Below are 54,948 nucleotides of genomic sequence, written 5' to 3'. Positions count from 1 at the left end.
TGGAGGAGTTCTCGGGCAGGCAGCGTGCGAAGGCGTCGCGACCCAGCATGAGCACGTCGCACTGGATCTCGGTGCGTACGGTCGCCGAATGCGGCTCATCGTCGATCAGGCTCATCTCGCCCAGGTAGTCGCCCGGATGCAGCGTGGCGAGGATGACCTCGCGTCCCCGGCTGTCGGCGCTCGTGACGCGTGCCCGGCCGGTCAGGATGATGTAGAGCGCATCGGACTTCTTGCCCTGCTCCACGACGACTTCCGCGCGCTTGAAGCGCTTCTTGATGATCGCGTCCGCGATGCTAGCGGACTGCGTGGCCGTCAACGACGCGAACAATGGAACGCGCCGAAGCAATTCGAGGTTGGACAGCATCGACATTTATTCAATCCCTGAGACAGCGGGCGGAGCAATCCAGAAAGCAGCAAGCCGATGGATTACTACAATCGCGCGCATTGAAAACACCGTTCACCCGGTGTTGAACCGGGCAGTGATACTCCGTATATATCGCTACCACCCTGAAAATGTACACGCTGAAGCAGCGTCCATCCTAGGTTTTCTACTCATGTCCGCACCCCAACACGCCAAGGTTTTGATTCTGGGCTCCGGCCCCGCCGGCTATACCGCAGCCGTCTATGCGGCACGCGCAAACCTGCAACCACTGCTCATCACCGGCATTGCCCAGGGCGGACAGCTGATGACCACCACCGAGGTCGACAACTGGCCGGCCGACGTTCACGGCGTGCAGGGCCCCGACCTGATGCAGCGCTTTCTTGAACACGCCGAGCGCTTCAAGACGCAGATCGTGTTCGACCACATCAACAAGGTCGACCTGAGCAAGCGCCCCTTCACCCTGACCGGCGACAGCGGCACCTACACCTGCGACGCACTGATCATCGCCACCGGCGCCTCGGCCAAGTACCTGGGCCTGGATTCCGAACAGAAGTTCATGGGCCGCGGCGTCTCCGCCTGCGCGACCTGCGACGGCTTCTTCTATCGCGAGCAGGAGGTCTGCGTGATCGGCGGCGGCAACACGGCCGTCGAGGAGGCGCTCTACCTCTCCAACATCGCGAACAAGGTCACGCTGGTGCATCGCCGCGACAAGTTCCGCGCAGAGCCGATCCTGATCGACAAGGTCAAGGAGAAGGTCGCCGAAGGCAAGATCGTGCTGAAGCTGCACAACGAGCTCGACCAGGTGCTGGGCGACGATTCGGGCGTGACGGGCATCCGCATCAAGAACACGCAGACCGGCGCCACGGAGCAGATCGACCTCAAGGGCTGCTTCATCGCGATCGGGCATCACCCGAACACCGACATCTTCCAAGGCCAGCTGGAGATGAAGGACAACTACATCCTGACCCGCTCCGGCCTGCAGGGCTTCGCCACGATGACCAGCATCCCGGGCGTCTTCGCCGCCGGCGACGTGCAGGACAACATCTACCGCCAGGCCATCACCAGCGCCGGCACGGGCTGCATGGCGGCACTCGACGCACAGCGTTTCCTGGAGCAGGACGGCACGCTGTAACCAACGGGGAGCCCAAAAGGGCTATAATCCGAGGCTTTGCCGAAACAGGGCTCTCCCACGAGTCGCGGCAAAGCCGGGGTACCGCCACCCGTTTTCTGGCGAGGTCAAGCTGCAAAACACCTGCAATCGTCCTGATTGCACCGGTGCCAGCTGTTCAAGAAAGAGTGTCCTCATGGCACGCGTATGCGACGTAACGGGCAAAGGCCCGATGGTCGGAAACAACGTTTCCCACGCCAACAACAAAACCAAGCGCCGGTTCCTGCCGAACCTGCAATATCGCCGTTTCTGGGTCGAGACTGAAAACCGCTGGGTTCGCCTGCGTGTTTCGAGCGCCGCACTGCGCCTGATCGACAAGAACGGTATCGACTCCGTGCTCGCAGACCTGCGCGCACGCGGCCAAGCCTAAGGAGCTGAACCATGGCAACGAGCAAAGGCGGACGCGAAAAGATCAAGCTGGAATCCACCGCGGGTACCGGCCACTTCTACACGACCAGCAAGAACAAGAAGACGATGCCTGAAAAGATGTCGATCATGAAGTTCGACCCCAAGGCGCGCAAGCACGTCGAATACAAGGAAATCAAGCTGAAGTAATTCGGCTCCGGTTTTCCCCAAATAAAAACCCGCTGATGATCCAGCGGGTTTTTTATTGCCCGTTTATTTATTCGATCGATCAAATCGGCCGAATTTATGACGAGCACAAAAAAGCCGGCCCGCAGGCCGGCTTTTTTTGATCGAGAGACTGAAACGCCTCAGGCGCGGGCAGCGCGCAGGCGGGTCGAGAAGTCGCGCAGACCGGCAATGCCGCTGGCCTCCGCACGATGGCACCAGGCCGCCAGATCGGCCGCCAGCTGCTCGCGCGACTGCGAGGTGTTGAGCCACAGCTGACGCAGCTCTTCGCGCATCGTGACCATCTTGTCGAGCACCGGATGGGCAGCACGGGCCTGCACGACATGCGAGCGGGCCGAGGCAGGCACCTTGTCGTCGTCGCGATGCAGCCAGCGCTTGGCGGCCTTGAGCACCGACAGGTCGGCACCCTTGTTCTTCAGGGCAGCCAGTTCCAGGCTGGTGGCACGGCGCATTTCGCGCGCATAGCCGGCCATGACTTCGTAGCGGTTCGCAATGACGGCTTCGAGCGTCTTCTCGTTGGCCACGGGCTGGATGTCGCCCATCAGCATCTTCGGCGGCACCTTCTTGACCTTGGCCCAGCCCAGCTTCTGCAGCGCCTGGATATAGATCCAGCCGATGTCGAACTCGTACTTCTTGACCGAGAACTTGGCCGAGGTGGGGTACGTGTGGTGATTGTTGTGCAGTTCCTCGCCACCGATGATCAGGCCCCAGGGCATGATGTTGCGGCTGGCGTCGGGCGCTTCGAAGTTGCGATAGCCCCAGTAGTGGCCGATGCCGTTGATGACGCCGGCGGCGGTGATTGGAATCCAGAGCATCTGTACGGCCCACACGGCCATGCCGAGTGCGCCGAACAGCGCCAGGTTCAGGACCAGCATCAGGCCGACGCCCTGCCAGCTGTAGCGCGAATACAGGTTGCGCTCGATCCAGTCATCGGGCGTGCCGTGACCGTAGCGCTCCATCGTTTCCTTGTTCTTCGACTCGGCGCGATACAGCTCGGCGCCGCGCCAGAGCACCTCTTCGATACCCTTGACCTGCGGGCTGTGCGGGTCGTCCTGGGTTTCGCACTTGGCGTGGTGCTTGCGGTGGATCGCGACCCACTCCTTCGTCACCATGCCGGTGCCGATCCAGAGCCAGAAGCGGAAGAAATGCGAAGGGATCGGGCCCAGATCCATGGCCCGGTGCGTCTGCGTGCGGTGCAGGAAGATCGTGACCGCGGCAATCGTGATGTGCGTGGTGGCGAGCGTGTACAGCACGACCTGCCACCAGGTGAGATCCCACAGGCCGTGTCCGAGCCATTCGATGGCCGCATTCAGAACGGCGGAGTCAGGAAGCAACATTGAATCAGGTACTCCATCATGGCCACACGAAGATGCAGCCTTCAGATAACCCGCGATTTTAAGGTGGCGGGGCTTAAAACAAGCCCTTTAAACCTTCAAGAAAGGCGCAGATTAACCCTAGTTTGGAGTCCGGCACCTATTTGCGGTTCCACACCGCGGCGAAGAAACCGTCGGTCGCGTGACGGTGCGGCCACAGCCGCAGGTAGCGCCTGGCGCCCTCCCCGCCCGAACAAAGCGCCTCGAAACCCTCGACCTTGAGCCCTTGCAACAACTCCGCCGCATCCACGGGCACGAAATCGGGGTTGGCGGCGCCGAAAGCCTCCGCGATCGCCTCGTTTTCCTCCGGCAGCACGCTGCACGTGGCGTAAACCAGACGCCCACCCGATTTAACAAGCCGTGCCGCGCTCTGCAGAATGGCCGACTGCTTGACCGTCAGCTCCTCCACCGCCCTGGGCGACTGGCGCCATTTCAGGTCGGGGTTGCGCCTCAGCGTACCCAGCCCCGAGCAGGGCGCATCGACCAGCACGCGGTCGATCTTGCCCGCCAGGCGCTTGATCCGGTCGTCGCGCTCGTGGGCGATGGCCGCCGGATGCACGTTCGACAGCTTGCTGCGTGCCAGCCGCGGTTTGAGCGCGTCCAGCCGGTGCGCCGAGGTGTCGAACGCGTAAAGCCGGCCGGTGTTGCGCATGGTCGCGCCGATGGCCAGCGTCTTGCCGCCGGCACCGGCGCAGAAATCGACCACCATCTCCCCGCGCTTGGCATCCAGCAGCAGAGCCAGCAGCTGCGAGCCTTCGTCCTGCACCTCAATGGCGCCGCGCGCGAAGGCATCCAGCTTGGTCAGCGCCGGCTTGCCTTCGATGCGCAGGCCCCAGGGCGAGAACGGGGTTGCTTCCGATTTGATAGCAGCCAGCGCAAGCTCGGCCTTCACATCCGCGCGCTTGTCGGTCAGCGCATTGACGCGCAGGTCGAGCGGCGCGGGCTGCTGCAGCGTTTCGACCAGCGGCCAGAAGCCGTCGCCGAGCTGCGCCTTCAGCGGCGCGACCAGCCACTCGGGCAGGTTGTGGCGGTGCCGCTCCAGCAGGTCATCCGGCTTGACGGCGTCGCAGTTGTCGAGCCAGCGCTTCTCGGTGTCGTTGAGCGCGCTCTTCAGGAAATCCCGCGGGCCGTGAAAGCCCAGGATCGCCGTCCGCCGCTCCTTCGAGCCGCTGCCCGAGGGCGAAAGGTGATCGAAGAGCAGCTTCTTGCGAAGCACGGTGTAGACGGTTTCGGCGAGCGTCGCGCGCTCGCGCGGGCCGAACTCGCGGTGTTCGCGGAAAAAGCGCGAGACGACCTGGTCGGCGGGGTGATCGAATTTCAGGACGAGGCCGACCAGATCGGCGGCGGCCTCCAACAAGGCTTTGGGATGCATCCCCCGATTGTCTCAGCCGCAGGCGGCCTGGCCCCGGAGCCTACGCGCCGCGCGTCCAGACCACTCCGAAAGCCTCGCGCTCGATGTCTTCCAGCTTCGGCGAATGCCCCGCCCACAGCACCAGCGCGGCGCCCGGCAGCGTGAGGGTCTGCTCCAGCTCGCGGCACAGGTGCCAGCGGTCTTCGTCGTCGAGCCCCGGCAGCTCGACGAACACGATGTAGGCCCGGCGCCACGGAAATTCGCGCAGGTTCTTCCGCACCAGCCAGGCTCGCGAAGCCGGCAGGCAACGCACGAGGTCGGCCCGCAGTTCGCCGAGCTCGTAGTCGTTGAGGTCGTGCCGCGAGATCTGGCTGAAGAACGGCGTGCCGGTGATCTCCTCCCAGGCACGCGCCTCGGCCTCTTCCGCGTCCTTGAGACGGCCGCGCCACAGCTTCAGCGCCTCCTCGTCGTGCGGACCCGTGTCGGGATCTTCCAGCGAGGCGACAGCGCTCCTGGCAGCCCACCACCGGCTGGCCGCACCCGAGCCATGCAGCCGCTCGAGCACTGCGAGGCGCGCTTCGCGGTCGCTCGCCGGCAGCATCTGGGCCAGTCCGCGCAGCGCGCCGGGATGCTCCGGTGCGATCCGCAGGGCGTTCTCGTAGCGCACGCGCACAGGGGCGGACGGGTCGAGCCGGCGCTCGGAATCGGCCCACTCGACCATCTCGTCCGGCGTGTTGCGCTCGCCGCGCGCAGCCAGCACCGCGATGCGCTCGCGGATGCGCGATCGATGCGCATGGTGCTGCTTCCAGTCGGCCGCGTGGGCCCGGCGCCACTGATTGTCGAAATACTCGATCCACTTCCTGCGGTCGACCAGCAGGTCGAGCGCCGGTCGCGTCGACCATTCGGGCATCACTGCCTTCTGATCGAGCGCCTCGAGCCGGTCCCTCAAGACCGGATGGGTGTCTTCCAGGTCGCTGACGCGGCGCATCGCCTCGCGCAGCGCCTGGCGCGCGAAGTCGTCGTCGGGTGGCGTGCGCACGCGCTTGCGAAGGGCTTCGAACGGACCCGGGGGCTGCGGCTCGTGCTCGGCGCGGGCCCAGTGCCAGGGCCAGAACTCGTTGGCATACCAGTTGCCCTTGATGGCGATCTCGGTCAATGCGGCGGCGGCGACGGACGTGCCCAGCAGCCTGCCCGAGATGCGGTCGGCCTCGTATTCGTCCTGGCGGGCCAGCGCAAAGGTCTTGGCCGCGAAGCGCGGGAAGTACCAGCGGAAGAAGGCCTGCGAGAACAGCGCCATCACGCCTTCGTTGCGCTGCAGGCTGGCGTCGAGCTTGAGCCACGACAGCCGGGTGCGGTAGATCCAGGCGCTCAGCTTGCCGTGATTGCCCCGCAGGTGGCCGTATTCGTGGGCCAGCACCGACAGCAGCCGCCGCCGGTCGAGCATCATCAGCAGCGGCAGTCCGATGCTCAGCGAATTGACCGCGCCGCCGAACAGCCCGAAGCGCGGCACCTGCCGGATGCTGGCGTTGAATTCGTCGTCGAGGTAGACGCGGTGGACCGGCGGCCCCTTGATCCTGGCGCGGATGCGATCGAGCGCCTCGAAAAGCGCCGGCGCGTCTTCGCGGCGGAGCTCGACGCCCTCGGGGTCGTCGAAACGCACCCAGAGCGCGCGCAGCGTGGCCCACAGGAGCCCCAGGGCGAACAGCAGCAGCCAGCCGCGCGTGAAGTTGAAGCGCTCCTCGCCGATCGAGGAAAGCACCCAGGTGATGATGCCCACCGACAGCCCGAGGCAGCCCAGCACCCACAGGTAGCCGAGCGCGGCGAAGGCCGCGACGCTGCGTCGATAGCGCGCGCTGTCGTCCGCACTGGCATGCTCGCTCAGTCGAACCAGGTGAACAAAATCAGCGCGATCCATCCGACTCCCGTCAAATCAAGCTCCGACAGTTTCTGAAGAAAGGCAAGCCGCCGTTGAACGACGAAGACCTCCCTCCCCTGATCGAGACGCCCCCCGGGCGCTACCGCCACTACAAGGGCGGCGAATACGAAGTGCTCGGTACCGTGCGGCACAGCGAGACGCTGGAACCGATGACGCTGTACCGCGCCCTGTACGGTGCCCACGGCCTCTGGGTCCGGCCTGCCGCCATGTTCGGCGAAACCGTCGAGATCGACGGCGTGCCCAGAAGGAGATTCACACCGATCTAGCCAGCCGGGCTGCGCAGGCCCGTTCTGCCTGTGCGGGTTGCCGCCTCATTCTTTCTTTGCGGCAACCTGGGTAGGGTCAACCGCAGCGGACGTCCGTGACGCGATTGCGGGCGTCGACATCGAGATTGAGGCGTCCGCCGTTGAGTTCCATCGTGGTGGCCTCGCCCGGCTTCAGCGTGCGCACCGTGCCGGCGCCGGAGCGCACGCGGGCGGCGGCTTCGAGCTGCGGCGTCAGCGGCTGGCCGATGGCGAAACGGGCGCCGTCAGCATTGCACTGGTAAACCGGCTCGGGCAGCGGAGCAGGTGCGGGTGCTGGGGCGGGCGCGGGTGCCGGAGCAGCACAGCCCGCCACCAGGGCGGCGCCGGCAAGCGCCAGCAGCAACGATTGGTTCTTCACTTTCTGGACTCCCGAAAACCCGCGAATATAAACAACTTTACTCATTGTGACACGATGTATCCGACAGCCAGCCGGCGATGGCTCGCGGATACAACAGATGCTCCTGTGCGAGCACCCGTCCGGCCAGGGTGGCGGCCGTGTCGTCCGGCAGCACCGGCACGACGGCCTGCGCCAGGATCGGCCCGTGATCGAGTTCGGTTGTTACCTGGTGCACCGTGACGCCTGCCACCTTGCAGCCCGCTTCGATGGCGCGCTGATGCGTGTTCAGCCCCGGAAACGCCGGCAGCAGCGAGGGATGGATGTTCACCAGCCGGCCCGCATAGCGGTTGACGAAGCCCGGCGTCAGGATTCGCATGAAACCTGCCAGCACCACCAGCGCCGGCGCGTAACCGTCGACCACCTTCGCCAGTTCCTCGTCGAAGGCTTCCCGGGTCGCGAAATCCTTGTGCGGGACCACCGCGGCGTCGATGCCCTGGGCCTTGGCGATCGCCAGCCCGCCGGCCTCGGCCTTGTTGCTCACCACGGCGGCGATGCGCGCGCCGAAGCGCTCGGCCCAGCGGTCGCGCCCGGCGGCACGCACGATGGCCTCCATATTGGAGCCGCCGCCGGAGATCAGGATCACGATGTTCTTCATGGGAGGCGGAATTATCCGTGCCCCGCGCCCGTCGTCCGGCAGCCGACCGGCCCTTGTCGCGGCGCGGACACCGCTTCACAGCACGACCGTGCTAAAACTCGTGGTTCCGGAGACAAGCCGCGTCTGCGGTGAACCGATCAACACAGCGAGGCACGCATGGATTTGAGCTTCACACCCGAAGAACAGAAGTTCCGCGAAGAGGTTCGCGCCTGGGTCAAGGACAACCTCCCCAAGGAGATTTCGCACAAGGTACACAACGCGCTCGAACTGACGCGCGACGATCTGCAAGGCTGGGCCAAGATCCTCGGCAAGAAAGGCTGGCTGGGCTACGGCTGGCCGAAGGAATTCGGCGGCCCGGGCTGGACCGCCGTGCAACGCCACCTCTTCGAGGAAGAAACCGCACTGGCCGGCGCGCCGCGCATCGTGCCCTTCGGGCCCGTGATGGTTGCGCCGGTCATCATGGCCTTCGGCAATGCCGAACAGCAGAAGCGCTTCCTCCCCGGCATCGCCAGCGGCGAAGTCTGGTGGAGCCAGGGCTACAGCGAGCCGGGCTCGGGCTCCGACCTCGCTTCCGTCAAGACCAAGGCCGAGCGCAAGGGCGACAAGTACATCGTCAACGGCCAGAAGACCTGGACCACGCTCGGCCAGTACGGCGACTGGATGTTCAACCTCGTGCGCACCAGCAACGAGGGCAAGCCCCAGACCGGCATCAGCTTCCTGCTGCTCGACATGAAGTCGCCCGGCGTCACCGTGCGCCCGATCAAGCTGCTCGACGGCGGCCATGAAGTCAACGAAGTGTTCTTCGACAACGTCGAAGTGCCCGCCGAGAACCTGATCGGCGAGGAGAACAAGGGCTGGACCTACGCCAAGCACCTGCTCTCGCACGAGCGCACCAACATCGCCGACGTGAACCGCGCCAAGCGCGAGCTCGAGCGCCTCAAGCGCATCGCGAAGGCCGAAGGCGTCTACGACGACCAGCGCTTCCGCGACGAGATCGCCAAGCTGGAAGTCGACGTCGTCGCCCTCGAGATGATGGTGCTGCGCGTGCTCTCGGCCGCCACCTCGGGCAAGAACTCGCTGGACGTGGCGGGCCTGCTCAAGATCCGCGGCAGCGAGATCCAGCAGCGCTACAGCGAGCTGATGATGCTGGCAGGCGGCGCCTACTCGCTGCCGCTGATCCGCGAGGCGATGGAAGCCGGCTGGCAGGGCAACTTCCCGGGCGGCAACCCGGCGCTCGCACCGCTGACGTCGACCTTCTTCAACATGCGCAAGACCACCATCTACGGTGGCAGCAATGAAGTGCAACGCAACATCGTCGCGCAGACGGTTCTGGGCTGAGGAGACAAAAAGCATGGACTTCAATTTCACCGACGACCAGGAACAGCTGCGCGACGCCGTCCGCAAGTGGGTCGACAAGGGCTATGACTTCGAGCGCCGCCGCGGCATCGAGGCCAAGGGCGGCTTCTCGCGCGAGGCATGGGACGAACTGGCCGAGCTCGGCCTGGGCGGCCTCTACATCGGCGAGGACGACGGCGGTCTGGGCATGGGCCCGGTGGCCGGCATGGTCGTCATGGAAGAACTCGGCCGCGGCATCGTGCTGGAGCCCTTCGCGCAGACGCTGATCGCCGGCGCGGTGCTCAGCGGCTACGCCGGTGCCGACACCAAGGAAAACTGGCTGCCGCGCATCGCGGGCGGCCAGGCCATCGTGGTGCTGGCCTACCAGGAGCGCAAGGCACGCTACCGCCTCGACGTGTGCGAGGCGCATGCCGCCAAGGCGGGCAGCGGCTGGTCGCTGAACGGCGCCAAGGGCGTGGTACCCGTGGGCGACGAGGCCGATGCCTTCCTGGTGCCGGCCAAGGTCGACGGCAAGATCGCCCTCTTCCTGGTCGAGCGCAGCGCCAGCGGCGTGGAAGCGCGCGGCTACGGCACGCAGGACGGCTCCCGCGCCGCGGAGGTCGTGTTCGACAAGGCCGATGCCACGCTGGTGACGCTCGACGGCCTCGCAGCCCTCGAATACGCGGTGGACGTCGGCATCGCCGCCGTCTGCGCCGAAGGCGTGGGCGTGATGGACAAGACCGTCGACCTCACCGTCGAATACCTGAACCAGCGCAAGCAGTTCGGCGTGGTCATCTCCAGCTTCCAGGCGCTGCGCCACCGCGTCGCCGACATGAAGATGCAGCTCGAGCTCGCCCGCTCGATGAGCTACTACGCCACGCTCAAGCTCAACGCCCCGGCCGAGGAGCGCCGTCAGGCGCTGGCCCGCGCCAAGTACCAGCTCGGCGTGTCGATGCGCTACATCGCCGCGAACTCGGTGCAGCTGCACGGCGGCATCGGCGTGACAGACGAATACATCGGCAGCCACTACTTCCGCAAGCTCACGCAGATGGAAATGACTTTCGGCGACACGCTGCACCACCTGGGCGAAGTGTCGGCCCGCATGCAGGACACGGCCGGCGTCTTCGCCTGACGGTCTTTTTCACCTAGCATCCAACGCCCGCCCGCCTTCGCGCCGGCGGGCGTTTTCACTTGGCCCCCACCACAGGAATCCAGGAACAAGACAACATGCAGACCCGCCGCACTCTTCTCGTCGCAATGGCTGCCACCGGGACCGCCGCCGCCATGCTGACCGCCTGCGCCACCTCTCCTTCGCCGTCGTACACCGAACGCCCGCCCATCGTGTTCATGCACGGCAACGGCGACTCGGCCGCGCTCTGGCAGACGACGATCTGGCGCTTCGAGTCGAACGGCTGGCCGCGCGAGCGGCTGTTCGCGGTGGACCAGCCCAACCCGGTCGCACGCGACGACGACGCCGTGGCCCAGCCCGGACGCAGCTCCACAGGCGAATCGGCGGTGTTCCTCAAGGCCGAAGTCGACAAGGTGCTGAAAGCCACCGGCGCGAGCAAGGTGGTGCTGATCGGCAACTCGCGCGGCGGCAACACCATCCGCAACTACGTGCAGAACGGCGGCGGCGCCGCGGTCGTGAGCCACGTGGTGCTGGGCGGCAACCCGGCGCACGGCATCTGGGCGGTGAAGGGCTTTCGCGAGAACAACGAGTTCTCGGGGCTCTCGGGCTTCATGCAGCAGCTCAACGAGCCGAAGGGGCCCAACGGCGAGGAAGTCACGCCCGGCGTGAAATGGCTGACCCTGCGCTCCGACAACAACGACAAGTACGCCCAGCCCGACGGCGTGTGGATCGGCGCTCCCGGCAAGCCGACCAACATCGGCTTCGACGGGCCGGCGCTCAAGGGCGCGACCAACATCGTGCTGCCGCGCGTCGATCATCGCGAGACTTCGTTCTCGCCCGCGGCATTCGCGGCGACATGGCAGTTCCTCACCGGGCAGGCGCCGCGCAGCACCGAGGTTGCACCGGAGGCGGGCGTCGTGCTCAATGGCCGCGCGATCGGCGCCGAAAACCTTCCGCTGAATGGCGCCACGGTGACCGTCTACGCGGTCAACCCCGCCACCGGCGCGCGGCTCGGGGAAGCCGTCTTCACCAAGTCCGTCGGCGCCGACGGCCGCTGGGGCCCGTTCAAGGCACGCGGTGACGCGGCCTACGAATTCGTGCTGGCCACGCCCAGCTACGGCACCACCCACATCTACCGCAGCCCGTTCCCGCGCAGCAGCAGCGTCGTGAACCTGCGACCCGAGCGCGTCACGCCGGCCGACGGCAGCGCCAACGCGGTCGTCGTCTTCACGCGGCCCCGCGGCTACTTCGACGCCCAGCGCGACACCATGCGCTTCGACGGCCAGACCCCGCCCGCGGGCGTTCCGCCCAAGGGCTCGGGCGTGTCGAGCTCGCGGCTGCGCCTCGCGACGGCCGAGCAGCCGCGCGCGGTGACGGGCGAATTCAACGGCGAGCGCATCACCGGCTTGACCTGGCCCGCGGTGAAGGAGCACGTCACGGTGCTCGAGCTGACCTATTGAAGCGGAGGCGGGCCAGGCCATGACCGACACGGATTCCCCCTTCGTCCTGCAATCGCGCGACGCACGCAGCGTGGTCACGCTGACCTTGAACCGGCCGGCCGCGTTCAACGCGCTCTCCGAAGGCATGCTCGGCGCGCTCGAGCAGGCGCTGGGCGAGGTCGCCGCCGACACCACTGTGCGCGCGGTGGTCATCGCCGGGGCCGGCAAGGCTTTCTGCGCAGGCCACGACCTGAAGGAAATGCGCGCCGCCCCTTCGCTCGACTATTACGAGCAGTTGTTCGAGCGCTGTGGCGCGATGATGCTGTCGATCCAGAAGCTGCCCGTGCCGGTGATCGCGCGCGTGCACGGCATCGCGACGGCCGCGGGCTGCCAGCTGGTCGCGGTATGCGACCTCGCGGTGGCGTCGAGCGATGCGCGCTTCGCGGTCAGCGGAGTGAACGTGGGCCTCTTCTGCGCCACGCCGAGCGTCACGCTCTCGCGCAACCTCGGGCGCAAGGAAGCCTTCGAGATGCTGGTGACGGGTGAATTCATCAGCGCGCAGGAGGCGCGCGAGAAAGGGCTTGTGAACCGGGTGGCACCGCCCGCGGAGCTGGATGCGACGGTCGAGTCGCTGGTGGCCAGCATCGTCGCCAAGCCCCGCGCCGCGCTCGCGCTGGGCAAGGCCCTGTTCTACCGCCAGCTCGAAACCGGCATCGAGGCCGCGCTCGCCGACGCGAGCCAGACCATGGCCTGCAACATGATGGACGAGAGCGCGCTGGAAGGCGTTCAGGCCTTCATCGAGAAGCGCCCGCCAGACTGGAAGCGCTGAGGCTGAAACAGCTAGGAATCGTGCAGCCGCGAACTCTCGGGCAGGTGCGCCATCAGGAATTCCATCTGGTCGGCCAGGATGCGCCTGTTCCGCAGAATGAAGTCTTCCCAGAGGCTGGGCACGTAGGGGGCATACAGCAGCGGCATGCCGGCCTGCTCGGGCGTGCGGCTGCTCTTGCGGTGGTTGCAGGGCCTGCAGGCCGTGACCACGTTCATCCAGGTGTCGATGCCCCTCTGGGCGAACGGGATGATGTGCTCGCGGGTGAGTTCGTCTTCGTGGAAGTGCCCGCCGCAGTAGGCACAAACGTTGCGGTCGCGCGCGAACAGCTTGCTGTTGGTGAGTCCGGGCCGCTGGGCGAAGGGGTTGATGCGCGGCACGCCCTTGGTGCCGATGATGCTGTTGATCGCGATCTGCGACTGCTCGCCGGTGATGGCGTTGTGGCCGCCACGGAACACGGCCACCTGCGCGCCCACCTCCCAGCGGACTTCGTCCGCCGCGTAGTGGATCACCGCCTGTTCCAGCGAAATCCATGACTGGGGCAGCCCTTGGGCCGACAGCTTCAAGACCTTCACACACGCCTCCTCGAAAAGGGAGAGAACACGGAAAGACCAGGGACACGGAGCGCGTTGGAGACCCACGCCGATCAACGCACTGCGTCACAATATACCGGCTTTGTGACAAATCGGCCTGATTCGCCCAATCGACGGGCGAAAGGCGCTATCAAAAAGATACTCACCGATGCAGGTTTTTCGCGGCTTCCGGCACCCGGGCGTAGCCCCCGCCTGCGCCCTCACCATTGGCAATTTCGACGGCGTGCACCGTGGCCACCAGGCCATGCTCGCGCTCCTGCAGACCGAGGCCCGCCAGCGCGGGTTGCCTAGCTGCGTGCTCACCTTCGAGCCCCATCCGCGCGACTATTTCGCCGCCGTCACCAAGAAGCCCGACCTGGCGCCGGCGCGCATCGGCACGCTGCGCGACAAGCTCAGCGAGCTGGCCGCCTGCGGCGTCGCGCAGACCATCGTGCTGCCCTTCGACGGCCGGCTGGCCTCCCAGTCGCCGGAGGAATTCATCCAGAACGTGCTGATCGACGGCCTGGGCGCGCGCTACGTGCTGGTGGGCGACGACTTCCGCTTCGGCGCGAAGCGGGCCGGCGACTACGCCATGCTCGACGCGGCCGGCGACGCCCACGGCTTCGACGTGGCGCGCATGAACAGCTACGAGGTGCACGGCCTGCGGGTTTCGAGCTCCGCCGTGCGCGAAGCGCTGGCCGAAGGCCGCATGGCCGACGCCCACACCCTGCTGGGCCGGCCGTACACAATTTCGGGCCACGTGGTCCACGGCCGCAAGCTGGGTCGGGCGCTGGGCGCCTCGGCGCCGGGCAAGGACGACGGTTTCCGCACCCTCAACCTGCGCTTCAAGCACTGGAAACCGGCCGCCAGCGGCATCTTCGCAGTGCTGGTGCATGGCCTGTCCGAGCAGCCGCTGCCGGGCGTTGCCAACCTCGGCGTGCGCCCCTCGCTGGACGCCAACGACGTCAATGCCGGGCGGGTGCTGCTCGAAACCCATTGCCTGGAGTGGCCCTCCCATCTGGGCGCCGAAGGGGCCTACGGTAAAATCGTGCGCGTGGAACTCCTGCACAAACTGCACGACGAATTGCGCTACACCAGCCTCGAAGCCCTCACCGCGGGCATCGCGAAGGATGGCCGCGACGCTCGCGCGTTCTTCGCATCGACCCACGCCGAAACCCACCGCCAGACCACGCGGGACCGAATTTAGCCCTGCACGCACCGTGCTGCCGCCCTTCGACAAGCTCAGGGCGAACGGCTTCACCTTCCGCACCGACACGCTTCATGCAGTTCGGGCTGAGCCTGTCCAAGCCCCCTGTTTCGCATCCAACATGTCTGACGCTGCTTCCCCCAAAGATTACCGTTCCACGCTGAACCTGCCCGACACCCCCTTCCCCATGCGCGGCGACCTGCCCAAGCGCGAGCCGGGCTGGGTGAAGGAATGGAACGACGAAGGTCGCTACCACCGCCTGCGCGACGCCCGCCACGGCGCGCCCAAGTTCATCCTGCACGACGGCCCGCCGTACGCCAACGGCCAGATCCACATGGGCCACGCGGTGAACAAGATCCTGAAGGACATGATCACCAAGGCGCGCCAGCTCGAGGGCTACGACGCGCTCTACGTGCCGGGCTGGGACTGCCACGGCCTGCCGATCGAGAACGCCATCGAAAAGCAGTACGGCCGCAACCTGAGCCGCGACGAGATGCAGGCCAAGAGCCGCGCCTTCGCCACCGGGCAGATCGCCCAGCAGATGGCCGACTTCCAGCGCCTGGGCGTGCTGGGCGAATGGGACCACCCCTACAAGACGATGGACTTCGCCAACGAGGCCGGCGAGCTGCGCGCGTTCAAGCGCGTGATCGAGCGCGGCTTCGTCTACCGCGGCCTCAAGCCTGTGTACTGGTGCTTCGACTGCGGCTCCTCGCTGGCCGAGTTCGAGATCGAGTACGCCGACAAGAAGAGCCAGACCATCGACGTCGCCTTCAAGGCGCACGAGCGCGAGAAGGTGCTCAAGGCCTTCGGCACCGACCACACGATCCTCGGCGACATCTTCGCCGTGATCTGGACCACCACCGCCTGGACCATCCCGGCCAACCAGGCGATCAACCTCAACCCCGAGCTCGAGTACTCGCTGGTCGACACCGAGCGCGGCCTGCTGATCGTGGCCAACTCGCTGGTCGAGATGTGCATGACGCGCTACGCGCTCGACGGCAAGGTGCTGGCCACGGTCAAGGGCGAGAAGCTCGGCGGCCTCGAGTTCGAGCATCCGCTGTACGACGTGGACGCGGGCTACAAGCGCCTGTCGCCCGTGTACCTGGCCGACTACGCCACCGCCACCGACGGCACCGGCCTGGTCCACTCCTCGCCCGCCTACGGCCTGGACGACTTCAACTCGTGCATCGCCCACGGCGTGGCCTACGACGACATCCTGAACCCGGTGCAGGGCAACGGCAGCTACGCGCCCGACTTCCCGCTCTTCGGCGGCCAGAACATCTGGAAGGCCGTGCCGGAAATCATCGCCGCGCTGCGCGAAGCCAACCGCCTGCTGACCACCGAGACCATCACGCACAGCTACCCGCACTGCTGGCGCCACAAGACGCCGGTGATCTACCGCGCCGCGGCGCAGTGGTTCGTGCGCATGGACGAGGGCGAAGGCGTGTTCACCAAGGACAAGGCTCCGAAGACGCTGCGCCAGACCGCGCTCGACGCCATCGAGCAGACCAGCTTCTACCCCGAGAACGGCCGCGCGCGCCTGCACGACATGATCGCCGGCCGGCCCGACTGGTGCATCAGCCGCCAGCGCAGCTGGGGCGTGCCGATCCCGTTCTTCCTGCACAAGGATTCGGGCGAGCTGCACCCGCGCACGATGGAAATCCTCGACCAGGCCGCCGACATCGTCGAGAAGGGCGGCATCGAGGCCTGGAGCCGCGTGACGGCCGAAGAAATCCTCGGCGCCGAGGACGCACCGCACTACACGAAGAGCACCGACATCCTCGAGGTGTGGTTCGACTCGGGCTCGACCTTCTCCCACGTGCTGCGCGGCACGCACCCCACGGTGCACCACGACACGGGGCCGGAGGCCGACCTGTACCTCGAGGGCCACGACCAGCATCGCGGCTGGTTCCACTCGTCGCTGCTGATCGCCTGCATGCTGGAGGACCGCGCGCCCTACCGCGGCCTGCTCACGCACGGCTTCACGGTCGATGCCAAGGGCATCAAGATGAGCAAGTCGCTCAAGAACGGCATCGACCCGCAGGAAATCAGCAACAAGCTGGGCTCGGAAATCATCCGCCTGTGGGTGGCCGCGAGCGACTACTCGGGCGACATCGCGGGCGACGACAAGATCCTGGCGCGCGTTGTCGACGCCTACCGCCGCATCCGCAACACGCTGCGCTTCCTGCTGGCGAACACCAGCGACTTCGACATCGAGAAAGACGGCGTGCCGCTCGACCAGCTGTTCGAGATCGACCGCTACGCGCTGTCGCGCGCCGCGCAGTTCCAGGCCGAGATCCTCGCGCACTACAAGGTGTACGAGTTCCACCCGGTGGTGGCCAAGCTGCAGATCTACTGCTCGGAAGACCTGGGCGGTTTCTACCTCGACATCCTGAAGGACCGCCTCTACACGACGGCCCCGGGCTCGCTGGCGCGCCGCAGCGCCCAGACCGCGCTGTGGCACATCTCGCAGGCAATGCTGCGCTGGATGGCGCCGTTCCTGAGCTTCACGGCCGAGGAAGCCTGGAAGATCGTGGGCACCGGCAAGCCGGGCGACTCGATCTTCACGCAGACCTACAGCCAGTTCGCCGCGCCCGACGAGGCACTGCTGGCCAAGTGGAACCGCATCCGCGAGATCCGCGACGTGGTCAACAAGGACATCGAGGCCGTGCGCGCCGAAGGCAAGGTCGGCTCCTCGCTGCAGGCCAACCTGCAGCTGACGGCGCCTGCCGAAGACTTCGCGCTGCTGGACACGCTGGGCGAGGACCTGAAGTTCGTCTTCATCACCTCGGCCATCGCGCTGGCCGCGGGCGAGGCGCTGGCAACGGTGGTGACGCCGAGCACCGCGCAGAAATGCGATCGCTGCTGGCACTACCGCGACGACGTGGGCCACGACCCGGCCCATCCGACGATCTGCGGCCGCTGCACAAGCAACCTGTACGGCAGCGGCGAATCGCGGAGCGTTGCCTGATGGCCGGCGCCCGCACCATGTCGTCGGCCTCGCGTTCGCGCGGCGGCAGCATCTGGCCGTGGCTCGGGCTGGCGGTGATCATCGTGATCATCGACCAGTTCACCAAGACGCTGATCCTGGGCTACTACAAGCTCGGCGACGCGACCTACGTGACGAGCTTCTTCAACGTCGTGCGCGCCCACAACACGGGCGCCGCCTTCTCGTTCCTCGCGGACCACTCGGGCTGGCAGCGCTGGCTGTTCACTGCCATCGGCGTGGGCGCGGCGGTCTTCATCGTGTGGATGCTGAAGTCGCACGCGGGGCAGAAGCTCTTCTCGTTCTCCATGGCGTGCATCCTGGGTGGCGCCGTCGGCAACGTGGTCGACCGGATGATGCACGGCTACGTGGTCGACTTCCTGAGCTTCCATGCCGGCAACTGGTACTTCCCGGCCTTCAACGCGGCGGACAGCGCCATCACGCTCGGCGCCATCTGCCTGATCGTGGACGAGATCCGGCGGGTTCGACGAGGCAAGTAAGCCGTCTCGCCATCTCTCTCATGGAAAAGGGGCCCGCCGGGCCCCTTTTTCTTTGAGCGCACCTCACCCCGTCGAAGCCGAGGGTTTCTCCCGCTTTCTCCCGATGTCATAACAAAGACATACTGCCGCGGTTCAATGTAATCGATTACATGAGCACCGCACGATGAGCATCCAAGCCGTAGCCGCCAAAGCCGGGGTCTCCGTGGCCACCGTCTCGCGCGCCTTCAACTTTCCCGACAAGGTGACGCCCGCCACGCGCGAGCTGGTGGAGCGCGTGGCGCACGAGCTCAACTACGTGCCGAACGCCAGCGCGCGCACCCTGCGCACCCAGCGCAGCCGCGTGCTCGGCGTGGTGCTACCCACGCTGCTGAACCCGACCTTCGCCGAATGCCTGCAGGGCATCGCGCGCGCGGCCATCGCGGGCGGCTACGCGATCATTCCGGTCACCACCGGCTACCGGCTCGACGAAGAGGAACGCGCCGTCCACCTGCTGCTGGCAGGCAACGTCGACGGCCTGATCCTCGTGGTGTCGAACCCCTCGACCTCGGCTGCCCTGCCCCGCCTGCAGGCCGCCGGCGTGCCCTACGTGCTGGCCTACAACCGCCACCCCGACCACCCCTGCGTGTCGGTCGACAGCGAAGCCGCGGTGGCCGATGCGGTCACGCGCCTGGTGCTGCTGGGCCACCGCCGCATCGCGATGGTCAGCGGCACGCTCGCCGCGTCCGACCGCGCGCAGCAGCGCTACCGCGGCTATCGCAAGGGCATGTCCGAGGCCGGGCTGGCGGCACCCGCACTCATCGAGGTGCCCTTCGTAGAGGCGGCCGCCGACGCGCTGTCGAGCCAGCTGCAGTCGCGCAACCGACCCACCGCGCTGATCTGCTCCAACGACCTGCTGGCCATCCGCAGCATCCGCGCCGCGCACCTGAGCGGGCTGTCGGTGCCCGGCGATCTCAGCGTCATCGGCTTCGACGGCATCGCGCTCGGCGAAGACCTCACGCCCGCGCTCACCACCATCGCCCAGCCCAACAGCGACATCGGCCGGCACGGCGTCGAGCTGCTGATCCAGGCCATGGCCAGCGGCGCCGCGCTGCAGGCCGATGCGAGCCTGCTGCTTCCCCATTCCTTCCGAGACGGCGAGTCGTGCGCTGCGGCGCACGAAGACGACAACAACGCCGCAATGCCCCGCCCCTGAGCTTTTCCTGTTCTTTGCCTATTTCCATCCAAGGAGTTTCCTCATCATGTCCCTCCGCTTCCACCGCCTGGCCCGCCTCGGCCTGGTCGCCGCCACGCTCGTCGCCGGCAGCGCCATGGCGCAGACCGCCATCTGCTACAACTGCCCGACCGAATGGGCCGACTGGGGCACCCAGCTGAAGGCCATCAAGGCCAAGACCGGCATCACCGTGCCGGCCGACAACAAGAACTCGGGCCAGTCGCTCGCGCAGCTGGTCGCCGAAAAGGCCAGCCCCGTGGCCGACGTCACCTACCTCGGCGTGACCTTCGCGGTGCAGGCCGCCAAGGACGGCGTGGTCGAGCCCTACAAGCCCGCCGCCTGGAAAGACATTCCCGACGGCCTGAAGGACCCGGCCGGCAACTGGTTCACCATCCACTCGGGCACGCTCGGCTTCATGGTCAACGTCGACGCGCTCAAGGGCAAGCCGGTTCCGAAGTCGTGGGCAGACCTGCTCAAGCCCGAGTACAAGGGCCTGATCGGCTACCTCGACCCGGCCTCGGCCTTCGTCGGCTACGTCGGCGCGGTCGCGGTGAACGAGGCGCGCGGCGGCACGCTCGACAACTTCAAGCCGGCCATCGAATACTTCAAGGCGCTGCAGAAGAACGAGCCCATCGTGCCGAAGCAGACCTCGTACGCGCGCGTGCTCTCGGGCGAGATCGCGATCCTGCTCGACTACGACTTCAATGCCTACCGCGCGAAGTACAAGGACAAGGCCAACGTCGCCTTCGTGATCCCGAGCGAAGGCACGCTGGCCGTGCCCTACGTCATGAGCCTGGTCGCCAAGGCCCCGCACGCGGCCGACGCGAAGAAGGTGCTCGACTTCACGCTGTCCGACGAAGGCCAGGCGATCTGGGCCAAGGCCTACCTGCGCCCGGTGCGCGCCAGCGCGATGCCCAAGGACATCGAGGCGCAGTTCCTGCCCGCCAGCGAATACGCCCGCGCCAAGAGCGTGGACTACGGCCGCATGGCCGCCGCGCAGAAGGCCTTCTCCGACGAGTACCTGAAGGAAGTCCGCTGAGCGGATGCCGCGCGCGATGACGCAAGCCATTTCCACGAACGCCTCCAGCGCCTCCGACGTACCGAACGCCTGGAACCCGCGCTGGCGCCTGCTGGCCTGCGTCGCGCCCGCGGCCGTCTTCTTCGCGGCCTTCTGGCTGCTGCCGGTGGTGCGCCTGCTCGCGCTGCCGGCGGACAAGGGCTGGTCGACCTACTTCGCCGTGCTGACGGATTCGCGCTACCTGACGAGCATGGCCAACACCGTCGCGCTCTCGGTGGCGGTGACGCTGGCCACGCTGGTGCTGGGCGCGGCGGTGGGCATCTACCTCGCACGCCACTCCTTCATCGGCAAGCGCATGCTGCTGTCGCTGCTCACGCTGCCACTGTCCTTTCCGGGAGTGATCATCGGCTTCTTCGTGATCCTGCTCGGCGGACGTCAAGGCGTGGTGGCCAGCATCGGCGACAGCCTGTTCGGCGAGCGCATCACCTTCGCCTACGGCCTGCTCGGGCTGTTCCTGGCGTACCTGTATTTCTCGCTGCCGCGCGCCATCGCCACCTACGCCGCGGCAGCGGAATCGATGAACACGCAGCTCGAGGAAGCGGCGCGCTCGCTGGGCGCCTCGCGGCTGCGGGTGGCGCGCGACGTGTGGCTGCCCGAGCTGGCCCCCACCACGCTGGCCTGCGGCGCGATCCTGTTCGCCACCTCGATGGGTGCCTTCGGCACGGCCTTCACGCTGGCCAGCAAGTTCGAGGTGATCCCGATCACCATCTACAACGAGTTCACCAACTACGCCAACTTCGCGCTCGCCGCGTCGCTGTCGATCTCGCTGGGCGTCGTGACCTGGCTGGTGCTGTTCGTCGCGCGCCGCTTCGGCGCGAGCCCCGTCGCGCGCTGAGGCACACACCATGCGAAAGAACACACAGGCCAAGGCCCCCTTCCTGCTCGCCGTCACGGTGATCGTGAGCCTCTTCATGATCGCGCCGATGCTGCTGTCGGTGATGGCGGGCCTCGTCAACAACTACAGCACCGGCCTGAAGAGCGGCCTCACGCTGCGCTGGCTCGGCGAGGTGTGGGAGAACTACGGCGGCACCGTGGGCTGGTCGCTCGCGCTGGCCGTGGCCTGCGTCGCCGGCACCGTGCTGCTGGGCGTGCCCTGCGCCTATGCGCTGGCGCGCAGCCGTTCGCGCGCCGCCCGCATCTTCGAGGAGCTGCTGACCCTGCCGGTCGCCGTACCGGGCCTCGCGACGGCGCTGGCGCTGATCCTCGCCTACGGCCAGCTCACGGCCTTCCGCCAGAGCTTCGCCTTCATCCTCGTGGGGCACATCGTCTTCACGCTGCCCTTCATGGTTCGCACCGTGAGTTCGGCCTTCCAGCGCGACGAACTGCTCGCGCTCGAGGAGGCCGCGCGATCGCTGGGCGCGAACTTCCGCCAGCGCTTCATGGGCATCCTGGTGCCCGCGGTGTTCCCGGCCATCGTGGCCGGCAGCCTGATGGTGTTCACGCTCTCGGTGGGCGAATTCAACCTCACCTGGATGCTGCACACCCCGCTCACCCGCACGCTGCCCGTGGGCCTGGCCGACAGCTATGCCTCGATGCGCATCGAGATCGGATCGGCCTACACGCTGGTCTTCTTCGCCGTCATCCTTCCGGTGCTGTGGGGCCTGCAGCACCTTGCAAACCTGATCCAGAAACACCATGGAACTTGAACGCATCCCCATCGACATCGCCAACTGCGCGAAGACCTACGCCGACGGCACGCGCGGCCTGCAGCCCACCAGCCTGCGCGTGGAAGCCGGCGAGGTACTGGCGCTGCTCGGCCCCTCGGGCTGCGGCAAGACCACGCTGCTGCGGCTGATCGCCGGGCTGGAATCGCCCGACGCGGGCAGCCGCATCGTGTTCGGCGACCAGGACGTCACGCAGCGCCCGGTGGAACACCGTGGCGTGGGCATGGTGTTCCAGAGCTACGCGCTCTTTCCGCAGATGACGGTGGCGGCCAACATCGGTTACGGCCTGCGCATCCGCGGCGTATCGCCCGAGGAAGAGAAGCGCAGCGTCGGCGAGCTGGTCGACCTGGTGCGCCTGGGCGGCCTGGAGAACAAGCGCCCCGCCGAACTCTCCGGCGGCCAGCGCCAGCGCGTGGCCCTGGCGCGTGCCGTGGCCGTGCGCCCGCGCGTGCTGCTGCTCGACGAGCCGCTGGCCGCGCTCGACGCCAAGCTCAAGGAATCGCTGCGCGACGAGCTGGCCGAACTGCTGCGCCGGCTGCACATCACGGCCATCCACGTCACGCACGACCAGCAGGAGGCGCTGGCCATCGCCGACCGGCTCGCAGTGATGCGCGCCGGCCGCATCGTGCAGGTGGGCCGTGGCGAAGACCTGTACCGCTCGCCCTCGCATCCCTTCGTGGCGGAGTTCCTGGGCCGGGTCAACCGCCTGGAGCGCGGGCAGGACGCCATCGCGCAGGGCGTTGTCCGACTCGGAGGAACGACCATGCCCTGCCCCGGCGCCTGGCAGGGCCATGCGACGCTGCTGGTACGGCCCGAGGACATCGAGGTCGGCGTGCCCCAGCTGGACTGGGCCGCCGCCGTCGTCGAGCGCCGCACCTTCCTCGGCGACCGCGTGCAACTGCACCTGCGCGCGCAAGACCAGCCCATGCTTGTGGCCGATGTGGGGCGCGACAATCCCTTCGGACCGGGCGACGCGGTGGGCCTGCGCATCCACCCCGACCGGCTGATGACGTCGCAGGAAACCAGCGCATGACCACACAAGCACCCCGCAACGGCAACACCATCCTGGTCCAGCTGACCGATCTGCACATCCGCGAGCCGGGCCGCCTGGCCTATGGCCGCATCGACACGGCCCCGTACCTGGAGCGCGCCGTCCAGTCGGTGCTGGCCCTGCGCCAGCAGCCTGATGCGGTGGTCGTCACCGGCGACCTGACCGACTTCGGCCGCGCCGCCGAGTACGAGCATCTCGCCCGCCTGCTCGCCCCGCTGTCCATGCCGGTCTACCTGATGCCCGGCAACCACGACGACCGCGATCAGCTGCGCCGCAGCTTCCCCGGCCACGCCCACCTCGGCACGAACAGCGACGGCTTCGTCCAGTATTCGGTACGGATCGGCGACCTGCGCCTGCTCACGCTCGACACCTGCGTGCCCGGCGCCAGCCACGGCTCGCTGTGCGAGAAGCGGCTGGGCTGGCTCGAGGCGCAGCTCGACGCCTGTCGCGACGAGCCCGTCGTGATCGCCATGCACCATCCGCCCTTCGAGACGCTGATCGGCCACATGGACGAAATCGGCCTGCTGGAAGGTGCCGAGGCGCTGGAAGCGCTGGTCTCGCGCTACCCGAACGTCGAGCGCATCATCTGCGGCCACCTGCACCGGGCGATCGACGTGCGCTTCGGCGGCACCATCGCCTCCACCTCGCCGGCGCAGGCCCACCAGGTCTGCCTCGACCTGGCTCCTGACGCCGATTCGGCCTGGACGCTGGAGCCGCCCTCGTTCCGGGTGCATGCCTGGTCCGCGCGCGGACGACGGCTGGTCACCCACCTCGCGGCGTCGGGCAGCTTCGAGGGCCCCTACCCCTTCCACGACAACGGAGCACTGATCGATTAGGGCCTGTTCACACTATTGAAGGGGTCGCGAAGCCCGCCACAGCCCGCCCCTGAAGGCGCGTGACGCAGTGCGTGTGTCCACACGCTCAAGGAGCGCAACGCGCAGGGGCGGGCTGTGGCGGGCTTCCCTTCGGGTTGCTGCGCAAAGGGGCTGTCTGCGGCGTTGCCCGCGCTTGCAAGGCATCAGCCTTGCTGCGCGCGGGCGCCTTGCATTCAGCCCCTTTGCGCAGCAACGCGACCCCTTCAATAGTGTGAACAGGCCCTAGCCCTGGACGCTCACTTGTGGAAAATGGGGTCGAAAACGAACTAAAACGAAAAGGATAGAACCCGACACCCATGAAGCATCTCCTGAATCTGCTGGCGGCAGTGGCCCTGCTGGTGTGGGGCACGCACCTGGTCCGCACCGGCGTGCTGCGCGTGTTCGGCGCCAACCTGCGCAAGATCCTCGTGCAGAGCATGCGCAACCGGTTCACGGCCGCCCTCTCGGGCATCGGCGTGACGGCGCTGGTGCAGTCGAGCACCGCCACCTCGCTCATGACCTCGTCCTTCGTCGGGCAGGGCCTGGTCACGCTGCCGGCGGCGCTGGCGGTGATGCGGGGCGCCGACGTGGGCACGGCGCTGATCTCGGTGCTGTTCTCGGCCGACCTCTCGTGGCTTTCGCCGATGTTCATCTTCGTGGGCGTGGTGCTCTTCATCACGCGCTCGGCCACGGTGGCGGGGCGCGTCGGCCGGGTGCTGATCGGGCTCGGGCTGATGCTGCTGGCGCTGCAGTTGGTGGTGGAAGCCACCGAGCCCCTGTTCTCCTCGCCGGCGATCCGCGCGCTGCTCGCATCGATCAACAGCGACGTGCTGCTCGAGATCACCATCGGCTCCGTGCTGGCCATCGTGGCCTATTCGAGCCTCGCGGTGGTGCTGCTGGTGGCGGCCATGGCCACCTCGAACGTGGTGCCGCTGGACGTCGCGCTCGGGCTCGTGCTCGGCGCCAACCTCGGCAGCGGCCTGCTGGCGGTGCTGACCACTGCCAAGTCGGCGGTGTCGGTGCGGCAGGTGACCATCGGCAACCTGCTCTTCAAGGTGCTGGGCGTGGCCATCGTGGCGCCCTTCGTCGGGCTGTGGATCCGCTACGTGCAGCCCCAGCTGCCGAACCAGACCCACGGCGTGGTGCTGTTCCACCTCGCGTTCAACGTCGTGATCAGCGTGGGCTTCATCGGCCTCACGCAGTGGGTCGCCAAGCTGGTGACGCACATCCTGCCGGAGCCGCAGCAGCCGGCCGGCACGACCCGGCCGCATCACCTGGACCCCTCGGCGCTGTCGACGCCCTCGCTCGCGATCTCCAACGCCGCGCGCGAAGCGCTGCACCAGGCCGACGTAGTGGAAACCATGCTGATCGGCACGCTCGACGTGATCCGCAACAACGACCTGCGGCTGGCGCAGGAGCTCAGGCAGCTCGACGACACGGTGGACCAGCTCTACTCGGCCATCAAGTACTACATGACGCGCATCTCGCGCGAGGCGCTGGGCGAGGAGGAAAGCCGGCGCTGGACCGACATCATCAGCTTCACGATCAACATGGAGCAGATCGGCGACATCATCGAGCGCGTGATCATCGACGTGGAAGACAAGAAGATCAAACCGCAGCGCAACTTCTCCGAGGCCGGCATGGCCGAGATCGTCGAGCTGCACGGGAGGCTGGTGGCCAACCTGCGGCTGAGCATGAGCGTGTTCCTCAACGGCAACGTGCGCGACGCGCAGAAGCTGCTGGAGGAAAAGGCGCGCTTCCGCGACCTGGAGCGGGCCTACGCCACCACACACCTCGACCGGCTGTCGGACCGCACCACGCTGAGCATCGAGACCAGCTCGCTGCACATCGACCTGATCAGCGACCTGAAGCGCATCAACTCGCACATCTGCTCGATCGCATACCCGATCCTGGAGTCGGCCGGGGCGCTGGCGCCCAGCCGGCTGCGGGAATCGCGGCTGGGCAACATCGAAGGCTGAACGGCCTGCGGCTGCCTGCGGGCTACTCGGCCGTCTTCAGCAGGGAAGTCTCGCGCCCCCGCCGCGCATAGCGCTGCGCCAGCACCGCGCAGACCATCAGCTGCATCTGGTGGAACAGCATCAGCGGCAGCACGATGGCCCCCACGGCGTGCGAGGCGAACAGCACCTTCGCCATCGGGATGCCGCTGGCCAGGCTCTTCTTGGAGCCGCAGAACACGATGGTGATCTCGTCCTCGGTGTCGAAGCCCAGCTTGCGCGCCAGCAGGGTCGTGAGGCTCAGGGCCAGCCCCAGCACCACCGCGCACACCACCAGCAGGCCGACCAGCGCATGCGCCGGCACCTGCCGCCACAGCCCCTCGATCACGGCCGCGCTGAACGCGGTGTAGACCACCAGCAGGATCGAGCCCTGGTCGACGAACTTCAGCACCGCGGCGCGGCGCTGGATCCACTTCCCGATCACCGGGCGCAGCAGGTGCCCGGCCGCGAACGGCACCATCAGCTGCAGCAGGATGCGGCCGATGGAGTCCAGCGAGGAGGTCGCATGGCCGCCGTCGGGCAGGACCACCAGGTTGACCAGCACCGGCGTGATGAACACCCCCAGCAGGGTGGACGCCGAGGCGCTGCAGATGGCCGCCGGCATGTTGCCCCGAGCCATCGCGGTGAAGGCGATGGCCGACTGCACCGTGGCGGGCAGCACGCACAGGTACAGCACGCCGGTGTAGAGCTGGGGCGTCACCAGCGGCAGCAGGAAGGGCTTGAGCGCCAGCCCGAGCACCGGGAACAGCACGAAAGTGCTGCCGAACACCAGCAGGTGCAGCCGCCAGTGCATGAGCCCGTTCACGATCGCCTCGCGCGACAGCTTGGCCCCGTGCAGGAAGAACAGCAGGCCGATGGCGACCGTGGTCAGCCCCTCGAAGAAATGCGCGACCTGCCCGCTGGCCGGCAGCAGGCTTGCGAGGGTCACGACCGAAAGAAGCGCGAGGGTGAAGTTGTCGGGAAGGAAACGGGGGCGGGACATGTAGCAACTCGGGACGAACGCCACGCGCGTTGCAGGCGCGCAGGCCGACTCAGCAGGGGAATGTGTGATTTCCGCGCATGAATCTCGTCGCCACTTTGCGGAGCCCGGCGCGTGCTCCTCGCGCCATTCGAGGGTGGATTTTCGGCGAATTCCGGCATCGCTGCCGGGCAGCCGGAAAATGCCCTACCTCAGCGCTTCAGTGTGCCGCGGACGAACTGAACTGCGCCTGACGGCGGCTGAGGCAGTAGTCGATCAGGTCGTCGATCTCGGTGGCCTTGTCGAACACCGCGTCGGCGCCGAGGTGCACGCACTTGCGCCGCATCTCGGGCGTGGCGTAGTTGCTGAGCACCACGATCTTCTGCCACGGGCTGCGGTCGCGGCAGGCCTCGAGCACGCGAAAGCCGGTGCCGTCCTTCAGGAACAGGTCGACGATGGCCAGGTCCCACTGCGACAGGTTCCGGGTCAGCCAGCGCGAGCCCTCTTCCTCGGACTCGGCCTCCCCGACGGGATCGACCCGTGCCACCTCCCGCAGCGTGCCCGCCAGGTTCCTGCGGATGGTGGGGTTGTCCTCGACGATGAAAGTGCGAACGGTGGTCATGGAGTGGCTTGCCTCTGTACTGTGCCCACAGGCTACAAAGTGCGCTTTGCACAAGTCGAAGGCATGACACCCCTGCGCCGGTAGGACAAGACTGGCGCCCGTACAACCAAAGGCTCAGAGCGTCAGGATCGTGCAGCCCGTGGTCTTGCGCGCTTCCAGGTCGCGGTGCGCCTGCTGCACATCGGCCAGCGGATAGCGCTGCTCGATGGGGATCTTCACCGCGCCGCTTCGCACCACCGCGAACAGGTCGTCGGCCATCGCCTGCGTGCTTTCGCGCGTCGCCATGTGAGTGAAGAGCGTGGGCCGGGTGATGTAGAGCGAGCCCTTGGAGGCCAGCACTCCGAGGTTGACCGGCGGCACCGGACCGGAACCGTTGCCGAAGATCGCCAGCAGGCCGAACGGGCGCAGGCAGTCGATGGAGCCCTCGAAGGTGTCCTTGCCCACCGAGTCGTACACCACCTTCACGCCCTTGCCGCCGGTGATCTCCTTCACGCGGGCCGCGAAGTTCTCGGTGCTGTAGTTGATGGCGTGCGCCGCACCGTATTCCAGCGCGAGCTTGCACTTGGCGTCGCTGCCGGCCGTGCCGATCAGCTGCAGGCCCAGTGCCTTGGCCCACTGGCAGGCGATCAGCCCGACGCCGCCGGCGGCGGCATGGAACAGGATGAAGTCGCCGGCCTGCAGGCCTTCGGCCGGCAGCGTCTTCTTCAGCAGGTATTGCGTGGTCAGGCCCTTGAGCATCATGGCGGCGCCGGTCTCGAAGGAGATGTCGTCGGGCAGCCTGCACACGTTCTTCGCCGGCATCACGCGCAGCTCGCTGTAGGCGCCGGGCGGCTGGCTCGCGTAGGCCGCGCGGTCGCCCGCCTTCAGGTGGGTGACGCCCTCGCCCACCGCCTCGACCACGCCCGAGGCTTCCATCCCGAGCTGCAGCGGCATCTGGAACGGGTAGAGCCCGCTGCGCTGGTAGGTGTCGATGAAGTTCAGGCCCACGGCCTTGTGGCGGATGCGGATCTCGCCCGGGCCGGGCTCGCCGACCTCCACCTCGACGATCTTCAGTTCTTCGGGACCGCCATGACGGTCGATACGGACGGCTTTGCTCTTCATCGTTGCTGTCTCCAAGCTCTGGAAAGTAAAGAAGGGAAAAAAGAAGGGGAAGGCATCCTGCCATGTTTGAGCTTCCCGCGACGGCGCGGGGAATCATTGCCCGGTAGAGTCGGCGCCCATGCAGACACAGCCGCAGCGCCTCGCCCCTCTCACCGTCTTCCTGCTCGTCGTTCCGCCGCTGCTGTGGGCCGGCAACGCCGTCGTCGGCAGGCTGGTGCGCGAACTGGTGTCGCCGCTCACGCTGAACTTCGTGCGCTGGGTGATCGCGTTCGCGCTGCTGCTTCCGCTGGCCGTGCCGGTGCTGCGTCGCAGCAGCCCGCTTTGGGCGCACTGGAAGCGCTACGCCGTGCTCGGGCTGCTGGGCATCGGCCTGTACAACGCCTTCCAGTACCTGGCGCTTCAGACATCCACGCCCATCAACGTGACGCTGGTCGGATCGAGCCTGCCGCTGTGGATGCTCGCGGTGGGCGCCCTCTTCTTCCGCGCGCGCGTCAGCTCGCGCGAGATCGGCGGCGCGCTGCTGTCGATGGTGGGCGTGCTGCTGGTGCTCAGCCGCGGCGAATGGCAACAGCTGCTCGGGCTGCGGCTGGTGCCGGGCGACCTGTACATGATCGCGGGCACCATCGCCTGGGCCTTCTACAGCTGGCTGCTGGCGCGCACGCACGAGCCCCGCGCGGTGCGGCAGGACTGGGCCTCGTTCCTGATGGCGCAACTGGTGTTCGGCATCGCATGGTCGGGCGCGCTGGCCGCTGGCGAATGGACGCTGACGCCTGCCCACATCGACCTCGGCTGGCCGCTCATTGCGGCGATGCTGTTCATCGGCATCGGCCCCGCCGTGGTGGCCTACCGCTGCTGGGGCACCGGCGTGCAGCGCGCCGGGCCGCAGGCGGCGAGCATCTTCATGAACCTCACGCCGCTCTTCGCGGCAGTGCTTTCGGCGGCCTTCCTGAGGGAGCCGCCGCACTGGTACCACGGCGCGGCGTTCCTGCTGATCGTGGGCGGGATCGTGGTGGCGTCCAGGCGCTGACGTCTCTCAGGCGAAGAGCCTGGCCAGTTCGGGACTCTCTCGCATCCAGCCCGGCGCCTCGGCCTTGTCCACCAGCCGCCAGACGTAGCCCGGGCGACCGTAGAGGTCGCGCCCCGAAGCCAGCAGCGCGGGAATGTCGACGGCATCGAGGAACTCCCGCGAGTTGTATTCCTGGTGCGCGAAGCCGCGGATCTTGGCGCGCACGGCGTCCTCGTCCATCGCGAGGTACGAGAAGTGCCAGCCGGCATCGGCGAGGATCAGCGCGGGCTGTGCGCCGTTGCGAACGCGCATGCGCAGCTGGTCGGGCGTGAGGCTGTCGAGCCGCGAGCGCGTGACCGCCACCGTCCATACCGAAGAGGCCTCGGGCCCTTCGACGTTGCGGTAGTTCGCATAGAAGTAATAGAAGGCCAGGCACAGGCCGAAGGCTTCATGCCGGCGGTCGTCGCGCATCGCGCGGACCACCTCGGCGCGCGGGATCTCGTCGGCGTCGGAGATCATCACCAGGTCGTGCGGCGCCGCATCGTGCAGCCCGCGCATGACCTGATTGCGCTGGAATTTCTCGCGGATCCAGAAGCCCGACTTCGGCGTGTCGGAATGCCAGTCGCCGACCACGGGCGCGGCATCGGCTGCCTCGTCGATCACCGGCATGTCGTGCACGGCGATGTAGCGGATGCGCGGCAGGAACGGCGCGATGCGCGGGTCTGCCGCATCGAAGCGAAGCGCCTTCGGCTCGCCGCTGAAGGTGCGGTCGGCCTCGACGATCACGAAGCAATCGACCACCTCCGACAACTCGTGCAGCCGCACCGCGAGGATGTCGGCCTCGCCGTTGTAGGTGATGCAGTCGTAGACCTTGCGCGTTGCGGCTGCGACAGGAGCCCCAGGTTCCGGCGCGAACTCGATGCGATAGCCGTTGCGCTCGAACATCTGCAGGATGTCGCGCTCGCCATACCAGCTGTCGAGCTGCGACAGCGGGATCAGCGAACGCAGCGTGAGCGGCGACAGGCTCGCCAGCTGCCGCACCTTCGCGTGATGACCGAACAGCAGCATCGCGTTGTAGCCATGGTGCAGCTGCGGCCCCGCATGCTCGATGGCGAAACTGCGCGCCAGCTCCAGCGGCGCGAAGCGCATGCCGACGGCCTCCAGCGCGGGGCGCAGCACGCCGCTGAGCTGCACGTCTTCCAGCAGCGCGTTGTGGTCCCAGTGCATCCGCAGAGGGTCGCCGCCCACCGCATCGGGCGGCGGAATCTCCACGCGGATGTGCGGATGGTCGACCAGCGCCCGCATGAAGCGCATGCTGCGCAGGCTGAAGCCGCCGTTCTGGATCGGCGTGACGACGTGGCCAGGCTTGCCCAGTTCGTCGGCCCACTCGAAGCTGTTGCGCCAGTACGTGCCCTGCGGGGCATCGATCTTTGCGAGATGGATGGGCGCGCCGATGTAGTCGCAGCCCAGGAATTCGTCGCTCCAGTTGGCCGCGTTGACGACCCAGCCGTCTTCCTGCACGACCAGCGCGAACTCCGTGCGCACCACGCGCCAGAGCGCGAACATCATGAACCAGCTGTACTCGTGGTAGTTCAGCGGTGCGATCCGCAGATGTTCGATGCCGGGTGCAAGGTCGCCGGGCGCCTGCGGGCTGCACAGCAACGCGCGCGCACCGGGCATCTGCGCCTGGCTGTGCTGCAGGGCCAGCGCCGCGCCGCGCGCATCGGGCAGCCCCGTGACCGAGACCAGCGTTATTTTTTCGAATGACTCCCTGCTCACGATGCGCCTCCCGTCGCTCTCGTGAACCGCGCTCAGTAGGTGCCAGGGTAGGCGCCGCCGTCGGCCAGGATGTTCTGGCCTGTCATGTAGCCCGCCTGCATGCTGCACAGGAAGGCGCAGATGGCGCCGAACTCGGCCGGCGTGCCGAAGCGCTTGGCCGGGATGTTCTTCTTGCGGGCTTCCCACACGGTGTCGAAGTCCTGGCCCGACTTCTGCGCGGCGCCGGCCATCGTGCCCTTCAGGCGGTCGGTATCGAAGGAGCCCGGCAGCAGGTTGTTGATGGTCACGCCCTGCGCCGCGACGGCCGTGCGCGCCACGCCGGCCACGAAGCCGGTGAGGCCGCTGCGCGCGCCGTTCGACAAACCCAGGATGTCGATGGGCGACTTCACCGAGCTCGAGGTGATGTTCACGATGCGGCCGTAGCCGCGCTTGGCCATGCCGTCCACCGTGGCCTTGATGAGCTCGATGGGGGTGAGCATGTTGGCGTCGACCGCCTTGATCCACGCCTCGCGGTCCCAGTTGCGGAAGTCGCCGGGCGGCGGGCCGCCTGCGTTGGTGACGACGATGTCGAAGTCATGGCCCAGCGCGAACACCGCGGCGCGGCCGGCCTCGGTGGTGATGTCAGCGGCCACGTGCTTGACGAAGGAGCCCGATGCGCCGGCAACCTCCGTCAGCTTCTTCGCGGCGGCTTCCAGCGCCTCGGCGCCGCGCGCCACGATCACCACGTTGACGCCCTCGCGCACCAGCGCCTCGGCGCAGCCGTAGCCCAACCCCTTGCTCGCGCCGCACACCAGCGCGGTCTTGCCTGCAATACCCAGATCCATGTTCCTGCTCCAGTCAAACAATCGGCAAGGGGCTCAGCGCCCCTTGCGCGTGAAAACGAAAATGCCCGCGATCACGAGCACGGTGCCGGCCGCGATCCACGGCGTGAACGGCTCGCCAAGTATGACCACCCCCATGAGGATGGTCGACAGCGGCCCGATCATGCCGGTCTGCGCGGCCATGGCAGGGCCGATGCGCTCGATGGCCATCATCACCATGAGCACGGGCACCGCCGTGCACAGCGTGGCGTTGAGCACCGACAGCCAGATCACCTCGGGCGCGACATCCATGGCCACGCTCATCGGCCGCGTCAGCACGAACTGCAATATGCACAGCACGCAGGCCACGGTGGTGGCCAGCCCCACGAGCCGCAGCGACCCCAGCCGCTTGACGAATTCGCCGCTGTAGACGAGGTAGCCCGCATAGCTCACCGCGCTCAGGAACACCAGGAAGGCGCCCCAGGCGGCCGCGCCGCCGCCCTTGCCGCCGCCTCCGGTCCACAGCTCGTGGCCGAACACCAGCAGCACGCCGGCATAGCTCACGATCATGCCCAGCACCTGCGGGCGCGTCGGGTGACGCCGGTAGAGCAGCCAGCCGAAGAACAGCACCAGAGTCGGGTTGAGATAGAGGATCAGCCGCTCGAAGCTGGCCGAGATGTAGGCCAGCCCCGCGAAGTCGAGAAAGCTCGCGAGGTAGTAGCCCGAGAAACCCAGGCCGATCACGCCGATCCAGTCGCGCCCGGTGAGCGCGGGCTTGCCGCGCCCGGCCCACCACGCCATCAGCGCGAAGAGCGGCAGCGCGAACAGCATGCGCAGCATGATGAGCGTCACCGCGTCCACGCCGTAGCGGTATGCCAGCTTGACGATGATGGCCTTGCCGCTGAACGCGATGGCGCCCAGGGTGGCGAGGACGAGACCGGTGGCGATGCCTTTCCTGGCGGCATCGCGGGAGGGTTGCGGGGCAGGCTGGAGGGAGTCGCCGGCCGTCGCGGCTGTCTTGTTCATCCCCCGATCATCGCGGCAACCGCAAACCCCTGTCCGGGCGCCGGCTCAGTACCCCGCTGCCGCGCCGTCGCGGCGCGGGTCGCTGGCGGCCACGTAGCCCTCCACCGAGGGATCGCCCGCGCGCCAGATGAACTGGCCGGCGCCGAAGTCCTGGTACGAGTCGTTGATCACTTCCAGGTGATGGCCCAGCTCGCGCAGGCCCTGCACCGTGGCCGGGTTCATCGCGGCCTCGACGTTGATCTCCAGCCCCGCGTTGAAGCGCCAGCGCGGCGCGTCGCATGCGGCCTGCGGGTTCTGCCCGTAGTCGAGCATGCGCACCAGCGTCTGCATGTGGCCCTGCGGCTGCATGTTGCCGCCCATCACGCCGAAGCTCATCACAGGCTGGCCGTTCTTCGTGAGGAAGGCCGGGATGATGGTGTGGAACGGGCGCTTGCCCGGCGCCACCACGTTCGGGCTTTCGGCCTTCAGGCTGAAGCCGTGGCCGCGGTTCTGCAGGCTGATGCCGTACTCGGGCTCCACGCAGCCGGAGCCGAAGCCCATGTAGTTGCTCTGGATGAAGCTGACCATCATGCCGCTCTCGTCGGCGGCCGTGAGGTAGATGGTGCCGCCCTTCACGGGATTGCCGGCCTTGAAGTCCTGCGCCTTCTTCACGTCGATCAGGCGGGCGCGCGAGGCCAGGTAGGCGTCGTCGAGCATCTGCTCGGTCGTCACTTCCATGGTCTTGCGCTCCGACACGTAGCGGTACACGTCGGCAAAGGCCAGCTTCATGGCCTCGATCTGCAGGTGCTGCGACTGCACCGAGTCGACCGGCAGCGAGGCGATGTCGAACTTCTCCAGGATGCCCAGCGCGATCAGCGCGGCGATGCCCTGGCCGTTCGGCGGAATCTCGTGCAGCGTGTGGCCGCGGTAGTCGCGCGAGATGGGCTCGACCCATTCGGGCTGGTAGGCCGCGAGGTCGGCCACGGTGAGCGCGCCACCCTGCTCGGTGGAGAACTTCGCCAGCGCCTCGGCGATCTCGCCGTTGTAGTAGGCCTCGCCCTTGGTGCGGGCGATGGCCTTGAGCGCGCGCGCGGCGGCCGTGAAGCGGAACAGCTCCCCCACCTCGGGCGCACGGCCCCAGGGCAGGAAGGTCTGGGCGAAGCCCGGCTGCGACTGCAGGATCGGCGTGGCCGCCGCCCACTTGCCCTGCACCACCGGCGGCACCAGGTAGCCGCGCTCGGCGATGTCGATGGCTGGCGCCAGCAGGTCGGCGAACGGCAGTTTGCCGAAGCGCTCGCTCAGCGCCACCCAGCCGCGCACCGCGCCAGGCACGGTGACCGAATCGATGCCGCGCATCGGCGGATTGGCCGCGTCGGCGCCGTACTTGGCCCTGAAGTACTCGGGCGTCCAGGCCTTCGGCGCGGGGCCGGAAGCGTTGAGGCCGTGCAGCTTCTCGCCGTCCCACAGGATGCAGAAGGCGTCGCTGCCCAGGCCGTTGCTCACCGGCTCGACCAGCGTCATCACGGCAGCGGTGGCGATGGCCGCGTCGACCGCGTTGCCGCCCTGCTGCAGGATGCGCAGCCCGGCCTGCGAGGCCAGCGGATGCGAGGTCGAGACCACGTTGCGCGCGAAGATGGGAATGCGCGTGGAGAGATAGGGGTTGGCGTAGTCAAACTTCATACCGTGCTTTCAGGGATGGCGTGAACAATTCGGGAAACACCGAGGAACCGGCTTTGCCGGGCCTCTGGTGTTGCCCCCGGTAGGGGGTTGGCGAAGCGACACGAAGTGCGCGAAGACTGGGGGCGAGCCTATTACTCGTTGGTGATCTTGCGGTCGACGACGATCTTTTTCCATTTGGCGGCATCGACAGCCACCATCTTCGCGAACTGGTCCGGCGTGCCGGGCACGGCAGGCTCGATGCCCAGTCGCGCGAGCTTTTCCTTCACCTCGGGATCGGCCAGCGCCTCGTTGGCGGCCTTGTTGATCTTCGCGACGATGTCCGCCGGCAGGTTCTTCGGACCATAGAAGCCGAACCATGTGTTCGACTCGTAGCCCGGCAGCGTGTCGGCAATGGCCGGCAGCTCGGGTGCCAGCGGGCTGCGCTTGAGCGAGGTGACGCCCAGCGCGCGCAGGCGGCCGTCGCGCACGTGCGGCATGCCGGTGGGCAGCGAGTCGAACAGCACGTCGACCTTGCCGCTGATCAGGTCGGGAATGGCCAGCGCCGTGCCCTTGTACGGAATGTGCGTGACGAACACGCCGGCCTGCGCCTTGAAGAGTTCCGCCGTGAGCTGCACGATGGTGCCGTTGCCGCTCGATGCGTAGTTGAGCTTGCCGGGGTTCTTCTTCGCGTAGTCGATCCACTCGCGCACCGTCTTCGCCGGCGAATTGACCGGCACCAGCATGATGCTGGCGGCGTCGCCCACGTGAGCGATGGGCGTGAAGTCGCGCACCGTGTCGTAGGGCAGCTTGCTGATGGCGGGGCCGATGGAGTGCGTGCTCGTGGTGGCCAGCAGGATGGTGTAGCCGTCCGGCGCGGCCTTGGCGGCCTGGTCGGAGCCGATGGCGCCGCCAGCGCCGGGCTTGTTGTCGACCACCAGCGTGGTGCCCAGCTTGTCGCCCATCTTCTGCCCCAGCGTGCGGGCGAAGAGATCGGTGGCGCCCGCCGCCGGGAACGGAACGATCAGGCGGATCGGCTTGTTCGGGTAGCCCTGCGCCAGGCTGGCGGACGAGGCGGCCATGCCGAATGCGATGGCGAGCGCCTGGAGGAACTGGAGGCGTTTCATTTGCGGGAATTCTGTGCCTGTGGACGGGACAAGCATGCTATGCACCGCTGGCGCATCAAGCCAGATAATTCGGCTTATTCAACTATCAACACCGTTTATGACCAGAGCCCCCGCCGAAGAAATCTCGCTGCAGCAGCTGCGGGCGCTGGCGGCGGTGGCCGAAACGGGCAGCTTCACGCTGGCGGCCGAGGCACTGCAGCTCACCCAGCCCGCCATCAGCCACCTGATCAAGCGGCTCGAGGAAGAGCTGGCTCAGCCGCTGGTGGTGCGCGGGCGCCGCATCCGCATGACCAACGCGGGCGAGATGATGGTCGACACCGCCGTGCGCGCGCTGCGGCTGATCGACGATTCGGTCGGCGCCTGCCGCTCGCAGTCGCAGCTGCGCGAAGGCCGCATCGTGCTGGCGGTGGGCCACCTGACGGCAGGCGCCCTGCTGCCGCCCTTGCTGGGCCGCTTCTCGCAGAAGCACCCGACGCTGGCGGCGACGCTGCTCGACAGCACGGCCGAGCAGATGATCTCGCGCGTGCTCTCGCAGGAGGCGGACCTGGGCTTCGGCTCCGACATCGGCCAGAAGCACTCCGAACTGGCGACCGAGCCGCTCTTCACCGAGCGCATGGCGCTCTTCGTGCGCGACGACCATCCGCTGGCGCAGCACGACTCGGTCGAGGCCAGGCACCTCGAAGGCCTGCCCTTCATCCACGTCAACCCCGACGCCAACGTGTGGCGTGCCGTGAGCCGCCAGTTGGCGAGCGTGGCCAACGTGTATCCGCAGGTGGTGCACCACGTGTCGATGCTGTCGACGGCCTTCGGCCTCATCCAGGCCGGCGCGGGCGTGGCGCTGGCGCCGCGCTATGTCGAAGTGCTGATGCCGGCCAACCTGCGCGCCGTGGGCGTGACGCGGCCCGTGCTGGAGTACCCGGTGGTCGCCATCCGGCTGGCCAAGCATCCGCTGAGCCCGGCGGCGATGGCCTTCCTGGCGATGGCCCGGCAGCACATGAAGCCGCCGCGGGCAGGCAAGAGCTAGAAAAGGAAAACGGCGCCCGAAGGCGCCGTTTTCAAGGAAGGAGGCAGAACCGGGACCGGTGGTCAGTCCTCGACGAAAGCCTCTTCGCGCTTCGACTTCACGGCCGGCAGCAGCACGATGATCAGCAGCAGGGCCGCGGCAGCCAGCAGGCTCGCCGAGATCGGACGCGTGACGAACACGCTCCAGTCGCCGCGCGACAGCAGCAGCGAACGGCGCAGGTTCTCTTCCATCATCGGGCCCAGGATGAAGCCCAGCAGCAGCGGCGCAGGCTCGCAACCCAGCTTGAAGAAGGTGTAGCCCACCAGACCGAAGATGCCCACCATCCAGATGTCGAAGGTGTTGTTGTTGGTCGAGTACACGCCGATCGCGCAGAAGAGAACGATCGCCGGGAACAGGTACTTGTACGGCACCGACAGCAGCTTGATCCACATGCCGATCAGCGGCAGGTTCAGGATGATCAGCATCGCGTTGCCCAGCCACATCGAGGCGATCAGGCCCCAGAACAGCTCGGGGTTGCTGGTCATGACCTGCGGGCCCGGCTGGATGTTGTGGATGGTCATCGCGCCCACCATCAACGCCATCACGGCGTTGGGCGGAATGCCCAGCGTCAGCAGCGGGATGAAGGAGGTCTGCGCACCGGCGTTGTTGGCCGACTCGGGAGCCGCCACGCCGCGGATGTTGCCCTTGCCGAAGGGCACTTCGCCCGGCTTCAGCTTGGTCTTCTTCTCGATGGTGTAGGCAGCGAAGGCAGCCAGCAGCGCGCCGCCGCCGGGCAGGATGCCCAGTGCGGAGCCCAGGGCCGTGCCGCGCAGCACTGCGGGCAGCATGCGCTTGAAGTCTTCCTTGGTCGGGAACAGGCCCGAGACCTTGGCGGTGAACACTTCGCGCTCGTCGTCGGGACGCGAGAGGTTCGCGATGATTTCGCCGTAGCCGAACACGCCCATGGCGATGGCCACGAAGCCGATGCCGTCGGTCAGTTCGGGAATGTCGAAGCTGTAGCGCGCGACACCCGAATTCACGTCGGTGCCGACCAGACCCATCAGCAGGCCCAGCACGATCATCGCGATGGCCTTGAGCAGCGAGCCCGAAGCCAGCACCACTGCGCCGATCAGGCCCAGGATCATCAGCGAGAAGTATTCGGCGGGGCCGAACTTGAAGGCCAGCTCGGTCAGCGGCGGCGCGAAGGCGGCCAGGATCAGCGTGCCCACGCAGCCCGCGAAGAACGAGCCCAGGCCTGCGGCGGCGAGCGCCGGGCCTGCGCGGCCCTTGCGCGCCATCTGGTAGCCGTCGATCACGGTCACCACCGATGAAGACTCACCGGGCAGGTTGACAAGAATCGCGGTGGTGGAGCCGCCGTACTGGGCGCCGTAATAGATACCGGCCAGCATGATCAGCGCCGAGACCGGCGGCAGCGCGTAGGTAGCCGGCAGCAGCATCGCGATGGTCGCGACCGGGCCGATGCCCGGCAGCACGCCGATCAGCGTGCCCAAGATACAGCCGATCAGGCAGTACAGCAGGTTGGTGAAGGTAAAGGCGACGCCAAAACCGACGGAAAGGTTGTGGATCAGGTCCATGGTGGAATCGGCTTTCGTCTCAACCGGTGATGAAGGTCGGCCAGACCTGGATCTGGAGCTTGAGCGCCCAGATGAACGCGACGTAGCTGCCGACGGCCAGCACGGTGGCCAGGACCAGCACGCTGGGCAGCTTGAATTCGTGGCCCGCGAGGCTGGCGATGATCACAAGCGCGTAGATGGCGATGATCATGCCCATGGCCGGGATGCCGACGCTCGGCAGGCCGCCGAGCAGGATGCCGAACGCCAGGTTGGCGCCGAGGATGTACACCACCTGCTTCCAGGCCCACTTGCCGATCTTCTCGCCGTCGGTGGTCTCGACGGTGAGCCCGCTGAACATGATCCCGAGGCCGATGAGGGCCATCAGGATGCCGAGCATCAACGGGAAGTAACCCGGTCCCATCCGGGCCCCGGTGCCCACGGTGTAGGTGGTGGCGCCCCATGCGAACGCCACACCCACCACCGTGAACATCAGACCCGAGAAAAAGTCTTTCTGACTCTTGATCTTCACGAACAGTCTCCTCGAACAAATTTCGATGCGGGATTGTCGAGTCAGCCTCCGGTCAGGCCGATGTGGATTCCACTAACCAAAGTCCTAGGGATAACCCGGGAGTATTCACCGCTCCCGGGGTGGCTGGAAGGCAGCGCAGGTCATTCCAGCGGAGGCGTGGCGCTGAGCACCTCTTCGATGGTGGTCACGCCTTCTGCCACGCGCAGCGCGCCGGCCAGCCGCAGCGGCCGCATGCCGTCGATCACGGCCTGGCGGCGCAGCCCGGCGAGGTTGGGCTCCTTCGTGACCTGGCTCTTGAACGGCTCGCTGACGCTCAGCAGCTCGTAGAGCCCCATGCGTCCCATGTAGCCGGTCATGCGGCAATCGACGCAGCCCACCGGCTTGTAGGCGCGCACCGAGCCCGTGATTTGCCACGGCTTGACGATGGCCTCGAGCTTCTCGCGGGTGACGGTGTCGTCGGGCTGCTTGCAGTTGGGGCACAGCGTGCGCACGAGGCGCTGCGCGAGCACGCCCAGCATCACGGCGTTGATGAGGTACGAGGGCACGCCCAGTTCCATCAGCCGCGTGAGGGCGCTCGGCGCATCGTTGGTGTGCAGCGTGCTGAACACCAGGTGGCCGGTGAGCGCGGCCTGCACCGCCATCTCGGCGGTGGCGAGGTCGCGGATTTCGCCGACCATGATGATGTCCGGGTCCTGCCGCATCAGCGCTCGCAGGCCTTCGGTGAAGCCGAAGTCGAGCTGCGGCTGCACCTGCGTCTGGTTGAAGGAGGTCTCGATCATTTCGATCGGGTCCTCCACCGTGCTCACGTTGACCTCCTCGGTCGCCACGCGCTTGAGCGTGGAATACAGCGTGGTGGTCTTGCCCGAGCCCGTTGGGCCGGTCACCAGGATGATGCCGTTGGGCCGGGTGACGAGCTGCTCCCAGCGCTGCGCGTCGTGCTGCGCGAAGCCCAGCGCGTCGAGGTCCTTCACCGCGGTGTCGGGGTCGAAGATCCGCATCACCATCTTCTCGCCGAAGGCGGTGGGCAGGGTCGACAGGCGCATTTCGACTTCGTCGCCGCGCATGTTGCGGGTCTTGATGCGGCCGTCGAGCGGACGGCGCTTCTCGACCACGTCCATGCGGCCCAGCAGCTTGATGCGCGCGACCATCGCGTTCATCACGCCCATGGGCATCTGGTAGGCCGGATGCAGGATGCCATCGATGCGGAAGCGGATCACGCCCTGCTCGCGGCGCGGCTCCAGGTGGATGTCGCTCGCGCGCTGGTCGAAGGCGTACTGCCAAAGCCAGTCGACCACCTGCACCACGCTCTGGTCGTTGGCATCGAGCTGCTTGTTGCTCTTGCCGAGCTCGACCAGCTGCTCGAAGCTCGTGGTGCTGGCGTTGCCGCCGGCCTTCTGCGCGGCGCGCACCGACTTCGCGAGCGCGAAGAACTCGGCCGTGTAACGCTGGATGTCGGCCGGGTTGGCGACCACGCGCCGCACCGAGCGGCGCGCCTGCCGCTCGACCTCGGCGATCCAGTCGGTGAGGAAGGGCTCGGCCGTGGCCACCACCACCTCGTTGGGCAGCACCTGCACCGGCAGCACCTTGTGGCGCTCGGCGTACGCCGCGCTCATGGTGTCGGCCACCTTGCCCACGTCGACCTTGAGCGGATCGATGCGCAGGTAGGAAAGGCCCGCGCGGCCCGCGAGCCATTGCGTGAGGGTTTCGAGATCGAGCGGCTTGTTGTCGCTCTCGCGCGTCATGGCCACGTTGGCCAGCCGCACCAGCGGGGCCTGCCGGCTCTCGGCCTGCGCGCAGCGGGCGATGGTGCGCTTGGCCTCGACCGGGGAAATCACGCCGTCGGAGGCGAGCCATTCGATCAGGCGCCGCAGGTCGAGCGGGCCTTCGTGGCGCGCGGCCAGCGGGGCGGGGGCGGAAGCAGCGGATACAGCGCTCATGAGCCGGAGGTCGTTCGGGTGAGTGTCGGGTTCTGTGGCTTGAAGACCCGCAGCCATTTCGGCGCGGGCAGGCCCCAGCGAGTCTGGATCGTTTGGGCGCGCTCGGCAAGCGCCTCGCGCTTCGGGCGGCCCGGTGTGCGCTGGGCGAGCACCACCGTGTTGCCTTCGCGCGTCGGCTTGAAGGCCCAGACCGCATCGGCGCCGAATGCGGCGGAGATCTTCTCGAGGCTGCGCTCGTAGCTCGACGAGCGGCCGAAAAGGTTGACGGTCATGCAACCGTCATCGGTGAGCAGCGTTCGGCAGTCTGCGTAGAAGTCCTCGCTGTCGAGCACCGGCGCGGCGGCCTCGTGGTCGTACAGGTCGACCTGCAGCGCATCGACCGTGCCGTGCCATTCGGGCTTGCGGATCTCGGCTGCGGCATCGGCGATCACCACGCGCAGCTTCGGGTCGTCCGGCGGCAGCTTGAACCAGCCGCGGCAGGCCGACACCACCTGCGGATTGAGCTCGATCGCGGTGGTGCGCATGCGCAGGATCTTGCGGCTGAACTTGGTGAGCGTGGCCGCGCCCAGGCCGAGCTGCATCGCGTGGCGGCTGGCCACGGTCTTCGGGTCGGCGAAGAGCAGCCAGGCCATCATCCGCTGCACGTATTCGAGCTCGATCTCGAAGGGCGCGTCGAGCTTCATCGAGCCCTGGACCCACTCGGTACCGAGGTGCAGGTAGCGGATGTCGCCCCAGTCGGAGAAATTGACTTCGGGTAGGGAAATAGGAGTTTTGCTCGATGCCATCGATGCCGTCAGACGACTAGTTTGTGGGCCGCCAGCACCTCGCGCCAGGCCGCGAGCTTGCGCTCGAAGCTCCACGACGCGTTGGCGGGGCTGGTGGAAGGCAGCTGGTAGACCGGCACGCCGAGGGTGCGCGTGTGGCGCGCATGCTTGAAGCTCTCGCCGCCGTTGTGCGCGATGGCCGCGAGCTTCGGCAGGTGCAGGCCGGCGATGTCGTTCGCCACCGGCGCGCGGATGGCCGAATCGAGGCTGCCCTCGCGCTCGCAGGACGCGTACACGTCCCACACGCCCAGGCCGCGGTCGAGCAGCCAGCGGCAGCGTTGCGCGTAGCTGTCTACGCCCGACGGCAAGGGGACTTCGGGCCAGACGGCTTGCAAGATCTTCCAGAACTGGTTTTGGGGGTGTGCATAGTACTGCTGCAGTTCGAGCGACCTGACCCCGGGAAAGCTGCCGAGGACCAGCAAGACGGTGCCCGGCGACACGACGGGCGCGAGCCCCGTGAGCATCGGGCTCGCGGCGGTGGCGGATGCGGCGGGTGGATTCATGGGCGGCAATCGTGCCACCGTCCGGCACGCGCCCGGGCCGCCCAAGAAAAAACCCGCCGAGGCGGGTTTCCTGGAGAGGGGCGGAACAGCCGGCCCGGCATCGCCGGGTCAGCTGAACTGCTTACTTCTTGGCGGCTTCGTTCTCGGCCGTGCCGGGAATCTTCTCGCCAATGGCCTTGCCGGTGCTGCGCATGCCGTCGGCCGTCTTGTGGCCTGCGTTCTCGACGGCGTCGCCGGTCTTCGCGGCTGCGTTCTTGGTGGCGGTGGTCGCCTTCTTGGTGGTGCGCTTGGTCGCGTTCCAGGCCTTCTTGGTGCCGCGCTCGGTGGCGTTCACGGCCTTCTTGGTGGTGCTCTTGGTGGCGTCCCAGGCCTTTTCCGCTCCGCGCTCGGTGGCGTTCACTGCGTCCTTGCCGGCTTCCTTCACCTTCTCGGTGGTGGAGGGTTCGGTGGTGGCGGCGGTCTGCGCTACGGCCGACAGGCCGACGGATGCGAGCGCCAGGGCGACCACGACGGGAACGGTGCGTACGAAGGATTTGGTCATCGAAAGACTCCTTTTTTGAGTGAAGTATGGGAGTGACGGATGTGCCACTGCACAACCAACGCCACTTCGAACTTCAAGGATGACAGCAAAAAAGGCCCGGCGGCACGCTTGGGCGCAACTCGGGAAATCGGCCTACGCGGAGGGCTTCCGGCCATCCGACGCGGACAGCAGACTTTGGAGCTTCGGCAGGGCCGCGACCGCATTGCGAGTGGTCGCTTCGGCCAGCGCATCGATGGCGATGCCCCGCAGCTGCGCCACCACTTCCGCGATGCGCGGCAGCTCCGCCGGCTCGTTTCGGCCCTGCGGCTCGCCGGCATCGCGCTGGGCCTGCGTGCGGTAGAGCCAGTGCGGCTGGATGTCGGGCGCGTCGGTCTCCATGACGATCGATTCCATCGGCAGCGTGGAGGCGAGCCGGCGCAGCTGCAGGGCGCGCTCGAAGGTCACCGCGCCGCCGAAGCCCAGCTTCAATCCGAGCTCGATGCAGGCGCCGGCCTGCTGCTCGCTGCCGTTGAAGGCGTGGGCGATGCCCTGCCACGGTTTCCCGCCCGCCGTCTGCCGCAGATGCTTGAGCACCTTGTCGACCGAACGCCGCACGTGGATGAGCACGGGTAACCCGTGCCTGCGTGCCAGTTGCAACTGAGTGTGAAAGAACCGCTCCTGCTTTTCGCCGTCCAGTCCCTCGACGAAGTAGTCGAGGCCGATCTCTCCGACCGCCACCAGCCTCGGGTCGTCGCGCCGCGCGGCCAGTTCGGCATCGAGCGCCTTGAGGTCCTCGTCCTTCGCCTCGCCGGTGCACAGCGGATGGATGCCCAGGGCGTAGGCATCGCCCTGCGCGTGGGCCAGCTCGCGCACGGTGGAGAAGTTGAAGACGGCCACCGCCGGGATCACGCACATCGCCACCCCCCGTTCGGCGGCGCGGGCGCGCAGGACGGGCATCTCCGCACCGAATTCGGGCGCGTCCAGATGACAGTGGGTATCGATGAAGGTAGCCATCGCTCGATGATGCCCGATGGGATGCGCAGGCGCGGAAAGCGTGCTACTGTGAACTCCTGTACACGCGATTTGCGATTTTTTAGCCGGAGGTACTCCGATGCGCAGGCCCGCCTTCTACAGCCGCTCGCCCCGCACGCTGCCGCCGGCCGCAGACGAGGCGGCCGAACGGGCGGATGCGCCGGCATCGCCCGAAGCCGCCGGCGCGGACCAGCCACCCGGAGCCGCTCCCGCAGGCAAGACCGGCTGGCAACCCGGCCGCCGCAGCTTCGCGCTGCTCATCGTGCTCTCGGCCGCGCTGGTCGCGGGCACCGCATTCTGGATGCCCCGCCCGGGCGCCAAGGCCCTCACGCAGAAAGACATCGACGCGGCCGTGCTGCGCTCGCTGCAGACCAACACCCTGCCCTCTCCGGCGGCCAAGGCGGCCGACATCATCCGCCCCTCGGTCGTGCGGGTGGTGAGCTACGGCGAGGAGAAGAACACGCCCGAAGCCAAGACCCAGAAGCGCGGCCGCAACATGGCCAAGGGCAAGCCACCGGAAGCACCCAATGACGGCGTGGCGCCGGGTGAAGTCGAACGCGGCGTGGGTACGGGGGTGGTGATCGTCGACAAGGGCGTGATCCTCACCAACCTGCACGTGGTCGCAGGTGCCGACAAGATCAAGGTCACCTTCTACGACGGCCTGGAAGCCGCCGCCACCATCACCGGCGTGCAGCCCGAGAACGACCTCGCGGTGCTGCAGGCGCAGAAGATTCCCGACGACCTGATCCCGGCCACCATGCGCTCCACCGCCGACCTGCGCCCCGGCGACCAGGTGGCGGCCGTGGGCTTTCCGTTCGGCATCGGACCCTCGGTATCGGCCGGCGTGGTGTCGGGCCTGAAGCGCTCGTTCCGCTCGCCCGAGGGCAAGCAGGAGCTGGGCAACCTGATCCAGTTCGACGCGGCCGCCAACCCCGGCAACTCGGGCGGGCCGCTGATCAACATGGACGGCGAGGTGCTCGGCATCGTCACCGCCATCCTCAACCCGACGCAGCAGCGCACCTTCATCGGCATCGGCTTCGCGGTGCCCATCGAGAACGCCGCGTCCGCCGCGGGCTCGCCACCGTTCTGATCGATCCTTCTTCGAAAGTCCTTCGCATGAGCACAGAGACCGTCAACCCCACGCCCGCCGGCACCGCCGAACTGATGGAGCAGATCCTCTACGAGGTGAAGCGCGTGGTCGTGGGCCAGGACCGCTTCCTGGAGCGCGTGATGGTCGCCATGCTCGCGGGCGGGCACCTGCTGGTCGAAGGCGTGCCGGGCCTGGCGAAGACGCTCACCGTGAAGACGCTGGCCGACACCGTGCGCGGCCAGTTCAAGCGCATCCAGTTCACGCCCGACCTGGTGCCGGCCGACCTGGTGGGCACGCGCATCTACAACCAGAAGACGGGCGAGTTCAGCACCTCGCTGGGCCCGGTGTTCGCCAACCTGCTGCTGGCCGACGAAATCAATCGCGCGCCGGCCAAGGTGCAAAGCGCGCTGCTCGAGGTGATGCAGGAACGCCAGGTCACCATCGCCGGCGAGACGCACAAGGTGCCCCGCCCCTTCCTCGTGATGGCCACGCAGAACCCCATCGAGACCGAGGGCACCTATCCGCTGCCCGAGGCGCAGGTCGACCGCTTCATGATGAAGGTGCTGGTCGACTACCCGAGCGACGAGGAAGAGTTCGTCATCGTCCAGCGCGTGATCGGTCCGGCGGTCAACGCCACGCCGGTCGCCACCACCGAGCAGCTCGCCGCGCTGCAGGCCGAGGCCCGCCGCGTGTACGTCGACCCTTCGCTGATCCAGTACGCGGTGAAGCTGGTGTCGGCCACACGCACGCCCGAGAAGCACGGGCTGAAAGACCTGCGCCGCTTCATCACCTTCGGCGCCAGCCCGCGCGCCAGCATCAGCCTGACCGAAGGCGCGCGCGCCTTGGCGCTGCTGCGCGGGCGCAGCTACGCGCTGCCGGAAGACATGACGGCACTGGTGCCCGACGTGCTGCGCCATCGCGTGACGCTTTCCTACGAAGGCTTGTCCGAAGGCCTGACGCCGGATAGCCTGGTCGAGAAGATCATGCGTGCAGTCCCCGCTCCACCGAAACCGCTCGAACATGAAAAGCTGGTGGCGTAAGGCCCCCTCGGCCGCGAACGACGAACGGCTCGCCGCTGAAGCCGGCGGGGCCGAACGCGCGCTGCGCCGGCTCGAGTGGACCGTGATCCGCCGCCTCGACGGCCTGCTGCAGGGCGACTACCGCACGCTGATGCGCGGTGCCGGGCTCGACCTGGCCGACCTGCGCGAGTACCAGCACAACGACGACGTGCGCCACATCGACTGGAACGTCACCGCACGACTGCAGACGCCGCACGTGCGCGTGTTCACCGAAGACCGCGAAATGGCCGCCTGGTTCGTGCTCGACCTGAGCCGCTCGGTCGACTTCGGCTCGGGGCTGAAGGCCAAGCGCGAGATCTCGGCGGGCTTCGTCGGCGTGCTGGCTCGGCTGCTCACGCGGCACGGCAACCGGGTGGGTGCGCTGGTCTACGGCAGCGACCTCGAAGCCGTGATCCCGCCGCGCAGCGGACGGCGCCATGTGCTGCATCTGCTGCACGCGATGGAAAAGCGCGCCGGCAAGGCCGAGTCCGCGCCCACGCAGAAAGGCATGACGCGGCTGGCCGACCTGCTCAAGTCGGCCGCCACGCTGATGCCCCGGCGCTCCACCGTGTTCGTGGTTTCCGACTTCCTGAGCGAGCCCGGATGGGAACGCCCGCTGGGCCAGCTGGTGCAGCGCCATGAGGTCGTCGCCGTGCGCCTCTTCGATCCGCTCGAACTCGAGCTGCCCGACCTCGGCCTGGTGCCGCTGCGCGACGCCGAAACCGGCGAGCAGCTGTGGGTCGACACCCACGACGCGGGCTTCCGCAAGCGCTTCGCCCGTCTGGCGGCCGAGCGCGAGACCGCATTGCGCGAGACGCTGGCCCGGGCCGGCGTGGACGCGCTCGAACTCTCTACCGATGACGACCTGGTGGAAGCCATCGTCCGTTTCGCCGATCTGCGCAAGCGCCGCGCGCGCATCGGCCAGGCTGGTCTGAAGGCGGTGGCAGCATGACTTTTCTCTGGCCCCAATTCCTCTGGCTGCTGGCGGCGTTGCCGCTGCTGATCCTGCTTTATCTCTGGCTGCTGCGCCGCAAGAAGAAGCTGGCGGTACGCTACGCCAGCCTGTCGATCGTGCGCGAGGCCATGGGCGCCGGGCAGAGCGTGCGGCGGCACCTGCCGCCCCTGCTGTTCCTGCTTGCCATGGCCGCGATGCTGGTGGCCGCGGCACGGCCGATGGCGGTGGTGGTGCTGCCGTCGAACCAGCAGACCATCATCCTGGCGATGGACGTGTCGGGCAGCATGCGCGCGGCCGACGTGCAGCCCAACCGGCTCGTGGCGGCGCAGGAGGCGGCCAAGAGCTTCATCAAGGACCTGCCGCGCACCGTGAAGGTGGGCATCGTCGCCTTCGCGGGCAGCGCGCAGGTGGCGCAGCTGCCCACCACCAACCACGAAGACCTGGTGACCGCCATCGACAGCTTCCAGCTGCAGCGCGCCACCGCCACGGGCAATGCCATCGTGGTGTCGCTGGCCACGCTGTTCCCCGATGCGGGCATCGACGTCGAGCAGTTCAGCTCGCCCAGCCGCCAGCGCGGTGCGGCCATCGACCAGAACGAGAAGAAGCTGAAGGAGTTCACGCCCGTGGCGCCCGGCTCGTTCACCTCGGCGGCGGTCATCATGCTGACCGACGGCCAGCGCACCACCGGCGTCGATCCGCTCGACGCAGCCAAGGCAGCGGCCGACCGCGGCGTGCGCATCTACACGGTGGGCGTGGGTACGGTCGACGGCGAGACCATCGGCTTCGAAGGCTGGTCGATGCGCGTGCGACTCGACGAGGAGACGCTCAAGGCCATCGCCAACAAGACCAACGCCGAATACTTCTACGCAGGCACCGCGAACGACCTGAAGAAGGTCTACGAGACGCTGAGCTCCAAGCTCACGGTGGAGAAGAAGGAAACCGAGATCTCCGCGCTCTTCGCGCTGTGCGCTGCCGTGCTGACGCTGCTGTCGGCGGGCCTCTCGCTGCTCTGGTTCAACCGGATTCTCTAGCGCCTCGCGGGGTGGTGGCCGCCTCGGGCGACCTCACCGCGCCGATTCCGCCCAGGAACAGGTCGGCCACGATCGGCGCGATGGCCGCGTGGTCGAGCCGGCCGTCGGGCTTCATCCAGGTGAACATCCAGTTGATCATGCCGAACAGCAGCATGGTCAGCGGCTTGGCCAGGTCGTCGCTCGGTGCGCCGGGCCGCAGCGCCGACACCGCGCGCGCGAAGCCCGCGACCACCTCGCGCTCCTTGTCCAGCACGCGCTCGCGGTCGGCCTCTTCGAGAAAGCGCACGTCGTCGGTCAGCACGCGGTGCGCGTCCTGTGCGCCGGCGTATTCCTCGACGATGCGGTAGATGAAGCGGCGCAGGCGCTCCTCGTCGGTGTGCGGCGAGGCCTCTTCCTCGGCCACCAGCGCGGCGAGCTTGGAGACGTGCGTCTCCGCGATGCTGATGAGCAGGCTGCTCTTGTCCTTGTAGTAGTGGTACAGCGTGGCCTTCGAGAGGCCGCAGGCCTCGGCCACCTGGTTCATCGAGGTGGCGGGATAGCCGCTGCGCGCGAACAGCTGGGCGGCCTGCGCGAGGATGAATTCACGCTGGTCCTCGTAGGTGGCGGATCTTCCACGCGGCATCGGTTGCTGTTCCTCGGTTGTTGTTCGGTTGAAGGAAACGGGCGATCTTGCACGAAGCGCGAAGCGCGAAGGCGGTCGTCAGCCCCGCTTCGTGGCGATGAGCGAGCGCACGTCGGTGGCCGGCAGGCTCGGGCGGTTCTTCTCCACGCTGGAAAGCGGCTCCACCTCGCGCAGGCTCGCAAGGCTGCGCACCGTGAGCGCCTGATAGGTCTGCGTGCCTTCGAGCTTCCACGCGATCTCGTCCTCGCTCAGCTCGCGCTTCACCTTCGCCGGAATGCCCGCCGCCAGCGAGCGCGCCGGCACCTTCATGCCGGCCGGCACGAAGGCGCAGGCCGCGACGATGGCCTTCTCGCCGATCTCGGCCTCGTCCATCACCACCGCGTTCATGCCCACCAGCGCGTCGCGCCGCACGATGCAGCTGTGCAGGATCGCGCCGTGGCCGATGTGGCCGTTGACCTCGACCACCGTGTCGTTGTCGGGAAAGCCGTGGATGCAGCAGTGGTCCTGCACGTTGGAGCCCTCCTCCAGCACGATGCGGCCGAAGTCGCCGCGCAGGCTGGCGCAGGGGCCCACGTAGCAGTTCGGGCCGACGATCACGTCGCCGATCAGCACCGCGCTGGGATGCACATAAGCGCTCGGGTCGACGACCGGGATCACGCCGTCGATGGAATAGCTGGGCATTCGCTCTGTCTCCTTCTTTGCCTGACTCTTTGCCTGACTTCTCGCGGGTATCAGGGTTTGCCCTGAATCAACCCTGCTTGTGTCGTCGTCTGGGTCGATCATAAAATCAACCGAACGGTCGGTCAATAGTGTTTGCACGCCGGCCCGTACCCACAAAGGATGAAAGAGACACTCGATGACTGAGCCTTTGGTACTCACCAGCAACGCCGGCGCCGTCCGCACGCTGAGCCTCAACAGGCCGGCCGCCCTCAACAGCTTCACGACGCAATTGCACGAAGCGCTGATGGCGGAGCTGGAAGCCGCGGCGGCCGATGCGAGCGTGCGCTGCGTAGTGCTCACCGGTGCCGGCCGCGCCTTCTGCGCCGGGCAGGACCTGGCCGACCCGTCGGTCGCACCCGACCCGACACCCGGCGCCGCGCCCAAGGACCTGGGCCACGTCATCTCCACTTGGTACGCCCCGCTGGTCGCGCGCCTGCGCTCGATGCCCGTGCCGGTGATCGCCGCCGTCAACGGCGTGGCCGCGGGTGCCGGCGCGAATCTCGCGCTGTGCTGCGACCTCGTGGTGGCCGCCCGCTCGGCGAGCTTCATCCAGGCCTTCACCAAGATCGGCCTCGTGCCCGACACCGGCGGCACCTGGCTGCTGCCGCGCCTCGTGGGTTCAGCGCGCGCGCTGGGCATCGCGATGCTCGGCGACAAGCTGCCCGCCGAGGAAGCCGCGCGCATCGGCCTGATCTGGCAGTGCGTGGACGACGCAGCGCTCACCGAAACCACAGCCGCCCTCGCATCGAAGCTCGCCGGCATGCCCACGCGCGCCCTGGTCGCCACGCGCGAGGCCATGGCCGCAGCACAGGACATGGACCTGGGCGCGGCCCTCGCCCAGGAAGCCCGCATCCAGCGCGACATGGGCAACGCAGCCGACTACCGCGAAGGCGTCGAGGCATTCCGCGCCAAGCGCGCCCCCGTTTTCAAGGACCGCTGAGCCATGGCCGACACCGTTTCTTCTTCCCGCACGCCCCAGCAGACGGCCGAGTACGTCCGCGACGGCATGTTCGCCAACGACAACGCCAGCAAGGGCCTGGGCATGCGCATCGTGGAGGTCGGCCCCGGCCAGGCCACCATCGAGATGCGCGTGCGCACCGACATGCTCAACGGCCACGCCATCTGCCACGGCGGCTTCATGGCCACGCTGGCCGACTCGACCTTCGCCTTCGCCTGCAACTCCTACGACGAGCTGACCGTGGCCTCGGGCTTCGCCATCGACTTCATCGCGCCGGCGCGCGAGGGCGACGTGCTCACCGCGCGCTGCCACGAGGTGTCGAAGGCCGGGCGCACCGGCGTGTACGACACCGAAATCACCAACCAGCGCGGCGAGCGCATCGCGATCTTCCGCGGCCGTTCCTATACAGCCAAGGGCCGCCCGGCCGTTCCGAACGCCGCCGCCTGAGGAGACAACACACCATGACAGTCAAACGCCCCGCCCCCGGCGAACTCGAGCCCATCGAAACCGCCAGCCGCGACGAGATCGCGGCACTGCAGCTCGCCCGCCTGCGCACCACGCTGCAGCGCGCCTACGAGAACGTGCCCCACTACCGCAAGGCTTTCGATGCCAAGGGCGTGCACCCCGACGACCTGAAGTCGCTGGCCGACCTGTCGAAGTTCCCCTTCACGGTGAAGAGCGACCTGCGCGACAACTACCCCTTCGGCATGTTCGCCGTGCCGCGCGAGAAGGTGGCACGCATCCATGCTTCGTCGGGCACCACCGGCAAGCCGACCGTGGTGGGCTACACGCTGCAGGACATCGACACCTGGGCCGACCTCGTCGCCCGCTCCATCCGCGCAGCGGGCGGCCGTCCCGGCGACATGGTGCACGTGTCGTACGGCTACGGCCTCTTCACCGGCGGCCTGGGCGCGCACTACGGCGCCGAGCGCGCGGGCTGCACCGTCATCCCGATGTCGGGCGGCCAGACCGAGAAACAGGTGCAGCTCATCCAGGACTTCAAGCCGAACATCATCATGGTCACGCCCAGCTACATGCAGGTGATCATCGAGCAGTTCGAGCGCCAGGGCCTCGACGCGAAAGACAGCTCGCTCAAGGTCGGCATCTTCGGCGCCGAGCCGTGGACCGAAGCCATGCGCCGCGACATCGAGGCCAGGGCCGGCATCGACGCGGTCGACATCTACGGCCTCAGCGAAGTGATGGGCCCCGGCGTGGCCAGCGAATGCGTCGAGAGCAAGGACGGCCCAGTCATCTGGGAAGACCACTTCTACCCGGAGATCATCGACCCCGAGACCGGCGAGCTGAAGGCCGACGGCGAGGAAGGCGAACTCGTCTTCACCTCGCTGAGCAAGGAGGCAATGCCCATCGTGCGCTACCGCACGCGCGACCTCACGCGCCTGTTGCCGCCCACCTCGCGCTCGTTCCGCCGCATGGGCAAGATCGTCGGGCGTAGCGACGACATGATGATCATCCGCGGCGTCAACGTCTTCCCCACGCAGGTGGAGGAGATCGTGCTCGCGCACCAGGCGCTCTCGGGCCTCTACCAGGTGCACGTGAGCCGCGCCGACAAGCTCGACCAGGTCGAGATCCACTGCGAGCTCAAGCCCGCCGACGCCACCTCGGCCGACCGCGCCGCCATCGGCGACTGGCTGCAGCACCGCGTGAAGACGCTCATCGGCATCTCGACGCGCGTGGTGGTCCACGGGCCCGACGAGATGGAACGCACCCAGACCGGCAAGGCACGCCGCGTGATCGACACGCGCCCGCGCTGACCAGGCCACTTCCAACATCCACCGAAAGGACACGCACATGTACACCCAGGCAATGGACACCATGGGCAAGGACGCGGGCGACGGCAAGCAGAAAGTCGTCCGCTCCGCCGAGGAGATGCAGCTCGAGGAGCGCTTCGACGCCCACATCGACGCCGGCGACTTCATCGAGGCGAAGGACTGGATGCCCGAGCACTACCGCAAGACGCTGGTGCGCCAGATCAGCCAGCACGCGCACTCGGAAATCGTCGGCATGCTGCCCGAGGGCAACTGGATCAGCCGCGCGCCCACGCTCAAGCGCAAGGCCATCCTGCTGGCCAAGGTGCAGGACGAAGGCGGCCACGGCCTCTACCTTTATGCAGCCGCCGAAACACTGGGCACCTCGCGCGACCAGATGTTCGACGCGCTGCACAGCGGCAAGGCCAAGTACAGCTCGATCTTCAACTACCCCACGCTGACCTGGGCAGACATGGGCACCATCGGCTGGCTGGTGGACGGCGCGGCCATCATGAACCAGGTGCCGATCTGCCGCTGCTCGTACGCGCCGTATGCGCGCGCCATGATCCGCATCTGCCGCGAGGAGAGCTTCCACCAGCGCCAGGGCTACGAAGCGCTGCTGACCATGATGACCCACGGCACCGAGGCGCAGAAGGCGATGGTGCAGGACGCGGTCAACCGCTGGTGGTGGCCCTCGATCATGATGTTCGGCCCGCCGGACGACCAGTCGCCCAACAGCGCGCAGTCGATGCGCTGGGGCATCAAGCGCTTCAGCAACGACGAGCTGCGCCAGAAGTTCGTCGACGCCACCGTGGAGCAGGCCCGCATCCTCGGCGTGACCCTGCCCGACCCCGACCTCAAGTGGAACGAGGAGCGCCAGGCGCACGACTTCGGCGCCATCGACTGGAGCGAGTTCTGGCGCGTGATCGGCGGCGACGGCCCCTGCAACCGCGAGCGGCTGCAGGCCCGCGTCGACGCCTGGGAAGACGGCGCATGGGTGCGCGAAGCCGCACTCGCCCACGCCAACAAGCAACAACCAATCAAGGAAGCAGCATGAGCACCGAAACGAAACAGGAATGGCCTCTGTGGGAGGTGTTCGTGCGCAGCAAGGCCGGCCTCGACCACAAGCATTGCGGCAGCCTGCACGCGGCCGACCCGAAGATGGCCATCCAGATGGCGCGCGACGTCTACACCCGCCGCCAGGAAGGCAGCAGCATCTGGGTGGTGCGCTCCGACCAGATCGTGGCCAGCGACCCGGGCGAGAAGGACATGTTCTTCGACCCGGCCGAAGACAAGGTGTACCGCCACCCGACCTTCTACGCGCTGCCCAAGTCCGTCGACCACATGTGAGCGGACGGGACGTCATGCAAGCATCGATCGAACTGAACCGCACGCCCGCCGTGCAATACCTGCTGCGCATCGGCGACACCTGCCTCGTGCTCGCGCAGCGCCTGGGCGAATGGTGCGGCCACGCGCCCGTGCTGGAGGAAGACATCGCGATGGCCAACATCGCACTCGACCTCGTCGGCCAGGCCCGCGCGCTGCTCACTCACGCGGGCAAGCTCGAAGGCGAAGGCCGCGAGCACGACGAGGACCAGCTCGCCTACCTGCGCGACGAGCGCGACTACTTCAACCTCACCATCGCAGAACTGCCGCGCGGCGACTTTGCCTTCGCCGTCGTGCGCAACACGATGGTGTCGACGCTGCTGAAGCTGCTGTGGCAGCGCCTCGCGGCGTCCAACGACAGCGAAGTGGCGGCCATCGCCGGCAAGGCGCTGAAGGAAGCGCGCTACCACCAGCAGCACTCGGGCGACTGGGTGGTGCGGCTTGGCGACGGCACCGACGAATCGCGCCGCCGCACCGAGAAGGCGCTGAAGCAGCTGTGGCTCTACATGCCCGAACTCTTCTTCAGCGACGAGGTGGATGCCGCGGCCAGCGCCAGCGGCCTCGGCCCCGCATGGAGCGAACTGCGCGAACCCTGGCTCGCCGAGATGCAGCAGGTGCTGGACGCGGCCGGCCTCGCCATGCCGAAGGAAGCCGCCTTCCGCAGCACCGGCAAGCACGGCGTGCACAGCGAGCACATGGGCTACATCCTCGCGGAGATGCAGCACCTGCAGCGCTCCTATCCCGGAGGCGTGTGGTGATGAACGCCCTGGCCTCGCGCGTCGATGCGGCATGGGCCGTGCTGAACACGGTGCCCGACCCCGAGGTGCCGGCCGTGTCGGTCTGCGACCTCGGCATCGTGCGCGAGGTGATCGAGCACGACGACGGACTGGAGATCGTTCTCACGCCGACCTACTCCGGCTGCCCCGCCACCGAGGCCATCGAGCACGACGTGCTGGCCGCCGTCGAGCAGGCCGGTCTCGGCCGCGCACGCGCTACCCTGCGCCGCGCGCCCGCCTGGACCAGCGACTGGATCAGCGACGAAGGCCGCGCCAAGCTCAAGGCCTACGGCATCGCGCCGCCCGCGCACCTGAACGCCGAGCAGGCCGCCAACACCGCCATGCCGATCAAGCTCTTCGGCCGCATCGCCGGAGAACGCATCGCCTGCCCGCGCTGCGCAAGCGAGCGCACCGAGCGGCTTTCCGCATTCGGCTCCACCGCCTGCAAGGCCCTGTACCGCTGCATGGCCTGCCGCGAGCCCTTCGAACATTTCAAGCCCATATGAAGAAACACCCCCAGGCTTCGCGCACTTCGTGTCGCTTCTCCTCCCCCCTCAAGGGGGCGTTGCCAGTGGCCCGGCAAAGCCGGCTCCACGGCAACCCTGGAAAAACGCTTGGCAATCCGGAGCACCTGGCATGAGCACCC

The 54,948-nt window shown here is 67.5% G+C and carries 56 protein-coding genes (2 of these 56 running past the window's edge); 32 read left to right on the top strand and 24 right to left on the bottom strand.

Going from position 1 to position 54,948, the window contains the following annotated elements; translation table 11 throughout:
* A protein-coding gene (locus ABL840_RS08895) for a Crp/Fnr family transcriptional regulator (protein WP_007830295.1) crosses the window boundary here: on the bottom strand, window positions 1–370 show its 5' portion. 305 nt of this gene lie to the left of the window's left edge; only the first 370 of its 675 coding nucleotides appear in the window; it begins with the start codon at window positions 368–370; its stop codon lies beyond the left edge, outside the window.
* Between the two features lie 184 nt (window positions 371–554).
* Here ABL840_RS08895 and trxB point away from each other — a divergent pair, with 184 nt between their 5' ends.
* The 3 genes from trxB (at window position 555) to rpmG (ending at window position 2,105) form a co-directional block, all read left to right on the top strand.
* A complete protein-coding gene (gene trxB, locus ABL840_RS08890; protein ID WP_093205428.1) occupies window positions 555–1,514 on the top strand; it encodes a thioredoxin-disulfide reductase in 960 nt (319 codons plus the stop codon).
* 172 nt (window positions 1,515–1,686) lie between these two features.
* The gene (rpmB, locus tag ABL840_RS08885; RefSeq protein ID WP_081265743.1) at window positions 1,687–1,920 is read left to right on the top strand and encodes a 50S ribosomal protein L28; all 234 of its coding nucleotides are present in this window, start codon (window positions 1,687–1,689) and stop codon (window positions 1,918–1,920) included.
* A gap of 11 nt (window positions 1,921–1,931) precedes the next feature.
* A complete protein-coding gene (gene rpmG, locus ABL840_RS08880) occupies window positions 1,932–2,105 on the top strand; it encodes a 50S ribosomal protein L33 (RefSeq protein ID WP_007830291.1) in 174 nt (57 codons plus the stop codon).
* A gap of 158 nt (window positions 2,106–2,263) precedes the next feature.
* On the opposite strand, the gene ABL840_RS08875 is transcribed toward rpmG, so the two are convergent.
* From ABL840_RS08875 to ABL840_RS08865, 3 genes are all read right to left on the bottom strand, one after another.
* Window positions 2,264–3,478: a fatty acid desaturase gene (locus ABL840_RS08875; RefSeq protein WP_093305979.1), complete on the bottom strand. Its 1,215-nt coding sequence runs from the start codon at window positions 3,476–3,478 to the stop codon at window positions 2,264–2,266.
* Window positions 3,479–3,614: 136 nt separating this feature from the next.
* On the bottom strand, window positions 3,615–4,886 hold the full coding sequence (locus tag ABL840_RS08870; protein WP_093305981.1) for an RsmB/NOP family class I SAM-dependent RNA methyltransferase: 1,272 nt from the start codon (window positions 4,884–4,886) through the stop codon (window positions 3,615–3,617).
* Between the two features lie 40 nt (window positions 4,887–4,926).
* A complete protein-coding gene (locus ABL840_RS08865; RefSeq protein WP_093305982.1) occupies window positions 4,927–6,780 on the bottom strand; it encodes a M48 family metallopeptidase in 1,854 nt (617 codons plus the stop codon).
* A gap of 53 nt (window positions 6,781–6,833) precedes the next feature.
* Between ABL840_RS08865 and ABL840_RS08860 the strand changes: the two genes are divergently transcribed.
* Complete coding sequence (locus ABL840_RS08860; RefSeq protein ID WP_093205436.1) at window positions 6,834–7,067, top strand: DUF1653 domain-containing protein; 234 nt, start codon at window positions 6,834–6,836, stop codon at window positions 7,065–7,067.
* Between the two features lie 76 nt (window positions 7,068–7,143).
* Here the strand turns inward: ABL840_RS08860 and ABL840_RS08855 are convergent, their stop codons facing one another.
* On the bottom strand, window positions 7,144–7,464 hold the full coding sequence (locus ABL840_RS08855) for an I78 family peptidase inhibitor (protein WP_093305984.1): 321 nt from the start codon (window positions 7,462–7,464) through the stop codon (window positions 7,144–7,146).
* A gap of 37 nt (window positions 7,465–7,501) precedes the next feature.
* Window positions 7,502–8,098, bottom strand: coding sequence for a phosphoribosylglycinamide formyltransferase (gene purN, locus ABL840_RS08850; RefSeq protein WP_093305986.1), 597 nt, complete (start codon window positions 8,096–8,098; stop codon window positions 7,502–7,504).
* A gap of 156 nt (window positions 8,099–8,254) precedes the next feature.
* Here purN and ABL840_RS08845 point away from each other — a divergent pair, with 156 nt between their 5' ends.
* The 4 genes from ABL840_RS08845 (at window position 8,255) to ABL840_RS08830 (ending at window position 12,830) form a co-directional block, all read left to right on the top strand.
* A complete protein-coding gene (locus ABL840_RS08845) occupies window positions 8,255–9,436 on the top strand; it encodes an acyl-CoA dehydrogenase family protein (RefSeq protein ID WP_093205442.1) in 1,182 nt (393 codons plus the stop codon).
* Window positions 9,437–9,449: 13 nt separating this feature from the next.
* Window positions 9,450–10,565 (top strand): acyl-CoA dehydrogenase family protein, encoded by a 1,116-nt coding sequence (locus ABL840_RS08840; protein WP_093305988.1) that lies wholly within the window; start codon window positions 9,450–9,452, stop codon window positions 10,563–10,565.
* A 95-nt stretch (window positions 10,566–10,660) separates the two neighbouring features.
* Window positions 10,661–12,022: an alpha/beta fold hydrolase gene (locus ABL840_RS08835; protein ID WP_093305989.1), complete on the top strand. Its 1,362-nt coding sequence runs from the start codon at window positions 10,661–10,663 to the stop codon at window positions 12,020–12,022.
* Window positions 12,023–12,041: 19 nt separating this feature from the next.
* Window positions 12,042–12,830, top strand: a complete 789-nt coding sequence (locus ABL840_RS08830) for an enoyl-CoA hydratase (RefSeq protein ID WP_093305991.1) — start codon at window positions 12,042–12,044, stop codon at window positions 12,828–12,830.
* A gap of 11 nt (window positions 12,831–12,841) precedes the next feature.
* Here ABL840_RS08830 and ABL840_RS08825 read toward each other — a convergent pair whose 3' ends face one another.
* Entirely contained in the window at window positions 12,842–13,402 is a 561-nt protein-coding gene (locus ABL840_RS08825) for an HNH endonuclease (RefSeq protein ID WP_093205450.1), read from the bottom strand.
* Window positions 13,403–13,568: 166 nt separating this feature from the next.
* On the opposite strand from ABL840_RS08825, the gene ABL840_RS08820 reads away from it, so the two are divergent.
* The 10 genes from ABL840_RS08820 (at window position 13,569) to ABL840_RS08775 (ending at window position 25,928) form a co-directional block, all read left to right on the top strand.
* Window positions 13,569–14,606: a bifunctional riboflavin kinase/FAD synthetase gene (locus ABL840_RS08820; protein ID WP_093305993.1), complete on the top strand. Its 1,038-nt coding sequence runs from the start codon at window positions 13,569–13,571 to the stop codon at window positions 14,604–14,606.
* A gap of 121 nt (window positions 14,607–14,727) precedes the next feature.
* A complete protein-coding gene (gene ileS, locus ABL840_RS08815) occupies window positions 14,728–17,577 on the top strand; it encodes an isoleucine--tRNA ligase (protein WP_093306100.1) in 2,850 nt (949 codons plus the stop codon).
* Entirely contained in the window at window positions 17,577–18,092 is a 516-nt protein-coding gene (lspA, locus tag ABL840_RS08810) for a signal peptidase II (protein WP_093305995.1), read from the top strand. Before ileS ends, lspA begins: the two co-directional genes overlap by 1 nt.
* 163 nt (window positions 18,093–18,255) lie before the next feature.
* Window positions 18,256–19,284, top strand: coding sequence for a LacI family DNA-binding transcriptional regulator (locus ABL840_RS08805; RefSeq protein ID WP_093305997.1), 1,029 nt, complete (start codon window positions 18,256–18,258; stop codon window positions 19,282–19,284).
* A 46-nt stretch (window positions 19,285–19,330) separates the two neighbouring features.
* The gene (locus ABL840_RS08800; protein WP_093305999.1) at window positions 19,331–20,341 is read left to right on the top strand and encodes an ABC transporter substrate-binding protein; all 1,011 of its coding nucleotides are present in this window, start codon (window positions 19,331–19,333) and stop codon (window positions 20,339–20,341) included.
* Between the two features lie 16 nt (window positions 20,342–20,357).
* Complete coding sequence (locus tag ABL840_RS08795) at window positions 20,358–21,215, top strand: ABC transporter permease (RefSeq protein WP_093306102.1); 858 nt, start codon at window positions 20,358–20,360, stop codon at window positions 21,213–21,215.
* A 10-nt stretch (window positions 21,216–21,225) separates the two neighbouring features.
* Window positions 21,226–22,026 (top strand): ABC transporter permease, encoded by an 801-nt coding sequence (locus tag ABL840_RS08790; RefSeq protein ID WP_093205462.1) that lies wholly within the window; start codon window positions 21,226–21,228, stop codon window positions 22,024–22,026.
* Window positions 22,016–23,077, top strand: a complete 1,062-nt coding sequence (locus ABL840_RS08785) for an ABC transporter ATP-binding protein (protein ID WP_093306001.1) — start codon at window positions 22,016–22,018, stop codon at window positions 23,075–23,077. The genes ABL840_RS08790 and ABL840_RS08785 overlap by 11 nt, the downstream gene beginning before the upstream one ends.
* Complete coding sequence (locus tag ABL840_RS08780; protein WP_093306003.1) at window positions 23,074–23,931, top strand: phosphodiesterase; 858 nt, start codon at window positions 23,074–23,076, stop codon at window positions 23,929–23,931. The genes ABL840_RS08785 and ABL840_RS08780 overlap by 4 nt, the downstream gene beginning before the upstream one ends.
* Window positions 23,932–24,266: 335 nt before the next feature.
* Complete coding sequence (locus ABL840_RS08775; RefSeq protein ID WP_093205467.1) at window positions 24,267–25,928, top strand: Na/Pi cotransporter family protein; 1,662 nt, start codon at window positions 24,267–24,269, stop codon at window positions 25,926–25,928.
* A gap of 22 nt (window positions 25,929–25,950) precedes the next feature.
* On the opposite strand, the gene ABL840_RS08770 is transcribed toward ABL840_RS08775, so the two are convergent.
* The 3 genes from ABL840_RS08770 to ABL840_RS08760 form a co-directional block, all read right to left on the bottom strand.
* On the bottom strand, window positions 25,951–26,946 hold the full coding sequence (locus tag ABL840_RS08770; protein WP_093205469.1) for a bile acid:sodium symporter family protein: 996 nt from the start codon (window positions 26,944–26,946) through the stop codon (window positions 25,951–25,953).
* Between the two features lie 196 nt (window positions 26,947–27,142).
* On the bottom strand, window positions 27,143–27,544 hold the full coding sequence (locus ABL840_RS08765) for a response regulator (RefSeq protein ID WP_093205471.1): 402 nt from the start codon (window positions 27,542–27,544) through the stop codon (window positions 27,143–27,145).
* Window positions 27,545–27,658: 114 nt separating this feature from the next.
* A complete protein-coding gene (locus ABL840_RS08760) occupies window positions 27,659–28,645 on the bottom strand; it encodes a quinone oxidoreductase family protein (protein ID WP_093306005.1) in 987 nt (328 codons plus the stop codon).
* Between the two features lie 118 nt (window positions 28,646–28,763).
* Here ABL840_RS08760 and ABL840_RS08755 point away from each other — a divergent pair, with 118 nt between their 5' ends.
* Window positions 28,764–29,672, top strand: a complete 909-nt coding sequence (locus tag ABL840_RS08755) for a DMT family transporter (protein WP_093306006.1) — start codon at window positions 28,764–28,766, stop codon at window positions 29,670–29,672.
* A gap of 6 nt (window positions 29,673–29,678) precedes the next feature.
* On the opposite strand, the gene ABL840_RS08750 is transcribed toward ABL840_RS08755, so the two are convergent.
* The 5 genes from ABL840_RS08750 to ABL840_RS08730 all read right to left on the bottom strand — a co-directional run bounded on the left by ABL840_RS08750 (window position 29,679) and on the right by ABL840_RS08730 (window position 36,018).
* A complete protein-coding gene (locus ABL840_RS08750; protein WP_093306008.1) occupies window positions 29,679–31,430 on the bottom strand; it encodes a DUF5672 family protein in 1,752 nt (583 codons plus the stop codon).
* Window positions 31,431–31,462: 32 nt separating this feature from the next.
* The gene (locus ABL840_RS08745) at window positions 31,463–32,254 is read right to left on the bottom strand and encodes an SDR family oxidoreductase (protein ID WP_093306010.1); all 792 of its coding nucleotides are present in this window, start codon (window positions 32,252–32,254) and stop codon (window positions 31,463–31,465) included.
* A gap of 33 nt (window positions 32,255–32,287) precedes the next feature.
* Entirely contained in the window at window positions 32,288–33,256 is a 969-nt protein-coding gene (locus ABL840_RS08740; RefSeq protein WP_240652120.1) for a DMT family transporter, read from the bottom strand.
* Between the two features lie 45 nt (window positions 33,257–33,301).
* A complete protein-coding gene (locus ABL840_RS08735; protein WP_093306012.1) occupies window positions 33,302–34,915 on the bottom strand; it encodes a gamma-glutamyltransferase family protein in 1,614 nt (537 codons plus the stop codon).
* A gap of 131 nt (window positions 34,916–35,046) precedes the next feature.
* Window positions 35,047–36,018, bottom strand: a complete 972-nt coding sequence (locus ABL840_RS08730; RefSeq protein WP_093306014.1) for a Bug family tripartite tricarboxylate transporter substrate binding protein — start codon at window positions 36,016–36,018, stop codon at window positions 35,047–35,049.
* 97 nt (window positions 36,019–36,115) lie between these two features.
* On the opposite strand from ABL840_RS08730, the gene ABL840_RS08725 reads away from it, so the two are divergent.
* Window positions 36,116–37,042 carry a LysR family transcriptional regulator gene (locus ABL840_RS08725; protein ID WP_093306016.1) on the top strand — a complete coding sequence of 309 codons (927 nt, stop codon included), beginning with the start codon at window positions 36,116–36,118 and terminating at the stop codon, window positions 37,040–37,042.
* A gap of 62 nt (window positions 37,043–37,104) precedes the next feature.
* On the opposite strand, the gene ABL840_RS08720 is transcribed toward ABL840_RS08725, so the two are convergent.
* The 7 genes from ABL840_RS08720 to ABL840_RS08690 all read right to left on the bottom strand — a co-directional run bounded on the left by ABL840_RS08720 (window position 37,105) and on the right by ABL840_RS08690 (window position 43,922).
* The gene (locus ABL840_RS08720; protein WP_093306018.1) at window positions 37,105–38,616 is read right to left on the bottom strand and encodes a tripartite tricarboxylate transporter permease; all 1,512 of its coding nucleotides are present in this window, start codon (window positions 38,614–38,616) and stop codon (window positions 37,105–37,107) included.
* Between the two features lie 19 nt (window positions 38,617–38,635).
* The gene (locus tag ABL840_RS08715) at window positions 38,636–39,124 is read right to left on the bottom strand and encodes a tripartite tricarboxylate transporter TctB family protein (protein WP_093196198.1); all 489 of its coding nucleotides are present in this window, start codon (window positions 39,122–39,124) and stop codon (window positions 38,636–38,638) included.
* 140 nt (window positions 39,125–39,264) lie between these two features.
* Entirely contained in the window at window positions 39,265–41,061 is a 1,797-nt protein-coding gene (locus ABL840_RS08710; RefSeq protein ID WP_093306020.1) for a GspE/PulE family protein, read from the bottom strand.
* On the bottom strand, window positions 41,058–41,846 hold the full coding sequence (locus ABL840_RS08705; protein WP_093306022.1) for a spermidine synthase: 789 nt from the start codon (window positions 41,844–41,846) through the stop codon (window positions 41,058–41,060). Before ABL840_RS08705 ends, ABL840_RS08710 begins: the two co-directional genes overlap by 4 nt.
* Window positions 41,847–41,854: 8 nt before the next feature.
* A complete protein-coding gene (locus ABL840_RS08700) occupies window positions 41,855–42,388 on the bottom strand; it encodes a DNA-deoxyinosine glycosylase (RefSeq protein WP_093306025.1) in 534 nt (177 codons plus the stop codon).
* Window positions 42,389–42,509: 121 nt separating this feature from the next.
* Entirely contained in the window at window positions 42,510–42,929 is a 420-nt protein-coding gene (locus ABL840_RS08695) for a hypothetical protein (RefSeq protein ID WP_093196202.1), read from the bottom strand.
* Between the two features lie 132 nt (window positions 42,930–43,061).
* Window positions 43,062–43,922, bottom strand: coding sequence for a TatD family hydrolase (locus ABL840_RS08690; RefSeq protein ID WP_093306027.1), 861 nt, complete (start codon window positions 43,920–43,922; stop codon window positions 43,062–43,064).
* Between the two features lie 97 nt (window positions 43,923–44,019).
* Here ABL840_RS08690 and ABL840_RS08685 point away from each other — a divergent pair, with 97 nt between their 5' ends.
* Genes ABL840_RS08685 through ABL840_RS08670 form a run of 4 tightly spaced genes read left to right on the top strand, consistent with a single transcriptional unit; the run spans window position 44,020 to window position 48,074 of the window.
* Window positions 44,020–45,030: a S1C family serine protease gene (locus ABL840_RS08685; protein ID WP_093306028.1), complete on the top strand. Its 1,011-nt coding sequence runs from the start codon at window positions 44,020–44,022 to the stop codon at window positions 45,028–45,030.
* A gap of 26 nt (window positions 45,031–45,056) precedes the next feature.
* A complete protein-coding gene (locus ABL840_RS08680; RefSeq protein ID WP_093196205.1) occupies window positions 45,057–46,070 on the top strand; it encodes an AAA family ATPase in 1,014 nt (337 codons plus the stop codon).
* Entirely contained in the window at window positions 46,051–47,040 is a 990-nt protein-coding gene (locus ABL840_RS08675) for a DUF58 domain-containing protein (protein WP_093306030.1), read from the top strand. Before ABL840_RS08680 ends, ABL840_RS08675 begins: the two co-directional genes overlap by 20 nt.
* Window positions 47,037–48,074 carry a VWA domain-containing protein gene (locus tag ABL840_RS08670; protein WP_093196207.1) on the top strand — a complete coding sequence of 346 codons (1,038 nt, stop codon included), beginning with the start codon at window positions 47,037–47,039 and terminating at the stop codon, window positions 48,072–48,074. Before ABL840_RS08675 ends, ABL840_RS08670 begins: the two co-directional genes overlap by 4 nt.
* Here the strand turns inward: ABL840_RS08670 and ABL840_RS08665 are convergent.
* The gene (locus tag ABL840_RS08665; RefSeq protein ID WP_093306032.1) at window positions 48,058–48,696 is read right to left on the bottom strand and encodes a TetR/AcrR family transcriptional regulator; all 639 of its coding nucleotides are present in this window, start codon (window positions 48,694–48,696) and stop codon (window positions 48,058–48,060) included. The genes ABL840_RS08670 and ABL840_RS08665 overlap by 17 nt on opposite strands.
* Before the next feature lie 78 nt (window positions 48,697–48,774).
* Window positions 48,775–49,377: a phenylacetic acid degradation protein PaaY gene (locus tag ABL840_RS08660; RefSeq protein WP_093196209.1), complete on the bottom strand. Its 603-nt coding sequence runs from the start codon at window positions 49,375–49,377 to the stop codon at window positions 48,775–48,777.
* A gap of 175 nt (window positions 49,378–49,552) precedes the next feature.
* Between ABL840_RS08660 and ABL840_RS08655 the strand changes: the two genes are divergently transcribed.
* The 8 genes from ABL840_RS08655 to paaE form a co-directional block, all read left to right on the top strand.
* Window positions 49,553–50,356 (top strand): enoyl-CoA hydratase-related protein, encoded by an 804-nt coding sequence (locus ABL840_RS08655; RefSeq protein WP_093306034.1) that lies wholly within the window; start codon window positions 49,553–49,555, stop codon window positions 50,354–50,356.
* A 3-nt stretch (window positions 50,357–50,359) separates the two neighbouring features.
* Window positions 50,360–50,821: a hydroxyphenylacetyl-CoA thioesterase PaaI gene (paaI, locus tag ABL840_RS08650; RefSeq protein WP_093306036.1), complete on the top strand. Its 462-nt coding sequence runs from the start codon at window positions 50,360–50,362 to the stop codon at window positions 50,819–50,821.
* A 14-nt stretch (window positions 50,822–50,835) separates the two neighbouring features.
* On the top strand, window positions 50,836–52,146 hold the full coding sequence (gene paaK / locus ABL840_RS08645; protein WP_093306038.1) for a phenylacetate--CoA ligase PaaK: 1,311 nt from the start codon (window positions 50,836–50,838) through the stop codon (window positions 52,144–52,146).
* 37 nt (window positions 52,147–52,183) lie between these two features.
* Window positions 52,184–53,197, top strand: coding sequence for a 1,2-phenylacetyl-CoA epoxidase subunit PaaA (gene paaA, locus ABL840_RS08640; RefSeq protein WP_093306040.1), 1,014 nt, complete (start codon window positions 52,184–52,186; stop codon window positions 53,195–53,197).
* Window positions 53,194–53,490: a 1,2-phenylacetyl-CoA epoxidase subunit PaaB gene (gene paaB, locus ABL840_RS08635; protein WP_093196214.1), complete on the top strand. Its 297-nt coding sequence runs from the start codon at window positions 53,194–53,196 to the stop codon at window positions 53,488–53,490. Before paaA ends, paaB begins: the two co-directional genes overlap by 4 nt.
* A gap of 14 nt (window positions 53,491–53,504) precedes the next feature.
* On the top strand, window positions 53,505–54,284 hold the full coding sequence (gene paaC / locus ABL840_RS08630; RefSeq protein WP_093196215.1) for a 1,2-phenylacetyl-CoA epoxidase subunit PaaC: 780 nt from the start codon (window positions 53,505–53,507) through the stop codon (window positions 54,282–54,284).
* On the top strand, window positions 54,284–54,808 hold the full coding sequence (gene paaD / locus ABL840_RS08625) for a 1,2-phenylacetyl-CoA epoxidase subunit PaaD (protein WP_093306042.1): 525 nt from the start codon (window positions 54,284–54,286) through the stop codon (window positions 54,806–54,808). Before paaC ends, paaD begins: the two co-directional genes overlap by 1 nt.
* Before the next feature lie 130 nt (window positions 54,809–54,938).
* Window positions 54,939–54,948: the 5' end (the start) of a 1,2-phenylacetyl-CoA epoxidase subunit PaaE gene (gene paaE / locus ABL840_RS08620; RefSeq protein ID WP_093306044.1), read on the top strand. It continues 1,076 nt past the right edge of the window; only the first 10 of its 1,086 coding nucleotides appear in the window; the start codon lies at window positions 54,939–54,941; its stop codon lies beyond the right edge, outside the window.

It is taken from the genome of Variovorax sp. NFACC27, assembly GCF_048301545.1.
Lineage (GTDB): Bacteria > Pseudomonadota > Gammaproteobacteria > Burkholderiales > Burkholderiaceae_C > Variovorax > Variovorax gossypii.
This window is presented reverse-complemented; position numbering and strand designations above follow the sequence as displayed.

Excerpts from the sequence above, each read along its gene's own strand:
- ileS (WP_093306100.1), top strand. The coding sequence starts at position 14,728 with ATGTCTGACGCTGCTTCCCCCAAAGATTACCGTTCCACGCTGAACCTG.
- paaA (WP_093306040.1), top strand. The coding sequence starts at position 52,184 with ATGTACACCCAGGCAATGGACACCATGGGCAAGGACGCGGGCGACGGC.
- ABL840_RS08730 (WP_093306014.1), bottom strand. The coding sequence starts at position 36,018 with ATGAAACGCCTCCAGTTCCTCCAGGCGCTCGCCATCGCATTCGGCATG.
- rpmB (WP_081265743.1), top strand. The coding sequence starts at position 1,687 with ATGGCACGCGTATGCGACGTAACGGGCAAAGGCCCGATGGTCGGAAAC.
- ABL840_RS08840 (WP_093305988.1), top strand. The coding sequence starts at position 9,450 with ATGGACTTCAATTTCACCGACGACCAGGAACAGCTGCGCGACGCCGTC.
- ABL840_RS08755 (WP_093306006.1), top strand. The coding sequence starts at position 28,764 with ATGCAGACACAGCCGCAGCGCCTCGCCCCTCTCACCGTCTTCCTGCTC.
- ABL840_RS08830 (WP_093305991.1), top strand. The coding sequence starts at position 12,042 with ATGACCGACACGGATTCCCCCTTCGTCCTGCAATCGCGCGACGCACGC.
- paaC (WP_093196215.1), top strand. The coding sequence starts at position 53,505 with ATGCAAGCATCGATCGAACTGAACCGCACGCCCGCCGTGCAATACCTG.
- ABL840_RS08790 (WP_093205462.1), top strand. The coding sequence starts at position 21,226 with ATGCGAAAGAACACACAGGCCAAGGCCCCCTTCCTGCTCGCCGTCACG.
- ABL840_RS08760 (WP_093306005.1), bottom strand. The coding sequence starts at position 28,645 with ATGAAGAGCAAAGCCGTCCGTATCGACCGTCATGGCGGTCCCGAAGAA.
- ABL840_RS08870 (WP_093305981.1), bottom strand. The coding sequence starts at position 4,886 with ATGCATCCCAAAGCCTTGTTGGAGGCCGCCGCCGATCTGGTCGGCCTC.
- ABL840_RS08655 (WP_093306034.1), top strand. The coding sequence starts at position 49,553 with ATGACTGAGCCTTTGGTACTCACCAGCAACGCCGGCGCCGTCCGCACG.
- paaK (WP_093306038.1), top strand. The coding sequence starts at position 50,836 with ATGACAGTCAAACGCCCCGCCCCCGGCGAACTCGAGCCCATCGAAACC.
- ABL840_RS08725 (WP_093306016.1), top strand. The coding sequence starts at position 36,116 with ATGACCAGAGCCCCCGCCGAAGAAATCTCGCTGCAGCAGCTGCGGGCG.
- paaD (WP_093306042.1), top strand. The coding sequence starts at position 54,284 with ATGAACGCCCTGGCCTCGCGCGTCGATGCGGCATGGGCCGTGCTGAAC.
- ABL840_RS08865 (WP_093305982.1), bottom strand. The coding sequence starts at position 6,780 with ATGGATCGCGCTGATTTTGTTCACCTGGTTCGACTGAGCGAGCATGCC.
- ABL840_RS08720 (WP_093306018.1), bottom strand. The coding sequence starts at position 38,616 with ATGGACCTGATCCACAACCTTTCCGTCGGTTTTGGCGTCGCCTTTACC.
- ABL840_RS08675 (WP_093306030.1), top strand. The coding sequence starts at position 46,051 with ATGAAAAGCTGGTGGCGTAAGGCCCCCTCGGCCGCGAACGACGAACGG.
- ABL840_RS08820 (WP_093305993.1), top strand. The coding sequence starts at position 13,569 with ATGCAGGTTTTTCGCGGCTTCCGGCACCCGGGCGTAGCCCCCGCCTGC.
- paaI (WP_093306036.1), top strand. The coding sequence starts at position 50,360 with ATGGCCGACACCGTTTCTTCTTCCCGCACGCCCCAGCAGACGGCCGAG.
- trxB (WP_093205428.1), top strand. The coding sequence starts at position 555 with ATGTCCGCACCCCAACACGCCAAGGTTTTGATTCTGGGCTCCGGCCCC.
- lspA (WP_093305995.1), top strand. The coding sequence starts at position 17,577 with ATGGCCGGCGCCCGCACCATGTCGTCGGCCTCGCGTTCGCGCGGCGGC.
- ABL840_RS08770 (WP_093205469.1), bottom strand. The coding sequence starts at position 26,946 with ATGTCCCGCCCCCGTTTCCTTCCCGACAACTTCACCCTCGCGCTTCTT.
- ABL840_RS08670 (WP_093196207.1), top strand. The coding sequence starts at position 47,037 with ATGACTTTTCTCTGGCCCCAATTCCTCTGGCTGCTGGCGGCGTTGCCG.
- ABL840_RS08660 (WP_093196209.1), bottom strand. The coding sequence starts at position 49,377 with ATGCCCAGCTATTCCATCGACGGCGTGATCCCGGTCGTCGACCCGAGC.
- ABL840_RS08665 (WP_093306032.1), bottom strand. The coding sequence starts at position 48,696 with ATGCCGCGTGGAAGATCCGCCACCTACGAGGACCAGCGTGAATTCATC.
- ABL840_RS08685 (WP_093306028.1), top strand. The coding sequence starts at position 44,020 with ATGCGCAGGCCCGCCTTCTACAGCCGCTCGCCCCGCACGCTGCCGCCG.
- ABL840_RS08780 (WP_093306003.1), top strand. The coding sequence starts at position 23,074 with ATGACCACACAAGCACCCCGCAACGGCAACACCATCCTGGTCCAGCTG.
- ABL840_RS08705 (WP_093306022.1), bottom strand. The coding sequence starts at position 41,846 with ATGGCATCGAGCAAAACTCCTATTTCCCTACCCGAAGTCAATTTCTCC.
- ABL840_RS08700 (WP_093306025.1), bottom strand. The coding sequence starts at position 42,388 with ATGAATCCACCCGCCGCATCCGCCACCGCCGCGAGCCCGATGCTCACG.
- ABL840_RS08805 (WP_093305997.1), top strand. The coding sequence starts at position 18,256 with ATGAGCATCCAAGCCGTAGCCGCCAAAGCCGGGGTCTCCGTGGCCACC.
- rpmG (WP_007830291.1), top strand. The coding sequence starts at position 1,932 with ATGGCAACGAGCAAAGGCGGACGCGAAAAGATCAAGCTGGAATCCACC.
- ABL840_RS08800 (WP_093305999.1), top strand. The coding sequence starts at position 19,331 with ATGTCCCTCCGCTTCCACCGCCTGGCCCGCCTCGGCCTGGTCGCCGCC.
- ABL840_RS08745 (WP_093306010.1), bottom strand. The coding sequence starts at position 32,254 with ATGGATCTGGGTATTGCAGGCAAGACCGCGCTGGTGTGCGGCGCGAGC.
- ABL840_RS08875 (WP_093305979.1), bottom strand. The coding sequence starts at position 3,478 with ATGTTGCTTCCTGACTCCGCCGTTCTGAATGCGGCCATCGAATGGCTC.
- ABL840_RS08740 (WP_240652120.1), bottom strand. The coding sequence starts at position 33,256 with ATGAACAAGACAGCCGCGACGGCCGGCGACTCCCTCCAGCCTGCCCCG.
- ABL840_RS08680 (WP_093196205.1), top strand. The coding sequence starts at position 45,057 with ATGAGCACAGAGACCGTCAACCCCACGCCCGCCGGCACCGCCGAACTG.
- ABL840_RS08735 (WP_093306012.1), bottom strand. The coding sequence starts at position 34,915 with ATGAAGTTTGACTACGCCAACCCCTATCTCTCCACGCGCATTCCCATC.
- ABL840_RS08690 (WP_093306027.1), bottom strand. The coding sequence starts at position 43,922 with ATGGCTACCTTCATCGATACCCACTGTCATCTGGACGCGCCCGAATTC.
- ABL840_RS08845 (WP_093205442.1), top strand. The coding sequence starts at position 8,255 with ATGGATTTGAGCTTCACACCCGAAGAACAGAAGTTCCGCGAAGAGGTT.
- ABL840_RS08795 (WP_093306102.1), top strand. The coding sequence starts at position 20,358 with ATGACGCAAGCCATTTCCACGAACGCCTCCAGCGCCTCCGACGTACCG.
- ABL840_RS08710 (WP_093306020.1), bottom strand. The coding sequence starts at position 41,061 with ATGAGCGCTGTATCCGCTGCTTCCGCCCCCGCCCCGCTGGCCGCGCGC.
- ABL840_RS08695 (WP_093196202.1), bottom strand. The coding sequence starts at position 42,929 with ATGACCAAATCCTTCGTACGCACCGTTCCCGTCGTGGTCGCCCTGGCG.
- ABL840_RS08785 (WP_093306001.1), top strand. The coding sequence starts at position 22,016 with ATGGAACTTGAACGCATCCCCATCGACATCGCCAACTGCGCGAAGACC.
- ABL840_RS08765 (WP_093205471.1), bottom strand. The coding sequence starts at position 27,544 with ATGACCACCGTTCGCACTTTCATCGTCGAGGACAACCCCACCATCCGC.
- paaB (WP_093196214.1), top strand. The coding sequence starts at position 53,194 with ATGAGCACCGAAACGAAACAGGAATGGCCTCTGTGGGAGGTGTTCGTG.
- ABL840_RS08775 (WP_093205467.1), top strand. The coding sequence starts at position 24,267 with ATGAAGCATCTCCTGAATCTGCTGGCGGCAGTGGCCCTGCTGGTGTGG.
- ABL840_RS08835 (WP_093305989.1), top strand. The coding sequence starts at position 10,661 with ATGCAGACCCGCCGCACTCTTCTCGTCGCAATGGCTGCCACCGGGACC.
- purN (WP_093305986.1), bottom strand. The coding sequence starts at position 8,098 with ATGAAGAACATCGTGATCCTGATCTCCGGCGGCGGCTCCAATATGGAG.